The organism is Ensifer sp. R1-3 (genome assembly GCF_056739175.1).
In genome coordinates this window covers 1,536,226-1,593,896 of sequence record NZ_CP096516.1, presented here as the reverse complement: position 1 = coordinate 1,593,896, position 57,671 = coordinate 1,536,226, and the positions used below count along the sequence as shown (strand labels likewise).

Genomic DNA, 57,671 nt, shown 5'->3' with positions numbered 1-57,671 from the left:
AACCGCGATGCAGGCGGTCGTCGACAGGGCCGCTCTCTTCGACTTCCTGCTCGGCATGGGCGACAATACATTGATCCTCGGCCATCGTCTTTCGGAATGGTGCGGCCACGCCCCGGCTCTCGAAGAGGACATCGCGCTCGCCAACACGGCACTCGACCTCATCGGACAGACGCAGCTCTGGCTCGGCCTTGCAGGCGAGGTCGAAGGAAAGGGCCGCAGCGCGGACGATCTTGCCTATCTCCGCGACGCGCGCGACTTCCGCAATCTGCTGCTCACGGAGCGGCCGAACGGCGATTACGGCGGGACGCTGATGCGTCAGTTTCTGTTCGATGCATGGCACTATCTCGCACTGAAAGGCCTTCGCAGCTCCTGCGAGCCGCGCATCGCCGCGATCGCCGAGAAAGCGTCGAAGGAGGTGGCCTACCATCTCGAACGGAGCCGCGATCTCGTGATCCGCCTCGGTGACGGAACGGCGGAAAGTCACGCCCGTATGCAGGAGGCGCTGGTCGATATCTGGCCCTATACCGGCGAGATGTTCGTGAGCGCGGCGCACGACCTCGTCCTTGCGGCCGCCGGCGTCGCGCCGGAGCCGGAGAACTTGAAGGCCGAATGGCATGCGCTGGCCGCTGAGACGCTTCGCGCGGCGACGCTCGAAAAACCGGAGGACCGCTATATGCACAAGGGCGGCAAGCGCGGCCTCCATACGGAGCATCTCGGCTATGTGCTCGCCGAGATGCAGTTCCTGCAGCGCGCCTATCCCGGCGCCAGCTGGTAGGAGGCTCATATGGCAACGGCGATACGCCCCTCGATCGCGGATGTATGGCACTGGCTCTCGCAAGTGCCGGATCCGGAAATTCCGGTCATCTCCGTGACCGACCTCGGCATCGTCCGCAACGTCGACTGGGATGGCGAAACGCTGGTGGTGACGGTGACGCCGACCTATTCGGGCTGTCCCGCCACGGCGGTCATCAATCTCGATATCGAGCGGCGGCTCAAGGAGAACGGCATCGAGAGTGTCAGGCTCGAACGCCAGCTCTCGCCCGCCTGGACCACCGACTGGATCAGCGCCGAGGGCCGCGAAAAGCTTGAAAGCTATGGCATTGCGGCCCCCGTCGACGGCACCGGAGCGGAGGGCAGGCTGTTGAAACGGATCGAAGGCCTCGAGGGCGGCGCGGCGCTGACGGTCTCCTGTCCGCGCTGTGGCTCCGCCCGGACCGATAAGGTCAGCCAGTTCGGATCGACGCCCTGCAAAGCGAGCTATCGCTGCCGGGACTGTCTGGAGCCCTTCGATTATTTCAAATGCATCTGACGTAATGCGAGGCGGGAAGAACGCTCAAATGGCACGTTTTTATCCTCTTCAGGTCACCGAAGTCCGGCGCGATACGCGCGATGCCGTGGTCGTGACGCTCGAGCCGCGCGAGGAGGACCGCGCCGCCTTCGATTTCACGCAGGGGCAATATCTGACGTTCCGCCGCCTCTTCGGCGGCGAGGAACTGCGCCGTTCGTATTCGATCTGCGCCGGTCTTGACGAAGGCGCCCTGAAGGTCGGCATCAAGCGCGTCGATGACGGCTGCTTCTCCAGTTGGGCGAATGAGGAGCTCGAGCCCGGAGACACGCTGGAAGCCATGCCGCCGATGGGCGCCTTCTTCACGCCTATCGAGCCGGAGGCCGCCAAACACTATCTCGGCTTTGCGGGCGGCAGCGGCATCACGCCGGTGCTCTCGCTCGTAAAGACGGTGCTCGCGCGCGAGCCCCGGTCCGCGTTCACGCTTGTCTATGCCAACCGCCACTTCAGCTCGATCATGTTCCGCGAGGAACTGGACGACCTCAAGAATCTCTATCTGGGGCGGCTGTCCGTTCTGCACGTCCTCGAGAGCGAAGCCCAGGAAATCGACCTGTTCAGCGGGCGGCTCGATCGGGAAAAATGCACTGCCCTCTTCCGGAGCTGGATCGACGTAAGGTCGGCCGATACCGCCTTCATCTGCGGGCCGGAACCGATGATGCTTGGCGTTGCCGCAGCACTTCGCGCGCATGGCCTTGGCGACGACCGGATCAAATTCGAGCTGTTCGCCGCCTCCCAGCCCGGACGCGCCCGGCGCAAGGTCGAAAGCGCCGCCGGCGCCGATAGCCGGGCGCGTTGCGAGGCGACCGTGACACTCGACGGCGCCACGCGCAGCTTCACCTTTCCGAAAGAGGGGCTGAGCCTCCTCGAAGCGGCGCTCGAAAACAGGATGGACGCGCCATTCGCCTGCAAGGCGGGGGTCTGCTCCTCGTGCCGCGCCAAGGTGCTGGAAGGCGAGGTGGAGATGGAGAGCAACAACGCGCTCGAGGACTACGAGGTGGAGCAGGGCTATGTGCTGACCTGCCAATCCTATCCGCTCAGCGACCGGATCGTCGTCAGCTACGATCAGTGACCGCCGATGCCGAGCCGACGCTGAAGCTGAACTGACGGGAGGACCATCCGATGAACGTAGTGGCGGACCGGCCGCGCCGGCTCGAAAGCTATATCGCCGGCGCCTGGATGCGCGGATCGAAGGACGGCGTGACCCTTTGCGACGCTGCGACCGGCGCGCCGGTGGCGCTCGTCGATTCCAGCGGCATCGATTTCGCCGCCGCGCTTGCCTATGGACGCGAAAAGGGCGGGCCGGCGCTCCGCCGCATGTCGTTCCACGAGCGGGCGATGATGCTGAAGGCGCTTGCCCAGGCACTGATGGAGCGCAAGGAGGAGTTCTACGCGCTCTCCACCGCCACCGGCGCCACGCGTGCGGACAGCTGGATCGATATCGAAGGCGGCATCGGCACGCTCTTCTCCTATGCATCGAAGGGCAGGCGGGAGCTGCCGAACAGCCATGTGCTCCTCGACGGCGACGTCGAGGCGCTGTCGCGCGATGGCACCTTTTCCGCCCAGCATATCCTGACGCCGCTTCAAGGCACCGCGGTGCACATCAATGCCTTCAACTTTCCCTGCTGGGGCATGCTCGAAAAGCTCGCGCCGACGCTGCTGGCGGGGATGCCTGCGATCGTCAAGCCTGCGAGCCAAACCGCCTATCTCGCCGAGCTGGTGGTGCGGCGGATCGTCGACACCGGTTTGCTTCCGGAAGGGGCGCTCCAGCTCGTCTGCGGCTCCCCGGGCGATCTCCTGGATCGTGTCGGCGACCAGGACGTGGTGACCTTCACCGGCTCGGCCACGACCGGGCGCAAGCTCAAGACCCATCCCGCGATCGTCGGTAATTCGGTGCGCTTCACCATGGAGGCCGACAGCCTCAATGCGGCGGTTCTCGGGCTCGATGCGGCCCCTAGAGCGGAGGAGTTCGGTCTTTTCGTCCGCGAAGTCGCCCGCGAGATGACGTCGAAGGCCGGGCAGAAATGCACGGCCATTCGCAGGGTGATCGCCCCGCGGGCCCATTGCGACGCGCTGATCACCGCTCTCGGCGAGCGGCTTGCCAAGGTTCCGCTCGGCGATCCCGCCGACGAGAACGTGCGGATGGGGCCGCTCGCAAGCCGTGATCAGCGCGAAGAGGTGAGGGCGCGCATCCTCGATCTCACCACGGATGCAGAGATCGTTGCGGGCGATCCGGCAAGACCGCAGCTTGTCTCCGGCGATGCGGAGGCGGGGGCTTTCCTCAATCCCGTTCTTCTCTATTGCGATAGTCCCGACGCAGCGCGGTCGGTTCACGACGTCGAGGCCTTCGGCCCCGTGAGCACGGTCATGCCCTATGATACGGCGGAAGAGGCGGTTGACCTCGTCCGGCGCGGAAGGGGGAGCCTCGTCACCTCCGTCTTCACCAATGATCCCGATATTGCGCGGGAGCTGGTGATCGGCATGGCGCCGTTCCACGGCCGCGTGATGATCGGCAATCGCCTGAGCGCGAAATCTTCGACCGGGCACGGCTCGCCCTTGCCGGGTCTCGTCCATGGCGGCCCCGGCCGGGCCGGCGGCGGCGAGGAACTGGGCGGCATGCGGGGCGTCAGGCACTACATGCAGCGCACGGCCGTCCAGGGCGCGCCGGGCCTCGTCGCTGCCGTCACCGGCCGCTGGATGGAGGGTGCGCCGGCGCGGTCCGGGGGCGAGCACCCCTTCCGCAAGTCGCTCGCCGAGCTGCGGGTCGGCGACCAGATCGTCACGGAGACGCGCACCGTTACGCTCGAAGACATCGAGCATTTCGCCGAATTTACCGGCGATACGTTCTATGCGCATATGGACGAGGAGGCCGCCCGCGCCAATCCGTTCTTCGACGGCCGGGTCGCGCATGGCTATCTCGTCGTCTCCCTGGCCGCCGGTCTCTTCGTCGATCCCGCCCCGGGGCCGGTGCTCGCAAACTACGGCGTCGACGGGATGCGGTTCCTGACGCCCGTCTATCCCGGCGACACGCTTCAGGTCCGGCTCACCTGCAAGGAGATCAGTCCGCGAATAAACTCCGACTATGGGGAGGTGCGATGGGACTGCCGCGTCACCAACCAGACTGGCGCAACCGTCGCCCAATATGATGTATTGACGATGGTGGCGAAGACCGGAAGCGGGGAAGAATGATGACGGAGCAGGAGACGCGGCATCTGGTGATGACCGTCCTGATGACGCCGGACATGGCGAATTTCAGCGGCAAGGTGCATGGCGGAGCGCTTTTGAACCTGCTCGACCGGGTGGCCTTCTCCTGCGCATCCCGCTTTTCCAAGCAATATGCGGTGACGCTCTCCGTCGACCAGGTGATCTTCAAGGAGCCGATCCATGTCGGCGAACTCGTCACCTTCCGCGCGGCCATCAACTATGCCGGCCGCACCTCGATGGAGGTCGGAATAAGGGTGGAGGCGGAAAACATCCGGGCGGGCACGCGGCGGCACACCAATTCCTGCTATTTCACGATGGTCGCCGTCGACGATGCGGGCCGGCCCGTCACGGTTCCGGAGTACCACCCGGAGACGGCAACCGAAAAACGCCGCCACCAGGCGGCCGAGCTGCGCCGCACGCTTCGGCGGGAATTCGCCCATCGGCTGAAGACGGTCGCCGAAACGGGGCGGGATGTTGGGGAGTAGGACTGCTCGTCTGGCTTCGACACCGCCCGCTCGTCACCGACCCCTGAATTCCGGGTTGCGTTTGTCGAGGAAGGCTGTCACGCCCTCCGCATAGTCGGCGCTGCGGCCGGCTTCGCGCTGCAGGTCGCGTTCGAGGTCGAGCTGTTCGTCGAAGGAATGGGTGGCGGCGGCCTGGATCGCGCGCTTGGTCAGACCGAGCCCCCTGGTCGGCCCGGCAGCGAGCCGAACGGCGAGCGCGGAGGCCTCGTCCATCAGCGCCGCGTCGTCGACGGCGCGCCAGATCAGGCCCCAGCTCGCTGCCGTCTCCGCGTCCAGCGGTTCGGCCGTCATCGCCAGCGCCTTGGCGCGCGCTTCGCCGACGAGCCGCGGCAGGCTCCAGGTTCCGCCGGAATCGGGCACCAGTCCGATTTTCGCGAAGGCCTGGATGAAGCGGGCGGAACGGGCGGCAAGCGTGATGTCGCAGGCAAACGCGATGTTGGCGCCGGCCCCCGCGGCAACTCCGTTGACGGCGCAGACGACCGGTTTCTCCAGGCTTCGGATCAGCCTCAGGAGCGGGTTGTAAAAGGTTTCGATCGTGCGACCGAGGTCCGGTGCGCCGCCCTTGCGGGGATCGCGGTCGCCGAGGTCCTGGCCCGCGGAAAAGCCGCGCCCCGCTCCCGTCAGCATCACGGCACGCACATCGTCGTCCGAACGGGCGCGCTCGAAGCCGGCGCGCAGTGCGAGATGCATTTCCTCGTTGAAGGCGTTGAGCTTGTCGGGCCGGTTGAGCGTCAGGCGCAAGACGCCGGCCTCAAGAGCCGACAGTACGGTGTCGGAATCGGGCATGTTTCCTCCCTGCACCCTCTGGGCCTCGCCAATAAAAGCCTTGCATGGACCGATCGGCCGGTCAATCATGCCCCGCACGGAGGACGAGCATCGTGCCCCTCAGCATCGTGCATAGCGGCGGGATCGCCGTCGTCGCCACCGGCAATCCCCTGCGCTACGTTTTTCACGCCGAGCGCGCCGCACGGCACCCACCGGCGCTTGCCGGCATCGAGCCGCGCCCGATCCGTTCGGCGGCGGTGATCGGCGGCGGCACCATGGGAACCGGCATCGCCGCGGCGCTGCTTCACGCCGGTCTTCCGCTCGTCCTGGTCGAGCGTGACGAGGCGGCGGTGGAACGGGCGCTTGCCAGGCTGCGCACAATCTTCGACGGGGCGGTGAAACGCGGGCGCATCTCCGCCGGGCTTGCGGCCGAGCGCCTTGCAGGCGTCACGGGCTCGACGGATTATACAGCGATCGCGGAGGCGGATCTGATCATCGAGGCGGTCTTCGAGGATCTGGACGTGAAGCGCGATGTCTTTCGAAGGCTCGCCGCCGTCTGTCGCGCTGACGCCATTCTCGCGACGAACACATCCTATCTCGATCCCGAACGGATCGCCGCGGACATCGGGAGCCGGGAGCGGTTTCTCGGGCTGCATTTCTTCAGCCCGGCGCAGGTGATGAAGCTTCTCGAAATCGTGCCCACGCAAGCGACGGCGCCCGACGTGCTGGCGACCGGTTTCGCGCTGGCGCGGATGCTCAACAAAATCCCCGTACGCGCGGGTATCTCGGACGGTTTCATCGGCAACCGGATTCTCAAGGTGACGCGGGCCCAGGCCGAGCGGCTGCTGCTCAGCGGCGCGAGACCGGCCGCCGTCGATGCCGCCATGCGCGCCTTCGGGCTGCCGATGGGACCATTCGAGGCGCAAGACCTCGGCGGGCTGGATATCGCCGCCTTCCAGCGCCGTGCCGCCCGTGCCCGCGGCGAGACGACTTTTGCGCCGGTTGCCGATCGCCTCTCGGCGATCGAGCGCTTCGGGCAGAAGAGCGGCGGCGGCTGGTACGACTACGCGCCGGGCGACCGCACGCCACGGCCTTCCGCGACGGTCGCCCGCATCATCGCGGAGGAGGCTCGGGGCTGGCCCCGGCGCGATTGGGACGAGGCGTCCATCGTCGGCTGCATCCTCTGGCCGATGGTGAACGAGGCTGCGCGGATTCTCGAAGACGGAACGGCTCTGAGGGCTTCCGATATCGATCTCGTGGAGATCCACGGCTACGGCTTTCCGCGCTGGCGGGGCGGGCTGATGCATCATGCCGAGGCGCACGGCCTTCACAAGGTCGCGGGGGCGCTGAGTGGGCTTGCGGAGGCGGGGCTCGCCGATCCCCCTTGCGACCCGCTGCTCCGGGCTGCCTCGCGAGGCAGCTTCCTTTGACGGGCGCCCCCCGGGGCCACGGGGCGGGCATTTTGTCTCGGCAGGCCGAGCCGGGTTGCGCAAACGGTCACGTTTTCCTAGGAGGACCGTTTCGGATTTAAGAACAGACAGGTCCTGCCTTGATCGAGACCCCATACTACCTCATCGACAAAGCCAAGCTTACCCGCAACATGGAAAGGATCGCCCATGTGCGCGAGAAATCCGGCGCCAAGGCTTTGCTGGCGCTGAAGTGCTTCGCCACCTGGTCGGTTTTCGACCTCATGCGCGACTATATGGACGGCACCACGTCGTCCTCGCTCTTCGAGGTGAGGCTCGGCCGCGAGCGGTTCGGCAAGGAAACCCATGCCTATAGTGTCGCCTATGGTGACAACGAGATCGACGATGTGGTCTCTCACGCCGACAAGATCATCTTCAACTCGATCTCGCAGTTGGAGCGTTTTGCCGACAAGGCGGCGGGCATCGCGCGCGGACTGCGGCTCAACCCTCAGGTGAGTTCCTCGAGCTTCGATCTCGCCGATCCCGCGCGTCCCTTCAGCCGCCTCGGCGAGTGGGACGTGCCGAAGGTCGAGCGCGTCATGGACCGGATCAACGGCTTCATGATCCACAACAATTGCGAGAACAAGGATTTCGGCCTCTTCGACCGGATGCTCGGCGAGATCGAGGAAAGGTTCGGCGCGCTCATCGCCCGCGTCGATTGGGTCAGCCTCGGCGGCGGCATCCACTTCACCGGGGACGACTATCCGGTCGACGCCTTTTCGGCGCGCCTCCGGGCATTTTCCGACCGCTACGGCGTTCAGATCTATCTGGAGCCGGGCGAAGCTTCGATCACGAAGAGCACGACGCTGGAAGTGACGGTGCTCGACACGCTCTACAATGGCAAGAATCTCGCCATCGTCGACAGTTCGATCGAGGCGCACATGCTGGACTTGTTGATCTATCGCGAGACCGCCAAGGTTTTGCCGAACGAGGGGTCGCATAGCTACATGATCTGCGGCAAGTCCTGCCTCGCCGGCGACGTCTTCGGCGAGTTCCGCTTCGCCGAAGAGCTTAAGGTCGGCGACCGCATCTCGTTTCAGGACGCCGCCGGTTACACGATGGTCAAGAAGAACTGGTTCAACGGCGTGAAGATGCCGGCGATCGCCATCAGGGAACTTGACGGAAGCGTCAGGACCGTCCGCGAATTCACCTACGCGGACTACGAGCAGAGCCTCTCCTGAGGCTTCACGCAAGCAAGACGGGTAGAAGGAGATATCCCCCGAAATGAAAAAGAACGTTCTCATCATCGGCGCCGGTGGCGTGGCACAGGTCGTGGCGCACAAATGCGCCCAGAACAGCGATGTATTGGGAGATATTCATATTGCCTCACGCACGGTCGACAAGTGCCGCAAGATCGTCGAGTCCGTACGCGAAAAGAAGAGCCTGAAGACCGAGGTGAAGCTGGAGGCGCATGCGCTCGACGCGCTCGACGTCGAGGCGACGAAGGCGCTCATCGTCAGCACCGGCTCTCAGATCGTAATCAATGTCGGCTCCGCCTTCGTCAACATGTCGGTGCTGCGCGCCTGCATGGACACGGGTGTGGCCTATATGGACACGGCGATCCATGAGGAGCCGAACAAGATCTGCGAAACGCCGCCGTGGTACGGGAACTATGAATGGAAGCGCGCCGCCGAGTGCAAGGAGAAGGGCATCACCGCCATTCTCGGCGTCGGCTTCGACCCGGGCGTGGTCAATGCCTATGCCCGCCTCGCCAAGGACGAATATTTCGACAAGATCACGGATGTCGACATCGTCGATATCAATGCCGGCAACCACGGCAAGTATTTCGCCACCAACTTCGATCCGGAGATCAACTTTCGCGAATTTACCGGCGTCGTCTATTCTTGGCAGAAGGGTGCCTGGCAGACGAACCGGATGTTCGAGGTCGGCAAGGAGTTCGACCTGCCCGTCGTGGGCAAGCGCCAGGCCTATATGACCGGCCATGACGAGGTTCACTCGCTGTCGAAGAACATGGACGGGGCCGATGTGCGCTTCTGGATGGGCTTTGGCGACCATTACATCAACGTCTTCACGGTTCTGAAGAACCTGGGCCTCCTGTCCGAGCAGCCGGTCAAGACCGCCGAGGGCCTCGAAGTCGTGCCGCTGAAGGTGGTAAAGGCGGTCCTGCCCGACCCGGCGTCGCTCGCGCCTGGCTACGAGGGCAAGACCTGCATCGGCGATTTCGTCAAGGGCCTGAAGGACGGCAGGGAACGCGAGGTGTTCATCTACAACGTCGCCGACCACAGGCAAGCCTATGAAGAAGTGGGCTCGCAGGGCATCTCCTACACGGCCGGCGTTCCGCCGGTGGCGGCCGCCATGCTGATCGCCAGCGGCGAGTGGGACGCCAGGCAGATGGCGAATGTGGAAGAACTGCCCCCGCGGCCGTTCCTCGATATCCTCAACCGGATCGGCCTGCCGACCCGCATCAAGGATGAACAGGGCGATCGGCCGCTCAGTTTCTCCTGACGAGCGGGACGAGGAAAAGTATGTGTGGTTTTCCGCCCGCATCCCGCTCTAACTAAAATCATTGTGATCTGAAGCTTAAACGCCAGCACCCCCCCTAATCCGGCCTGCCGGCCACCTTCTCCCCGCAGGCGGGGCGAAGGGGACTCGCGGCAGCGTCGTACTCGTCCCCTCTCCCCGCGCGCGGGGAGAGCGTTAGGGTGAGGGGCAAGCTGCTGCCACCTTCGTCGCCCACACCACTCGCGAAAATCATACTTATTGGTGAGAAAACCTTTTCTCAGCTTGACTCTCGCATTGAGAAAAGGTTTTCTCATTGTGACTCTCGGGAGGAGGCGAAACTGAATTCACAGCGCAGCAAGGGGCATCGGGTCACCATTCACGATCTGGCGAGGGTCGCCGGCGTGAGCGTTTCGACCGTTTCGAAGGCTCTCAACGACAATGGTCGCATGGCTGCCGACACGCGCGAGCGGATCAAGAATCTCGCGGCGGAGATCGGCTTCCGGCCGAACGCGCTGGCGCGGGGGCTCTTGAGCAACCGCAGTTTCACCGTAGGCCTTCTGACGAACGACACCTATGGGCGCTTCACGCTGCCGGTCATGGCCGGGGTTTCGGAAGCACTGGTGGATCATGGAGTATCGGTCTTCCTGTGCGCCATAGAGGACGACCCGGCGCTTGGGAAAATTCATGTCGACGCCATGCTGGACAAGCAGGTGGACGGCATCATCGCGACAGGCAAGCGGGTCGACAGGTCTCTCCCGGTCGATCTCGCCGGCCTGCCGGTGCCGGTCGTCTATGCTTTCACCAAGGGCGAGCCCGGCAGCGTGACGCTGACTTCCGACGACGGTCACGGTGCGAGGCTGGCGGCGGAACGGCTGAAGAAGATGGGCCGCAAGCGGTTGTTGCACATCACGGGCCCGCTGGAATTCACCTCCGCGGTCGAGCGCGCCGAGGCATTTCGGGCCGTTGCGGGCGGTGGGGCGCCGGTCCTGCATGGAGTCTGGTCGGAGGCCTGGGGTCACGAGGCGATCGACCGCATCTGGAATACGGGCGGCGAAAGGCCCGACGGCATCTTCTGCGGCAACGACCAGATCGCCCGGGGCGTGGTCGATGCGCTGCGCGAACGCGGCGTGAGGGTGCCGGAGGATGTCTCCGTCATCGGTTTCGACAATTGGGAGATCATGGCGGCGCAGACGCGGCCGCCGCTGACGACCGTCGACATGAACCTGAAGGAGCTTGGGCGGGAGGCCGGGCTGATGGTGCTCGCGCTTGCGGAGGGCCGGACGATCGAGCCCGGCCTGCGCAAGCTGCCCTGCAGGCTTGTCGTACGGGACTCCTGCGGAGGCGTGGGACGACAGAACTGATTGAGGAGATGGGGTTCACCCGAGGTGGCCCCGCATTTGGGAGGAATGCGAAATGTTCAAGAAACTGATGGCAGCGACGGCCCTCATATCGGCCAGCATGATTTCGGCCGCTTCGGCCGAGACGATCAGCATGTGGGTCCGCTCGGGTATCGGCGACTCGTTCAAGGAAGTCGTCAAGGCCTACAATGCAGGTCACGAGAACAAGGTGGAGCTCACCGAAGTGCCTTTTGCCGAGCTCGTGCAGAAATATGCCACTGCGATCGCCGGCGGCCAGGCGCCAGACGCGCTTTCGCTCGACCTGATCTACACGCCGGCCTTCGCCGCCGCCGGTCAGTTGGAAGACCTCACCGACTGGTCGAAGGCGCTGCCCTACTTCAATTCGCTCTCGCCCTCGCATGTGAAGCTCGGCACCTATGAGGACAAGATCTACGGCCTGCCGCTCACGGTCGAGACCTCGATCTTCGCCTGGAACAAGGACCTCTACAAAAAGGCCGGCCTCGACCCCGAAAAGGCGCCGAAGACCTGGGAGGAGATCACCGCCAATGCCGAGAAAATCCGCGCGCTCGGCGGCGACACCTACGGCTTCTACTTCTCCGGCGGCGGCTGCGGCGGCTGCATGATCTTCACCTTCACGCCGCTGACCTGGGGCGCGGGCGCCGACATCCTTTCGGCCGACGGCAAGACCGCGACGCTCGATACGCCGCAGATGCGCAAGGCCGTCGACATTTACCGCAACATGGTCGAGAAGGACCTCGTTCCTGCGGGTGCCGCGAGCGACAACGGCGTGAATTTCCTCAGCTTCACCAATGGCAAGATCGGCCAGCAGAGCCTCGGCGCCTTCGCCATAGGCACGCTGGTGACGCAGCATCCCGAGATCGATTTCGGTGTGACGCTGATCCCCGGCGTCGACGGCAAGCCGTCCTCCTTTGCCGGCGGCGACAACTTCGTCGTCACCAAGGGAACGCCGAAGCTCGAAGAGGTCAAGGAATTCCTCGAATATACCTATTCGCCGGAAGGCCAGAAGATCATGGCGAAATTCGGCAGCCTGCCCACCCGCGGCGACATCGCCAATGAGGTGCTCGAAGGCCTCGACCCGCGCCTGAAGGTCGGCATGGAGGCGATCGCCGTCGCCCAGACGCCTTATACGCTGCAGTTCAACGACCTGATCAACAGCGCCAACGGGCCGTGGGCGACCTTTACCAATGCCGCGATCTATGGCGACGACGTCGACGGTGCGTTCTCGAACGCACAAGACGAGATGCAGTCGATCATCGACGCGGGGCAGTGAGGCTGGCACGAAAGGTGTGCTGCTTCGTGAATGGCGGATGGGGGACATCCCCCCTCTGCCCTGCCGGGCATCTCCCCCACAAAGGGGGAGATCGGCAAGAAGCAGGGCCTGCGCCAACCCGCGAACATGAATATGCCGAGAGGGTGTTTCCCCCCTGCCGCCGATGCCTCGAAACCCTTGAAAGCGCATCCATGACGACGTCAGCACTCACATCCGCCACCCGCCGGCGACGCCCGAAGCGGCAAGCCGGATGGCGCGGCCTCATCTATATCGCGCCCGCCATGGCGCTCGTCACGCTCTTCTTCGTGCTGCCGGTGCTGTTCACGCTGTGGATGAGCCTGCACAAATGGCCGCTGCTCGGCGAGCCGGCCTGGATCGGCCTGCGCAACTATACGCGGATGTTCACCGATGCGCGGTTCTTCAACGCGCTCGGTTTCACCGCCCACTATACCCTGATCGTCACGATAGCGATTTTCGCGGTCGCCTTCCCGCTGGCGATTTTCGTGGAGAAACAGAGGCCGTTGGTCTCGCTCTACCGGACCATCGTCTTTCTGCCTGTCGTGGTGGGGCTCGCGTCCGCCTCGCTGCTCTGGGTGTGGCTCGCCAATGTCGACAGCGGGCTCTTCGCGCCGCTCTTCGATATACTGGGCCTGACCTCCGGACGGATCAACCTGCTCGCCAAGTTCGATACCGCGTTTCTGACGATCATCGTCATGGTCGTCTGGAAGATCGCCGGCTTCACCATGATTATCCTGCTGACCGGGCTGCAGGCCATCCCGGCCGAACTGACAGAGGCCGCGCGCATCGACGGCGCCGGCCGCTGGCAACGCTTCCGCCACCTGACGCTGCCCCTGATGCGCCGGACCATGGCGCTGGCGCTCATCCTTTCGGTCACCGGCTCGATCCTCGCCTTCGACCAGTTCTACATCATGACCAGCGGCGGTCCGCAGAACAAGATGATCTCCGTCGTCTACTATATCTTCAACCAGTCCTTCGTGTCCTTCAATCTCGGCTACGGCGCGGTACTGTCGATCGCGCTCCTCCTGATCCTGGTGACGCTCAGCGTCGTCCAGCTCTGGCTGCTCAAGGTGGGGGATGAACGCCCATGAGGACGCGCCGCGAAATCCGCGCCCGCAAGGCGCTCCGGGACAGGATCGTCTATCACGGCATCGGCATCGGCACGGCCTTCTTCTTCCTGGCGCCCTTTGCCGTTTCCTTTCTTGCCTCCTTCCGGCCGAACAGCGAATCCGGCAGGCCGCCGCTGCCGCCATGGCCGATCTCGGGGCTGAGTTTCGACGCCTACCGGGCGCTCGACAGCTTCGGTGCCGGCATCTGGCAGCACATGTTCAATTCGCTCCTCGTGTCGATCGGAACGGTCGTCCTGACCGTCGCGGTCAGCGTGCTCGCCGGCTACGGCTTCTCCCGCTACCGCTTCCCGTTCAAGAACGCGCTCTTCGTACTGATCATCGCGACGCTGATGGTCCCGTTCCAATCGATCCTGACGCCGCTCTTCATCATTCTGGCGCGGCTCGGGCTCAACAATTCGCTCGTCGGGCTGATGCTCGTCTATGTGACGCTGCAGCTTCCCTTTTCCGTCTTCATGATGCGCAACGCCTTCGATGCCGTGCCGAAGGAGATCGAGGAAGCGGCGCGCATCGACGGCGCCCGCGACCTGAAACTTCTCGTCCGGGTGCTGTTGCCGCTGGTCATGCCCGGGATTGCGACCGTGTCGATCTTCGCCTTCCTCAATGCCTGGAACGAATTCTTCGCCGCGCTCGTCCTCCTGTCCAGCAACGACAATTACACGCTTCCCGTTCTGATGACCGCCGTGCGCGCCGGCCGTCTCGGCGCGATCAACTGGGGCGCGGTGCAGGCCGGCGTCGCGGTGATGGTCGTTCCCTGCCTCTTCGTGTTCCTTCTTCTGCAACGCTATTACATGCGCGGGCTGATGGCCGGCGCGGTGAAATGATCCGAGAGAAAGTGACCTCATGACAAAGACCGTGAAAGACCGCCAGTTTCGCCCCGTTGCCGTTCCCGATGTCGAACTCGGCGGATTCTGGGGCAAATGGCAGGATGCCGTCTGCCGATCCACCGCCGAAACCCTGCTCGACCGCTGCGTCGAGGCGGGCATGATCAAGGCGATCGACGTCAGTCAGCCGAGCCCCGGCATCGTCATCCCCATCCAACCCTGGGGCGGTACCACGCAGATGTTCTGGGACTCAGACCTCGGCAAGTCGATCGAGACGATCGCCTATTCGCTCTACCGCCGCCCCAATCCGGAACTCGAGGCGCGCGCCGACCGGATCATCGACATGTACGAGAAGCTGCAGGACCAGGACGGATATCTCAATGCCTGGTTCCAGCGCGTCCAGCCCGACAGGCGCTGGACCAATCTGCGCGACCACCACGAGCTCTATTGCGCCGGCCATCTGATCGAGGCTGCCGTCGCCTATTACCAGGCGACCGGCAAGCGCAAGCTTCTCGACATCATGTGCCGCTTTACGGACTATATGATCACGGTCTTCGGGCGCGGCGAAGGGCAGATCCCTGGTTATTGCGGCCATGAGGAGATCGAGCTCGCGCTCGTCAAGCTTGCGCGCGTGACGGGCGAGAAGAAGTATCTCGACCTTTCGAAGTTCTTCATCGACGAGCGCGGCACCGAGCCGCATTTCTTCACCGAGGAAGCCAGACGCGATGGCCGCGATCCGGAAAGCTTCATCCAGAGGACCTATGAGTACGGCCAGGCGCACCAGCCGGTGCGCGAACAGACGAAGGTCGTCGGCCACGCCGTGCGCGCGATGTACCTCTATTCCGGCATGGCCGATATCGCGACCGAATACAGGGACGACAGCCTGACGGCAGCCTTGGAAACGTTGTGGGACGACCTCACCACGAAGCAGATGTACATCACCGGCGGCATCGGCCCGGCTGCGTCGAACGAGGGTTTCACCAGTTATTACGACCTGCCCAACGACACGGCCTATGCCGAGACCTGCGCTTCCGTCGGCCTTGTCTTCTGGGCGAGCCGCATGCTGGGCCGCGGCCCGGACCGCCGCTATGCCGACATCATGGAACAGGCGCTCTATAACGGCGCCTTGCCGGGCCTTTCCATCGACGGCAGGACTTTCTTCTACGACAATCCGCTCGAAAGCACCGGCAGGCACCACCGATGGAAGTGGCATCATTGCCCCTGCTGCCCGCCCAATATCGCGCGGCTCGTGACCTCGATCGGTTCCTATATGTATGCGGTCGCCGAGGACGAGATCGCCGTCCATCTCTACGGCGAAAGCACGGCGCGGCTGAAACTCGCGAGCGGCGCCGAGGTCGAGCTCAGGCAAGAGACCAACTATCCCTGGGAGGGGGCGATCGCCTTCACGACGAAGCTCGACAGGCCGGCGAAATTCGCGCTGTCCTTGCGCATACCGGAATGGGCGGCGGGCGCGACGCTCAGCGTCAACGGTACGATGCTCGATCTCTCGGCGCATCTGACCGGCGGCTATGCCCGCATCGAACGCGAATGGTCGGACGGCGACCGCGTGGCGCTTTACCTGCCGCTGGCGCTTCGGCCGCAATATGCCAATCCGAAGGTGCGGCAGGACGTCGGCCGCGTGGCGCTGATGCGCGGTCCGCTCGTCTACTGCGTCGAGGCCACGGACAATGGCGAGGACCTGAACGCAATCGCGCTTCCCCGCGAACTGCCGCCTGCCGAGACCGTCGTGCTCGACGATCTGAACGGTGCGGTCGCCATCGACATTTCCGTCGAGCGCGAGGAAACGGAAGACTGGGGCAAGGCGCTTTACCGCCAGACGAGGCCTGAGCGCCGCCCGCACAAAGCACGCTTCGTGCCCTATCATCTCTGGGACAACCGGGCGCCGGGCGAGATGCTCGTCTGGGTCCAGGCGGACAAGTAGGCGATCTCCAGGATGGCGAACGGCATCAGCAACAAGAGTGTCGTGCTCAGCGACATACGCAAGAGTTATGGCGGCCTGGAGGTTATCCATGGCATCGACCTGACGATCGAGGAAGGCGATTTCGTCGTTTTCGTCGGCCCGTCAGGCTGCGGGAAATCGACCCTGCTGCGCATGATCGCGGGGCTCGAAGAGGTGACCGAGGGGGAGATCGCCATCAAGGGCAGGGACGTGACAGACCTCGACCCCTCCGAGCGCGGCATCGCCATGGTCTTCCAGTCCTACGCGCTCTACCCGCATATGAGCGTCAGCGAAAATCTCGGTTTCGGGCTCAAGATGGCCCGAACCGACCCGGCCGAAATCGCGCGCCGCGTCGCGCAGGTCTCGGCCATCCTCAAGATCGACCATCTGCTCGAGCGAAGGCCCGGCCAGCTTTCCGGAGGCCAGCGCCAGCGCGTGGCGATCGGCCGGGCGATCGTGCGCAAGCCCGACGTCTTCCTGTTCGACGAGCCGCTTTCCAACCTCGATGCGGAACTGCGCGTCTCGATGCGCATCGAGATTGCCCGCCTGCACCGCGAGCTCGGCAACACGATGGTCTATGTCACCCACGATCAGACGGAAGCGATGACGCTGGCCGATCAGATCGTCGTGCTTCGGGACGGCCGGATCGAGCAGGCCGGCAGCCCCCGCGACGTTTACGAGGACCCGGCCAACATGTTCGTGGCAGGCTTCATCGGTTCGCCGCGGATGAATTTCCTCGATGCGGAATGGCAGGGGGACGGGACGATCCGGGTCGGCGAGACCACACTCGAGGCAGCGATCGACGGCGGCAGTCTGAAGCACGGCGAGCGCCTGCTTCTCGGCATACGGCCCGAACATATCGCGGTGGCGGAGCCGGGGCCGGAACGGATCGCTGCCCAGGTCGAGTTCTCGGAATATCTCGGCGGAACGCGCTACCTCTATTGCCAGCTCGAAGACGGCCAGAGCCTCGTCGTCGAACAGCGCGAGGGCCCGAACTGGCAGGCGGGGGAAAAACTTTCTTTCGCCGTGCCCGATGACCGAAGGCGGTTCTTCGCCGAAGACGGGCGGCGTTTGCGGTAGAGGGATCAGGCCGCGTTCTCATGCCGTCGCCTCGCGAGCTTGCTTGCACGGGATAGTGCCCGCATTATCAGCGAATGCGATCTGAATGGGCTGCTGCGATGGCGATCAATATCAACGACCCCCAGGCGGATGCTTTGACGCGCACGTTCGCCCGTATGGCCGGTCTCAGCATAAGAGAGGCGATCGTCACCGCCATGAAGGAGGCTATCGACCGCCGTCGCAATCGGGAAAAGCCATTGGAGACGGCAAGACGGCTTCGAGAGAAGCACGGGATCGTCATTGGTGGGGCGGCAAGTAAGCCACTTCAGCGCGAAGCTTACGACGAGATGTGGGATGACTTGGTCCAATGGTGAGCGCTCCGTCCTCCGAAGAGGCATAGCCTTGAACCGATTCGGCATCATGTGTTAACATGTACACAACCGAATACAGGATAACATTATGCCCGTCAGCACCACTATGACCATTCGGGTCAGCCCCGAGCTAAAGAAGAAGCTCGATCGGATCGCTAGCGCCACTTCGCGTAGCCGCTCCTTCCTCGCGGGCGACGCCGTAGCTGCCTATGTGGACCGGGAGCTTGAAATCATCGACGGGATCAAGCGCGGTATGGCCGATGCCGAAGCTGGCCGCCTCGTTCCGCATGAAGAGGCCATGGCTGAAATTTTCGACGTGATCCGGAAGGCCGAGACCGGTAAGGGCGACAAAGTTTGAGGCGGCCTGTTCAGTGGTCGCGTGCAGCTCTGGACGACCTCAAGGATCAGGTTCTCTTCATTGCACGGGAAGATCCGGACTCAGCGGCAAGAGTGGCGGGACGGGTTCGCGACACGGCTGCAGCACTTGGCGAGATGGCGACCGGGAGGCCGGGGCGGGTGATCGGCACGTACGAGAAGTCCATCACCCGCTTGCCCTATGTAATCGCATATGCACTGATGAATCACGGCGGCCGCCAAAGCGTCATGATCCTGCGCGTCATCCACACCGTGCGGGAATGGACAGCCGAGGAGTGGCCGCCGTAAAGCACTTCCAGGATAGGTCTTCTTTGCCTCTCCCTCACCCCTCGCCGACGGCGAATGTCGGCGCCTCCGGCGGTTCGGAGCCGCGATAGTGGCTTGGCGGCAGGCCGATCACACGCTTGAAGGCGCGGCTGAACGAGGCCTCCGAGTCATAGCCGAGGCGGCGTGCAACCACGGAGATGCGCATGCGGTCGCGGGTCAGCCATTGCCGTGCCTGGTGCATGCGCACTTGCGTGAGATAGCGGGCCGGCGTCTCGCCGACCACGGCGGCGAACTGCTGCGCGAAGCCGGAGCGCGAGGCGCCCATGAGCTTGGCGAGGGAATCCACGGTCCAGGTCTTTTCCGGGTCGAGGTGCATGGCCGCGATCACGCGGCCGAGCCCGGGGTGGCGGACCGCCGCCACCCAGCCGTTCGTATTGCCGCATCCGTGCTCCACCCAGGAGCGGATGATGAGCGCCGCGAGCACGTCGGCGAGCCGCGCCAGCACGCCGCCGGAGCCGACGCGGCTGGCGCCGACTTCCCGCGCCATGGCGTCGAGCATATGCGGGATCGCCGGCTCGCTGGCCGTCAGGGCGTCGATGCGCATTACGTCGGGCATCATGCGCAGCAACGGATGCATGGCATCCATGTTGAACCGCAGACTGCCGCAGAAAAGGATGGTGGTTTTGCCGCGCCCGCCGCCGCAGACGTCGTAGACGCAATGGCATACCTCCTCGACCGAATAGGCTTCGAGCGGCGACAGCTTCTCGCCGGGCGCGCTCGCCAGCGCATGCGCGCCGCCACGCGGCAGAAGCACGGCATCGCCGCGCTTCAGTTCGATCCAGTCTCCGTCGGCCACCCGTAGCCAGCAGTCTCCGCAGATGAAGTGGAAGCGCGCCGCCTCCTGCGCCGGAAATGAAATTCCCCAGGGGGCGGTCAATTCGCAACGGACGTAGTCGACGCCGTCGAGGCGCAGTCCGCGCAGGAGTTCGCTGAGAAAATCCTCCGAAGCGGAAGACGATGTTTTGGACGAATGATCAAGCATTGCGGAATTTCTAGCATGGAATGTCCAGGGCGTCACGCCTTATCTAAGCCGGACCCTCTCAAGGAGACCGCTCTTATGACAGATACAGGGACCACTCTGGACGCCACGTTCATACCGGAAAGCGAGGAGCGAATCGATCCGGCATGGGCCGGGGTCGGCTCCCTCGCGCTCGGCGTGTTCGGCCTCGTCACCGCAGAATTCCTCCCCGTCAGCATTCTGACGCCGATGGCCGCCGATCTCGGTATCAGCACGGGCACGGCCGGCCAGGCGGTGACGGCGACCGCCGTCGTCGGCGCGGTTGCCGGGCTGACGATCGCCATCGCCACGCGCCGGTTCGACCGCCGGCTCGTGCTTTGGGGCTTCACCCTGGCGCTGATCGCCTCCAGCCTGCTTGCGGCTTTCGCCACCAATCTCGCCATGCTCCTTGCCGCACGCGTCGTCCTCGGCATCGGGCTCGGCGGCTTCTGGTCGATGATGGCGGCAATCGCCTTGCGTCTCGTGCCGATGTCGCTCGTGCCGCGTGCCATGTCGATCGTCTTCACCGGCGTCTCGGTGGCGACGGTCTGCGCGGCGCCCATAGGCGCCTATATCGGCGATCTCTGGGGCTGGCGCGCCGCATTCCTGATGGCTGCGGCGGTCGGTGCGGTAACGCTGATCGTGCAGATGGCGACCATACCGCGGCTGCCGCCGCAATCGGCGCCGAGCCTGAAGCTCCTCTTCGATCTGATGCGCATGCCGAGCATCCGCATCGGGATCATCACCGTCCTGCTTTTCGTCTCGGGCCACTTCGCCGGCTTCACCTATGTGCGCCCGTTCCTCGAAAACGTCCCGGAATTCGGCATCGAGGCGATCTCGCTGATCCTGCTGGCTTACGGCACCGGCGGCTTCTTCGGCAATCTCGCCGGCGGGCTCATCATCGAACACAGCATCACGGCGGCCGTGAGCATCGGAACGCTGCTCATCGCAGCGATGGCGTTCGCCCTCGTGACCTTCGGTTCGTTCGATGTCGTGTCGGCCGTGGCGGTGACCCTCTGGGGCTTCGCATTCGGGGCGCTGCCCGTCGCCGTCCAGACCTGGATGGTGCGAGCCGCCCCCGACCATGCGGAAAGCACCGGCGGCCTCATCGTCGCGACCTTCCAGGTCGGCATCGCCAGCGGCGCTGTCCTCGGCGGGCTCTTCGTGGACAGCTTCGGCCCGCTCGGCGCCATCACCTATTGCGCTGTCGCGACCCTCGCGAGCGGGCTCTATGTCATGGCCTCGCGGCGCAGCATAGCCTTTTAACGGGCCGCGCGTATCAGACGGAAGCCCTCATCCGCCTGCGGGCACTTCCCCGCAACCGGAGCGAAAAAACAAGCGGCGACCTCCCTCTCCTGGGTTAACCCCGAGGGGAGGGACAGCCACGGCGCTTTATCTCCACGCCTCCGTCTTCCGTATCCACTCCCTTGTCCTTCCTTCCGGATCGGCATTCAGCGTGATGTCGGTCACTACGGCGGCGCTGTCGGCGCCATGCGCGAAGACGCCTTCGATCCGCTCCGTATTGAGGCCGCCGATGGCGACGAGCGGGAGAGGGTGAACGCGCTCGCGCCACCATGAAAGCCGCTCCAGGCCCTGCGGCGCCCATTTCATCTTCTTGAGGATCGTCGGATAGATCGGCCCGAGCGCAACGTAGTCCGGTTCGGCTGCGAGCGCCTTCGCCAGTTCCGCCTCGTCATGGGTGCTGACGCCGAGCTTGAGCCCGGCGGCACGGATAGCCGCAACATCGGCATCCGCCAGATCCTCCTGACCGAGATGGATGAAATCGCAGGCTTCCTCTATCGTCAGCTGCCAGTAGTCGTTGACGATCAGCTGGCATTCATGGGCGGAGCAGACTGCCCTGGCGACCCGTATCTGGTGGCGGATGTCTTCCTTGCTCCGGTCCTTGATGCGGAGCTGCACGAGTTTGACGCCGAGCGGCACCAGCCGTTCGATCCATTGGGCGCTGTCGACGATGAGATAGAAGGGATCGAGCTTCACGAGAAAACTGCCTTTCCGATGACGGGGGTGGATGGGACGGCCATGTCGCGCGGCTCCAGCATGCCGGCGCCGTGGGCCGCGTGGCCGGCATCGATCGCCCTGGCGAAGGCTTCGGCCATGGCGGCAGGATCGGCGGCGCCGGCAACGGCCGTGTTGAGCAGTACCGCGTCGTAGCCGAGCTCCATGACGGTCGCCGCGTGGGAAGGGCGGCCTATGCCGGCGTCGACGATCAGCGGCACGTCGGGAAATTCCGCGCGCATGGCGCGCAAGCCCTGCACATTCTGCGGTCCCATGGCGCTGCCGATCGGCGCGCACCAGGGCATCAGCACTTGGCAGCCCGCCTCCAGCAGCCTTTCGGCGACGACGAGGTCGTCCGTCGTGTAGGGGAAGACCTGGAAACCTTCCCCGGTGAGGATGCGGGCCCCCTCGACCAGGCCGAAGACGTCCGGCTGCAATGTGTCCTGGTGGCCGATCACTTCCAGCTTGATCCAGTCGGTGCCGAACACCTCGCGCGCCATCCTGGCGGTCAGCACGGCCTCCGAGACGGAATGGCAGCCGGCCGTGTTGGGCAGCACGCGCACGCCAAGTTCGCGGATCAGCTCGACAAAGGCGCCGCCCTGGCGCCCGCCGGCCGTCTCGCGGCGGAGCGAGACCGTGACGATATCGGTGCCCGATCGCCGCACCGCTTCGGCGAGCACGGCCGGCGAGGGATAGCGGGCGGTTCCGAGCAGGAGCCGCGATCGGATCTCGGTTTCATAGAATAGCGGCATTGTCAGCCTCCCTGCATCGGCGACAGGATTTCGATACGGTCGCTGTCCTCAAGCCGGTGACCGGCGCGGTCGGCCTTCCGGACGAGTTCTCCGTTGACGGCGGTCGCCAGCCAGTCGCCCTCGAATTCGAGGCGCTGCAGGAGTTCGGCGAGCGTCCCGGCCTGAAGCTCATGTTCCTCGCCGTTGATGGTCAGCTTCATCGGATATCTCCTCTAAGATTCTCTTCGCCAAGGGCCAGTGCTGCCACCTCCCCGGCCATGGCCGGGGAGAGGAGGAAGCCGTGCCGATAAAGGCCGTTGACGGTAATCCTGTTTTCACGGCGCCAGGCCCGCGGCAGGTTGTCGGTAAAAGCCGGGCGCACGCCCGTGCCGGTTTCGACCAGGCGCGCTTCGGCGAAAGCCGGATGGAGCGAATAGGCGGCGTTCAGCAGTTCCATCAGCGAGCGGGTGGTGATCGGACCGGCGTCGTCGCTCTCGATCATCGTCGCGCCGCACATGAAGAGCCCGCCGCCGCGCGGCACGATATAGAGCGGGATGCGGGGATGCAGCATGCGCACGGGGCGCGAGAGCGTCACTTCGTCCGTCTGCAGATAGGCCATCTCGCCGCGTACGCCGCGAAGTCCGTCGATCCCGCCGATCCTCGACGCGCCGGTGCAATCGACGGTGAGCGCGAAACCGCGATCGGCCATGTCCTCGCCGGCGAAGGCGGCGCCGCGTGCCGCCAGCCCTTGCCGGAGCGCCGAGAGTGCCCGGCGGGGGTCGAGATGCGCCTCCTGCGGAAAGAACAGCGCCTGCCGGAAACGGCCCGCGAGAGCCGGCTCCAGCGCTGCGATCTCCTCCGCATCGAGCCAACGGAAGCCGGAGGTGCGCGAGGCGAAGCGCTTGAGTTCGGCTCCGTCACGGGGTTGCGCCACGACGAGCGTGCCGTTGCGATGGACGGAACCGGCTGGGAGGGCGGCTTCCCACCAGTCGGCAGCACCAATCCCCAGCGTCAGGACGGTTTCCTCGGCGCTTTCGCGCTCGCACCAGGGAGCGAGCATGCCGCCCGCATACCAGGAAGCGGCCCCGGTGAAGCCGGCGGCATTTTCGATGACCGTTACTTCGACGCCGCGCGCGAGAAGTTCATGGGCGGCGGTGAGGCCGGCGACGCCGGCCCCTCTGATCAGCACGCGCATCTCATTCTCCAGCGGGCGCGGCATTGCTTTGATCGAGCGGCATGTAGAGGTCGCCGCCGTCGCGATATTTAGCCGCCATCGCCTCGAGCCCCTCCTTCTGCGCCCCCTCTTGCCGGGCAGCGTCGCGGATATCGTGGGAAATCCGCATCGAACAGAATTTCGGCCCGCACATGGAGCAGAAATGCGCGACCTTGTGCGCCTCCTTGGGCAGCGTCTCGTCGTGGAAATTGCGCGCGGTCTCGGGGTCGAGCGAGAGGTTGAACTGGTCCTCCCAGCGGAACTCGAAGCGGGCGCGCGACAGCGCGTCGTCGCGGGTTCGGGCGGCCGGGTGCCCCTTGGCGAGATCGGCGGCGTGGGCGGCGATCTTGTAGGTGATGACGCCGGTCTTGACGTCGTTGCGGTCGGGCAGGCCCAGATGTTCCTTCGGCGTCACGTAGCAGAGCATGGCGGTGCCGAACCAGCCGATCATCGCTGCGCCGATGCCTGACGTGATGTGGTCGTAGCCGGGCGCGATATCGGTGGTGAGCGGCCCGAGCGTATAGAAGGGCGCTTCTCCGCAGACGGCGAGCTGCTTGTCCATGTTCTCCTTGATCTTGTGCATCGGCACGTGGCCCGGCCCTTCGATCATCACCTGGCAATCCTTGGCCCAGGCGATCTTCGTCAGTTCCCCGAGCGTTTCGAGCTCGGCGAACTGGGCCCGGTCGTTGGCGTCGGCGATCGAGCCGGGACGCAGGCCGTCGCCGAGCGAGAAGGAGACGTCATAGGCGCGGCAGATGTCGCAGATCTCCTCGAAATGCTCGTAGAGGAAGCTTTCGCGATGGTGATGCAGGCACCATTTTGCCATGATCGACCCGCCGCGCGAGACGATGCCGGTGACGCGATCCACGGTGAGCGGAATATAGTGAAGCCTGACGCCGGCATGGATGGTGAAATAGTCGACGCCCTGTTCCGCCTGCTCGATCAGCGTGTCGCGGAAGACCTCCCAGGAAAGGTCTTCGGCGATGCCGTTTACCTTTTCCAGCGCCTGGTAGAGCGGTACCGTGCCGATCGGTACCGGCGAATTGCGGATGATCCATTCGCGGATGTTGTGAATGTTGCGGCCGGTGGAAAGGTCCATGACCGTATCGGCGCCCCAGCGCGTCGCCCAGACCATCTTCTCCACCTCTTCGGCCATCGAGGAGGTGACGGCGGAATTGCCGATATTCGCGTTGATCTTCACCAGAAAGTTGCGCCCGATGATCATCGGCTCGGCTTCCGGATGGTTGATGTTGGCCGGAATGATCGCCCGGCCGGCGGCCACCTCCTGGCGGACGAATTCAGGTGTGACGAAATCGGGTACCGAGGCGCCGAAGCTTTCGCCGTCTCGGGCGAGCGCCTCCTTCGCGGCCTTCCGGCCGAGATTTTCGCGAATGGCGATGAACTCCATCTCCGGCGTGACGATGCCGGCGCGGGCATAGGCGAGCTGGGTCACCGCTTTTCCGGGCTTGGCCCTGAGCGGCCGATTGCGAACCGGGAATTCCGGCGTCAGCCGTTCGCCGGTCGCAAAGCCGTTATCCTCGGCCTTCACCGCACGGCCGTCGTAGCTTTCGACATCGCCGCGCTTGAGAACCCAGTCGCTGCGAAGCCGCGGCAGGCCCGCGTCGATGCGGATATCGGCGTTTTCGATCGTGTAGGGACCGGAGGAGTCGTAAACGGTGACCGGCGGCTCGCCGGAGGTCGGATGGAGCGCGATCTCGCGCATCGGCACGCGGATGTCGGGATGGATATCGCCCGGCTTGTAGACCTTGCGGGATGCGGGAAGCGGTCCCTGGGTGACCGAGGGCGCCGCGGCGAGAGGTTTGACTAGATTCATCTTGAGGCTCCAAAGTTTTCGCGTTGGAGACCCAGTTCTGAAGCCGGAAGGATGAAAAGACGTTTGGCCGACGGATCGCGGGTACACGGAATCCTGGCTGTCGCACGTCTGCACCGTCCCTACGCCAGTATGAACTGGATCAGGTTCAACGGGTCACTGCGCGCTCTAGCAGTATCTCAGCCCCTTGCCGGGACCCCCCTGGTGAATGGCGCAATTAGGAACGGTTATCGGCACGGCGTCAAGATGGTTTTTGAATGGCCGCCTCCGGCGTGGTCCGGTCCCGGGCGAGGATGTCGGGCGCGTCAGTTATCTGCTCTGGATTGTCCTCCCGCCATGCTTGCAAATGCAGCTCCTTGCATCTAATCACCCGTCACGAATGGGGCGCGGTGAAGCAGGTAGCGGAAGGACGATTGTCGTGGGGCAAGCTGAGGCAGCAACGGGAAAAAAGAGACGCAAGGCGCTTTGGGCCGCAGTTGCGGTGATAGCAATCACCGCCGCCGGCATGGCCTGCTACAAGACCATCGTAGAAAAACGCGTGAGCAGGATGATCGCCGAGCGCGGCGGCAAGGCGGGCAGCGTCGAAGCGGATTTCCTTGGGCGAATTCATCTGCGCGACGTGGCCCTGCCGCTGAAGGACGGGTCGGACGTTCGTATCGCCGCGGTTGACGGCCGGCCCAGTATCTTTTTCCTCCAGGGCATGCTCGAAGTAAGCGGCCTTGAACTCAAGACTGCTTTCGGCACGGTCTCTGTCCCGCGCGCGGTCGTCGAAGAAGCAGATTTTGATCGCGGCACCTTGGAGCAGATGTTCGGCGGGAAGAGCGAACTCTCGATCTCCAAGCGAGTAGAACTTTTCACGGCAAGGCGTATCTCCGCCCCGGAGATCGTCTTCGCACAGATCGTTGCCGGGACCGAGCAGAAGCTGATCTACAGGAACGTGGTCTCGGAAGGCATCGCCGATGGGCGTATCGCCCGCTATTCGGCGAGCGGCGGCAGCTTCGAAGTCGGCGTGGACCGTTCGGGGGGAGAGGGCGGCAGGAAGAATAGGGTGGCGGGTTCCATCGGAGCCGTGACGGCGCAGGATATCGATGCCGCCTATCTGGCGCGGCTCTATACCGAAAAAGCCGGCTCGGACGACAACGAGGCAAAGCCTGTCTATGGGCCGATTTCGGTAAAGGACATCGCCTTCTCGGATGGCGAGGCGAGCTTCGGCTATGACGAGGTTCGCAGCAGCGGCTTCAGCATGCGAATGCCGGCCGAGCCGCTGGTCGAGACGCTCAAAAAGCTGAAATCGGTCTCGGCGCCGGATCAATTGCCGCCGGCGGAACGCCAAGCCTATTTCAATCGGGTCTTCTCGATTATCGACATGACGAAGAAGGCCGACATAGAAATGCTCGGCCTTACGATCGACGCGCCGATGAAGGACGGTGACGAAGGCGAGAGGATCAAGGTTTCGATAGATCGCCTCGCCCTCGAGGTCGATGGACGGAAGCTTGACGGCACGCTGAATGGCCTCTCGATGGGAGAGGGCGCGGACTACGTCAAGGTCTCCGAAGCGAGCATTTCGGGATTTTCCTGGAATTCGACCTTGGAGGGTCTGCAGAGGATGGTCGCGCTCGACGAGCAGCAGCGCGAGAGATTTGCCTTCACGACACTGTTGCCGGAATTCGGTACGGTCCGGCTGGCGGGTCTGGATGCCGATCTGCCCGATACAGAAACCGAAGACGCCGAGAGCGACACACAGGATTCGGTGCCGAGGCGCGTTCGCTTCTCGCTCAAGGATTACGAGTTGGCGCTCACGAAGCCACGCAACGGCATTCCGACCGACATCCGCATCAGATATCAGGATCTGACCCTGCCGATCCCGGAGCATATGCACGACGAGCCGTTCGCGCAGCTTCGCAACCTCGGTTTCAATGAGGTGGTCCTGTCGTCCAACATCGAAGCCGCCTGGGACGAGCCGAACCAGACTCTGGTCATCAAGGATATCTCCGCACGTGGAAAAGATATTGGCGGCTTTTCCCTCTCCGGCCTGCTGGGGGGCGTGAGCGGCGACTTCTTTTCCGGCGACGAGGCGAAGATGCGGGCAGCGCTGTTCGGCCTCACCGCCCGTGAAGCAAAGCTGAAGATCGAGGACAAAGGTCTCGCCGCCAAGGCCATAAAGGCCTATGCCGAGCAAAACGACATGACGGAGGATCAGGCGCGCGGCATGCTCACGATGACGGCTTCGGTGGCGTTGCAGCAGTTTGCCGCGCAGGAGCCTCGGTTGCAGGACGTGCTGGACGCAGCTTCGCAGTTCATTGCCAAACCGGGGATGTTCACGTTGACGGTCAAATCCAAATCCGCAAACGGAATCGGTGCGCTCGAATTCGCGGTTGCTTCGCAAAATCCGCTCTTGCTTCTCGACAGGGTCGACTTCGAGGCGACGGCGGAATAGGCGGCCTTCTCACCTCATGCCGGGCGCAGACGACTTGCAGCGCCGGGCAAGTGATCGCCCCTCCCCACAGGTGGGAGGGGCTTAAACCTGCCGCACCGTCACCGACTTTGTCGCTGCCGCAGGCTCAAGTTTTCGATATGGCATTGGGACGCCCCGGGCCCGCCCGTTCGACATAATCTGCCCGGTTGATCCCATGGCGCTGCAGCTTGTCGTAAAAAGTCTTGCGGGGGATGCCGAGGGCTTGCAGGGTCTCTTTGACGTCGCCGCAATGCGCCGTGAGCGCCTGCTTGAGGATATCGGCCTCGTAGCGTTCCAATCTTTCCGGCAGGGTCGCTCCGCTTGAGGCGGGCGCTGCGGCCGGAACTCCCAGGTTTCCCTCCACCCCCAGCGCCACCCGTTCGGCGAAGTGCGAAAGCTCGCGCACATTGCCGGGCCAGGAATGCGTCGCCAGGTACGCGCGCATGGCAGCCGAGATCGCGGGCACTTCGCGGCCGAAGCGTTCCGAGGCGCGGGCCAGGAAATGGGAGAAGAGGAGGGGGATGTCGTCGCGCCGTTCGCGCAGGGGCGGGATCGAGAGCGTCACGACGTTCAGCCGGTAATAGAGATCCTCGCGGAAATCGCCGCGTGCGGCCGGGTCGCCGAGATCGACCTTGGCGGCGGCGACGACGCGGATGTCGACCGGGCGGGTCAGGTTGGTGCCGAGCGGCGTGATCTCGCGGGCTTCGAGCACGCGCAGCATCTTCACCTGCGTTGCCGGCGGCATGGCCTCGATCTCGTCGAGGAAGAGCGTGCCGCCGCTCGCATGCTCGATCCGGCCGATCCGCTTCTTGACGGCGCCGGTGAAGGCGCCGGGCTCGTGGCCGAAGAGCTCGCTTTCGATCACCGTTTCCGGCAGAGCGCCGCAATTCAGCGCCACGAAGTTGCCGGTCCTGCGGCGGCTCCATTGGTGCAGCAGCGTGGCGACGACCTCCTTGCCGCTGCCCGTCTCGCCGGCGACCAGCACGTCGACATCGGTGTCGGCGATGTGTTTCAAGGTCTGGCGAAGCCGCTCCATGGCCGGCGTCTGGCCGATCAGCGGCAGGCCTTCGGATGCGGCCTCGGCCGCGCGGCGCAGCGACCGGTTCTCCATGACGAGCCGCCGCTTCTCCTCTGCGCGCCGGGCGCTCTGGACAAGACGATCGGCGGCAAACGGCTTGGCGATGAAGTCATAGGCGCCGTCCTGGATCGCCTGCACCGCCATCGGTATGTCGCCGTGCCCCGTGACGAGGATCATTGGCAGGTCAGGGTCGAGCGCCAGAACTTTGCCGAAAAGGGCAAGGCCGTCCATGCCCGGCATGCGGATATCGCTGATGACGATGCCCGCGAAGTCGGCGGAAAGTTCGGCGAGCGCCTCCGTCGCGCTGGCGAAGGACGAGACGGTGAAGCCCGCAAGCTCGAGCGTCTGCTGCATTGCCTTGCGCAGATCGCGGTCGTCATCGATCAGGAACACGGATGGGGCGGCGCTCATCGCTCAGGCCTTCTTGAGGTTCACGGTAAATGTCGTTCCGGAGGGGCCGCTCTCGACCTCGATCGTCCCGCCATAGTCGGAGACGATCTCCTTGGAGATCGCGAGACCGAGGCCCAGCCCGTCTTCCTTCGAGGTGTTGAACGGCGTGAACAGCTCTTCGCGGACATCGGCCGCAATCCCCGGGCCGTTGTCGGCGACGGTCAGCGCGATGCCGCCGGGCGCCGCCTTGCAGCGCACCTGGATCGCGCCGTTCTCGCTGTCGCCGATCGCTTCCAGCGCATTCTGCAGGAGGTTGATCAAGACCTGCTCCAGCCGGATGCGGTTGCCGAGCGCCTGGAGACCATCGGGCGGCAGATCGATGCGGATTGCGTCCATCCGCCCGGCAAACCGGCTGCGGAGCAGCATGAGCGCACCCTCGACGACCTCCTTCATCGCGGTCGGCCCGGCTGCGAAATGGCCCTTGCGGGCGAAGCGGCGCAGTTCGTCGGTGATGGCGCCGACGCGCTCGGTAAGCTCGGCTATGCTTTCCATGTTCTCGGCGGCGGTGACGGTCTGGCCGCGGTGGAGAAACGTGCGGGCATTATCCGCATAGGCGCGGATGGTGGCGACCGGCTGGTTGATCTCATGGGCAACCCCGGCGGCGACCTGGCCGAGGATCGCCAGCCGATTCGCCTGGACGAGGTCCTGCTGCACGGCCTGGAGCTTCTCGGTGGTCTGCCGGTGGTCGGCGATCTCGGTTTCGAGACGGTCGCGCGCCATGCGCAGGTCGCGCGTCCGCTCCTCGACGCTCGCCTCAAGCGCATTGCGGGCCAGCCGCTCCTCGGCGCTGCGCATGGCGACTACCTGGCGACGGCGCAGGAGCAATGCGGCAAGCGCGAGAAGCGGTACGAGCGCGGCAAGGGTGAGGAGCTGCGCCTCCCGCGCACCCGCTGCAAGCGGCGCCTTCAGCGGCGACAGCTGCTCGAGCCGCCAGTTCGTCGACGGCACCATGGTTTCCACGCGCAGGAAGGCTGCGGTGGAGTCGCCCGGCAGCAGGGCGTCGAGCGTGGAGGAGCCATCGGGCCGCGCTTCGATCTTCCGGAAGGGCAGCGGCAGCAGCGGCGCATCGCCGAACTGCAGGCTTTCGCGAATGGGCGCCAGCCGGTCTTCGGCGATCGGCTTCGTCGTCATGAAGCGCCAGGAGGGCAGGCTGGTGATGAGGACGATGCCGCGCCGGTCGGTGACATAGGCCGGCTTGCCGGAGGCCTGCCAATCCGCCTCGACCCCGTCGAATTCGAGCTTGGCGACGATCACCCCCAGCGGTCCGCCGGGCCCGTCGACTCGCCGGGAAATATAAAGCCCGGGCCGATTGCTGACCGTGCCCATGGCGAAATGTTCGGCCATGCCGTCGCGGACGGCGAGCCGGAAATAATCGCGGAAGGCATAGTCGTTGCCGACGAAGCTCGTCGGCTCCTGCCAGTTGCTGGCCGCGACGGCGACGCCGCTCCGGTCGATCAGATAGATGACCGCGGCTTCGGCGCTTGTCGCCAGGGCCTCGAGCTTGCGGTTGATACGGTCGAGCGACTGCCTGTCCGGCGAAAGCAATGCGCCACGAATGGCTGCGTCGTCGGCGAGGACAAGCGGCAGGGCGCGCTGCCGTTCCACGACTGCTCGAAGAAGCGAGGCTTTCAGGCTGGCGTCGATCCGGCTCTGACCGGCAAGGCCGGCGAGCGCCTGCGACCGGCCGTAGTCTCGCGCAAGAAGAAGGCCGGCTGCCAGAAGGACCAGCGCGACTGCCGCGAAAACGAGCCAGGACCGTCGGGCCCGGCTGCGAAGCGCATGCGGATCGCTCGCTTCTGCAGGAAGTTTGACCATGCGGACATTGTGCATGTTTTCGCCCAGCACGCCAGCGCTTCTGTGCGGAAATCCGCACATATCCACGAACGGCAAGCGAGCACCGCCCCCAAAAATCCCATGGATTCAATCGCATCGGCCTTCCGCGGCAAACTGGCACGCATATTGCTGACCAGCTCCACAAGGCAGCCACTGCTGTCGATCTTCGGAAAGCGGCCCGGGAGGCCCGGCATGTTGCCGGACTGGGCCTGCCACGTGGAGGATATCATGATCATCGAACATTCCGCGGAGGTCCGCGGCAAGACACCCCTTTACCGCCATCTCTATGTTCAGGTGCTGGCGGCGATCGCCGCGGGCATCCTGCTCGGGCATTTCTATCCTGATATCGGCACGGAGCTCAAACCGCTCGGCGACGCCTTCATCAGGCTCGTGAAGATGATCATCGCGCCGGTGATCTTCCTGACGGTCGCGACCGGGATTGCCGGCATGACCGATCTCGCCAAGGTCGGCCGCGTCGCCGGCAAGGCGATGATCTACTTTCTCGCCTTCTCCACCCTCGCGCTTGTCGTCGGCCTCGTCGTCGCAAACGTGGTGCAGCCGGGCGCGGGCATGCATATCGATCCGGCCTCGCTGGACGCCAAGGCAGTCGCGACCTATGCCGAGAAGGCGCATGAGCAGTCGATCACCGGCTTCCTGATGAACATCATCCCGACGACGCTCGTCGGCGCCTTCGCCGAAGGCGACATCCTGCAGGTCCTGTTCATCTCGGTGCTCTTCGGTATCTCGCTGGCGATCGTCGGCAAGAAAGCCGAGCCCGTGGTCGATTTCCTGCAGGCGCTGACGCTGCCGATCTTCCGGCTCGTTGCGATCCTGATGAAGGCCGCCCCGATCGGCGCCTTCGGCGCCATGGCCTTCACCATCGGCAAGTACGGTATCGCCTCGATCGCCAATCTCGCCATGCTGATCGGCACCTTCTATCTGACGTCGTTTCTCTTCGTCTTCATCGTGCTCGGCGCGGTCGCACGCTATAACGGCTTCTCGATCCTCTCGCTCATCCGCTACATCAAGGAGGAGCTGCTGCTGGTGCTCGGGACGTCTTCTTCGGAGGCGGCTCTTCCGGGTCTCATGAACAAGATGGAGAAGGCCGGCTGCAAGCGCTCGGTCGTCGGTCTCGTCATTCCGACCGGTTATTCCTTCAACCTGGACGGCACCAATATCTACATGACGCTTGCGGCCCTGTTCATCGCCCAGGCGACCGATACGCCGCTCTCATACGGCGACCAGATCCTGCTGCTCCTCGTCGCAATGCTGAGCTCGAAGGGTGCGGCCGGCATTACCGGCGCCGGCTTCATCACGCTTGCCGCAACGCTCTCGGTCGTTCCCTCCGTGCCGGTCGCCGGCATGGCGCTGATCCTCGGCATCGACCGCTTCATGTCGGAATGCCGCGCCCTGACCAATTTCGTCGGCAACGCGGTTGCGACGATCGTGGTGGCGAAGTGGGAAGGCGAGCTCGATCAGGCGCAGCTTTCCGCAGCTCTCGGCGGCGAGGCGTCCGTCGAGGCCATCCCGGCGGTCGTCCAGCCCGCCGAATAAGCTTGCCTCCCAGGGCGAGACGGCACGCTGGTGCGGTTGGCGCGGTCCGGTTCTCCGGGCCGCGCTTTTTTATCGCCGGCCAGGCCAGAGGGGGGTGGGCACTCGGCACAAGATCAGATCCCGTGCAGCACCTGCGTCGCCTTCACTGCCGCCGAGGCCCGGTTTTCGACGCCGAGCTTCACATAGATCTGTTCGAGATGCTTGGTGACGGTGCGCGCGCTCAAACCCAGGATCTCGCCGATGTCGCGGTTGGATTTTCCCTTGGCGATCCACAGCAGCACCTCGGACTCCCGTTGGGTGAGCCGGAAGTGCTGGCGCAGCGTTTCGTCGTCGCTCATGCCGTTCTCGGCGGTCAGCCGGAATAGGTATTCATTGGCGCCGATCGCGCCGAGATAGGAGATCTGCAGGCCCGTCTGGCTGGCGCGCTGCAGGGTGAAAGTCCCTTGCCTTTCGCCGGGGCTGCGCTCCCGCATCCACTCGGCAATGCGCCCGGCGACGAAGGCAAGACCGTCGTCGCTGCCGGTGGCCGCGTTGACGAGGCGGGTCGCCTGCGGGGTCGACCAGCGGACCGTTCCATCGCCTCGCACCGCCAGCAGATGCCGCCCCGCCGCGTCCAGTGCGACGCGGGCGCTCTGGGCGGAGCGCGCATTGGAAAGATGGACGCGGATGCGGGCGCGCAACTCGTCGATATTGATCGGCTTGGTCAGGTAATCGACGCCGCCGGCTTCGAGAGCCCGCACCACATGCTCCGTCTCGGTGAGGCCGGTCATGAAGACCACGGGCACCTGGGCGACCGAAGCATTCGCCTTCAGCCGCGTGCAGGTGTCGAAGCCGTCCATACCGGGCATGACCGCATCGAGCAGGATGATGTCCGGCGTGATGCGATCGGCGATGTTGAGCGCCGCGTTGCCGGAGGTCGCGATCAATACGGAAAAGCCGGACTGTTCCAGCGCTTCGGTCAGGAAGCCGAGCGCCTCCGGCGAATCGTCGACGAGGAGTACGATGTCGCGGGCGTTCGCTGCCTCAGGCACGGGCATTCGCCTCCCCGGCGAGCAGGCGTTTGAGAAAGGCGTCATAGCCCGCGAGGTCGAATGCCCCGACATAGGCGCGCGCCGCCTCGGCGAAGGCTCGGTTGTCGGGGTTCAGGGCGATCTCCGTCAATTTTGCTTCGATGCCCCTCACGTAGCCGATTTCGCCGAGCTCGATCAATTCTTTCAAATGATGATGACCGGGGCTCGCTACCGCAGTGGTCTTGTCGGTGCCGGACGTTTCCTTCGGGCCGTCGTCGTAGATCCATTCGAGTTTCAGATGGATCGCGAGCTTGTCGGTGAGCTGGCGCAGGCCGAAGGGCTTGGCAAGCGCATCGTCGTGGCCGATGGCGCCGGCGGCCGAGCCGTCGCCGATATTGGCCGAAAGCATGATCGCCGGCGCGCTCTGGCCGGCTTCCCTCAGCCGCGTCACCAGATCCCAGCCGCTCATGCCGGGCATGGAGATGTCGATCAGGAACAGGTCCGGTTCCGTATGTTCGGCGAGCGCCAGGCAGGCCGCCCCGCTCGCCGCCGCAAGAACGGTGAAATCGAGCGGCGCCAGCAGCTCGCGCATCAGGTCGCGGTGATCCGCATTGTCGTCGACCACGATGATCGTCCGGCGTGGCCCGTGATAGGACTTGATATTGCGCACCGGGTCCTTCAGCGCGGCGGGCCGGTCGACCGCAGAGAGCATCAGCCGGACCTTGAAGGCCGTGCCCTTGTCCTTCTCGCTGGTGACGGAGATTTCGCCGCCGAGCGTCTGGGTGAGCAGGCGCGTGATGGTCAGGCCGAGACCGAGGCCCGGCATGCGATATTCCGCCTCGCCGCGCTGGAAGGGCTCGAAGATTCTGGGCAGGTCCTTCTCGCTGATGCCGCGGCCGCTGTCCTCGATGGTGAAACTTGCAACCTGGCTGCGATAGGCGACGTCGAAGCGGATATGTCCCCGTTCCGTGAACTTCAGGGCATTGGAGAGCAGGTTGACGAGGATCTGCCGCAGGCGCTTGTCGTCGGTCCGCACATATTGCGGCAGCGAGGCTGCGCGGTTGTGCTCGAAGGCGATGCCCTTTGCCTGCGCCTGCGGGCGGAACATGTCGACGATCTGATCCAAGAAGTCCTGAATGTTGATCTCGTTGGAATAGACCTGCAGCTTGCCGGCTTCGATCTTGGAGATGTCGAGGAGGCCGTCGATCAGTCCGGAGAGATGGTCGGCGCTGCGCCTGATCGCCTTGATCGCGCCCTGCCGCGGCGGCGGTATCGTCTCGTCGCGCTCGAGGATCTGGGCGTAGCCGAGCACCGCATTGAGCGGCGTGCGCAGTTCGTGGCTGAGCCCCACGACATAGCGGCTCTTCGCGCGGTTGGCCGACTCCGCCCTTTCTTTCGCGTCCTGCAGCGCCGCGTCGGTCTTCTTGTGGGCGGCGATCTCCTTCAGGAGAGCCGTGTTCTGCCGGGAGGATTCCTCTTCCGCAACGACCCGGCTGTCATGGGCAAGCACGTAGAACCAGGACACGACGCCGGCAAGGATGGCAAAGACGAAGAAGACGATGGCGATGGTCCGCTCGACGACCTCGGCGGTCTCGGGAGAGGCGGCCGTCGTCTGGTGGGCGATCATCGCCAGGATGACGCCGATGCCGGTGATCGAGATCACCGCCGAAATCGCGTAACGGCCGAGCCTTGTCGCGAGCTTTGCGACGACCGTTTCGGGCAGCACCGCCTTGGCCACGGTCGCGACCTGCGTGTTCAGCCGCGCCTTCGGCTTGCACATGTCGTGGCAGCGGCTGTCGAGCGAACAGCAGAGCGAGCAGATCGGCGCCGCATAGGCCGGGCACCAGGCCATGTCCTCCGGTTCGAACGGATGCTCGCAGATCGAGCAGGTGATCTCGCTTTCGGCGAGCCAGCTCTTGCGCGGCTTGCGGGCGAGATAGAATTTCCCTTCCGTCCACCAGGCGATCAGCGGCGAGACGACGAAAGCCGTGACGAGCGCGATATAGGGGGCGAGCGAGGCGGCGATTTCGCCCGCTGCGCCGAAATGCGCGACGAGGGCGAAGAGCGTCGACACGCCCATGGTGCCGAGGCCGACGGGGTTGATGTCGTAGAGATGGGCGCGCTTGAACTCGATTCCGGGCGGGGCGAGCCCGAGCGGCTTGTTGACGAAGAGATCGGCGGAGATCGTCGAGAGCCAGGCCATGGCGACGATCGAAAAGATGCCGAGCGTCTCCTCCAGCAGACGATAGATGCCGAGCTCCATCAGCAGGAGCGCGATCGCCACGTTGAACACCAGCCAGATGACGCGGCCCGGATGGCTGTGGGTGAGCCGCGAGAAGAAGTTCGACCAGGCGAGCGAGCCCGCATAGGCGTTCATCACGTTGATCTTGAGCTGCGAGACGACGACGAAGGCGGCCATCAGCAGGAGCGCGGCCGTGTCCGACGGGAAGATGTAGCCGAAGGCGGTGTAATACATCTGCGCCGGGTCGGCGGCCCTGGTCGAGGGAACGCCGGTGCTGAGCGCCAGCACGACGAGAAAGGAGCCGGCAAGCAGCTTCGGCGCGCCGACGATCACCCAACCGGAGCCGGCAAGAAAGACGGCGATGCGGTGCCGGAGCTTGCGCTCGCCGTCAGGCGGCAGGAAGCGCAGGAAGTCCACCTGTTCGCCGATCTGCGCCATCAGCGCGAAGATGACCGCCGAGGCAGCGCCGAATTCGACGAGATGGAACGGCGCGAGCGTGCCGGGGGGACCCGATGTGTGATGGATGCCCGCATAAGCGAGCCACAGGCCGACCTTCTCCCAGTCGGCAAACGCGATGAAGGCGAAGGGAAGAACGTTCAAGACGATCCAGAAGGGCTGCGTGACGAGCTGGAACCGGCTGATCAGCTTCACGCCATGGGTGACCAGCGGGATCACCATGACGGCGCTGACGATGTAGCCGATCCAGAGCGGTATGCCGAGCGCGAGCTCCAGCGCCCCGGACATGATCGAGGCTTCGATCGCGAAGAGGATGAAGGTGAAGCTCGCATAGATCAGCGAGGTGATCGTCGAGCCGATATAGCCGAAGCTCGCGCCGCGCGTGAGAAGGTCGATGTCGACGCCGTGACGGATGGCATAGCGGCTGATCGGCAGGCCGACGATAAGGATCATCAGGCTCGCGACGAGGATCGCGACGATGGCGTTGGTCGTGCCGTAGGACATGGTAATGGCGCCGCCGATGGCTTCCAGCGCCAGGAAGGAGATGGCGCCGATCGCCGTCTGCGAAATGCGCGCGGAGGAAAAGCGCCGCGCGCTCTTGGCGGTAAAGCGCAGCGCATAGTCCTCGAGCGTCTGGTTGGCGACCCAGCGGTTATATTCTCGTCGAACGGGAATGATGCGCTGGCGTGCCGCCATGGTCCCTCGTCATCTCGCAATGCTGGCCGAATGCGCCAGCTGCTCATGTCGTAACACGGACGAGCGGCCCGGGAAATTGCTGCATTGCGGAAAACGTCGCAGACCGAGGACGCAGTCTAGACAGGCCCACGCGACTCGCTTTGGGTCGTCCTCTTCCTGTCTTCGAACCCAGCGAGGGACCGCCTTGCCTTGGCCTCCCAGGTCCTGGCACCCTGCCTGCGCGCTAGCGCCATTGCCCGGTGGAGCAGCGTGCAGCCTGGCTCCAGCCTGCTTTCGCCTCGCACGAGCAGTTCGGCTTGTAAACGCAACAGCTCGGCCGTGAAATAGTTCTCGCCCGTTTTCCTTGCCAATTCCAGGGCTTGGCCGATAGCTTGTGACGCCTCCGTGTCGAATTCGAGCTGAAGATAGCCGTTGGCGAGCATTCCCAGATAGCAGGTCTTGTCGATTTCCTGCTCGCCCATGTTGTCGCAGACATGGCGCATCTGCTTTAGGCCCGACACATCCCTGCGGCTCATGGCGAGCAGCCATCCAGAGAAGAAAGCCCCCATGTTCAGCCAAAGCTGGAAGCCGTTCCTCCTTGCCAACGGGAGGAGCTCGTCTATCAGCCGCTCCATCGTTGCAGTGTCGTTGCGGAGCGCCATCAGGATGCAGCCGTTGCCGAGGCATGCAGCGAGGCGATAGTCGGTCTGCTTTCTCGCATCGGCTTCCGCCTGCCGGAAGAGTGAGAGCGCGTCCTGCTCTTCGCCCAGAAGCTCCAGCGTCCAGGAGAGATAGATCATCGCCATGCTTGGAAAATCGCTGCCGATCCGATCCGCTTCCTCTCGATGCCGAAGGGCGTCTGCGAGCAGTGCCTTCGCCTGGCGGAACCGGCCGCGAGCAAAGGCGCACATGCCCCGGAACTGCTTGCCGAGCACGAGTGCCTTGAGGTGATCTTGCTTTTGCCCGATCTCCAGGAGTTGATCGCTCGCCCATTCGGCGTCCTTGAGGCAAGCGGAATTGAAGGCCGTCCCGAAAAGCCCGTCGAGAGCCCTGATGGCCGCCTCCGGATCGCCTGTCGCCTCGCCGAGGCGCATCACATTGCGGTATGCGTTGCTTCCCTCTCGAGTCATGAAACCGAACGTGGCGTAGAGGACATCGCCGCGTTCGAGCTCGAGACGAAGCTCCACACGATCGCGACCCGGAGAAGGGGGCAGTTTGCGGATGCATTCGAGTCCTCTGGCGAACATATTGGCGGCTTCCTGCTTCGCCCAGGTCGCGGCGAGTTTCAAACCGGCCGTGAGCCAATGCTCGGCGGCACGCTCGTACAATCCAGCCTCGTCCAGATGCTGGGCCAGAACTTCCGGGTGGTCGGCGGCGGCCGAGGGTTCCGTTCGCTCTATCGCATCCACGACCAGCGCATGGAGCTGTCTGCGTCTGTCCCGCAGCAGCGCGCCGCTCGCCGCCTCCTGAAGAAGCGCGTGGGTGAAACTGTATCTCGGCCAATCCGAGAACGGCTGGGGGGCGACCAGACCGAACGCCGTCAGGCGCTCCAACTCGGGCTTCAATGCTTCGATCGGCATATTGGCAACGTCGGCAAGCATCCGGACGTCGAATTCGCGGCCGATGATCGCCGCGACCTGCGCTATGTTCTTGCCCGGACCGAGCTTGTCGAGACGCGACAGGAGCGAGGACTGGAGGGAGTTAGGGACGGCGAGATCGGCATCGTGTGTGCCCGATCGGGAGGAGTCAGAGGAAGCCGCAAGCTCGGCGGTCGATCGCGAAAGTTCCTCAAGGAAAAGCGGCACACCCTCTGCCCTGCGTAGCACGGAGCGCGTAAGCTCCGCCCCCAGAAGCACGCCCGACGCGGCTTTCCGGACGAGTTCGTTCGCTTCGTCGCGCGAAAGACGTGTGAGCCTGATCTCTTCGATGGTATTTCCCCGCCTTTCGGATTTCAGCTCGCCGTCGCGGGAGGTCACGATGATGAGCAGGGACAGGTTCGTGGTCTCTTCGATCAGTCGGTCGAGCAGGTTCGCCGACGACGGATCGATCCATTGTTCGTCTTCGACCGCAAGCAGCATCGGGCCTGCTCCGGCCTGGTGCTGCAACCAGTCGATATACGTTTGCCGAACCGTCAGCTGTTGCTGGGGTGGCGGAAGTGTGGACGGCGGGTACTCGGCCTGGTCGATGTTCAGCAATCGGGCGAAGATCGGAAGGGAATCGTCGGTCGGCACGCTGCTCACGGAGAGAGCAGCCTCCAACTTGCCGGCGGCGATCGCAGGCGGGTCGGCGTTGGATATACCCACTTCCTGGCGAAACAGCTGAAGGAAGGGGAAGAGGGCGCTGTTGGCGTAGGCTGCCGAGCACTGGACAGTCAGCGTCTTTACGCCGGGAAGCTCCTCCTTCACTTCGAAAAGCAACCGCGACTTGCCTATGCCCGGCTCGCCGCTGATGAGGACCGCTCTTCCACGCCTTTCCTTAGTTACCGCCCGCCAGACGCTCACGACCTGCGCGATCTCGGTTCGACGGCCGACAAGCGCGGTCAGATGGCTTTTGCGGGCGAACCTGCTGCCGACGGAAATGGGCTGATCGGCGCGCCACATTCGAACGGGGCGGCTGAAGCCTTTCAGGGTCCTCTCGCCAAGATCGCTGAACAGGAAGGAACCATGCGCCATTTGGTATGTGGTCTGATCGGTCAGGATCGTCTGCGGAGCTGCCATCGCTTCAAGCCGCTGGGCGAGATTCGGGACAGGGCCAAAGGCGACGGTGGAAACGCCGGCCGGCGCCCCCTCCACGTCACCGACCACGACGAGGCCGCTTGCAATGCCGATCCTCACATTGAGGGGCAAATGGTCAGGCGTCTCGATCTGAGGCACGACCCGCAATATGTCGAGGGCCAGCTCGATCGCTCTTTCCGCGTCATCCTCCTCGGCGACCGGGTAGCCGAACAGGACCTGAAACGCATCGCCCACATAGTTTGCGACGAAGCCGCCATGTGACCTCGCGAGCCCGTTGCAACTGTTGAGATAGGTGCGCGTGAGAAGGCTGAAATCTTCGGGATCGAGCTTTGCCGCGTAATCGGTAGATCCGACCATGTCGCAAAAGAGAATGGTCAGTTGACGGCGCTCGGGAAGCCGCCTTTGAGCGGGGTCGGGCACAGGCGGTTTCTCTATGGCCGCGATCGCGGCCATGAGCTTGCGGCGCTGGCCGACCGGAATTCGCAATTCGCGAAGGTCGGCTTCCGTCAGAAGACGCAGGCTTTCGAAATCGACGCGCGCGCGCGCGAAAGTCAGCTCGAGGTCGCCGAGCCCGATGTCCTGCAGCCATTTTCTGACATCGCTCATCATACCCCTTAATGTGGGTGGCGAAGGATCAGCAACTCAACTTGCGCTTTTGTTTCGTTAGAGCTACATTAGTATCGGGAAATATCCTTTTATGAAAGTCGAAGTTGCTATTATCGGTGCGCCGCATCGGGCGGAAGTCACGTTTCTTTTGCGTAATTCTGAGCTCTTGGCGCCGAAATTGCTTTGCAGTCTTTCGCTTTATCTGGGCCGAGATGCCCATAGCCATCTAGGTGTTCCCATGCAAAAGCTTACCAAATGTTTGTTTCCAGCGGCAGTGCTGGCATTAGGCATGCCTGTCGCCGCGGCTGCGCAAGACTGCCCCACCGCTGACGATTGGAAGGACGCCCCCACGATCAGCGGTGTCGACAACGACGAACGAAACGCCGTCAGCGATTTGCTGGCGAGGTATGCGTGGGCCATGAACAACAGGCAAATAGACGCTCTGAAAGCTCTCTTTGCCGATGGCGGATCCTATGTGTTCTGTCAAATGGGGAAGAGAACCCCCGACGAAAGCTACAGTTCGAAAGACGGCATAGGGCGGCACTTCGAAGCCGTTTTCAGACCCCTGACGGACAATGGACTTAACGCAAAGCGGGTTCTAACCGGGCATACTATAGATAACCGTGGGCAAGACATAAACGTAACTATGGTAGCTATCGTATTTATTCAGAATTTCGACTCACCGTTGCCGCAGCTGGACTATTTTGCCGATATATTCGTTACAATAGACAGAGCAACTAAGCTGATAAAGAGGCTCGTAGTTACTCCGGGCGATGGGCGAGTCAGCATAAGGGCGAGATAGGCGACCGAGACGCAGCCGAGGAAGGTCGCGATGCTGAGAAACCTGCTCTTGCTAGTGGCGATCAGCGTGCACACGGCCGCCTTTGCTGCCGAAATCGGTGACATCAACCTTGCTGTCGAAGCCATGCGTCGCCAGCCTGATTGCGCCGCGGGCTCACACTGCGATGCCGTTACCGGATGCCTCATTCCTGCCCCGGAACTGGCCGAGCCCGAGCAGACCGCGGCTTCCGGACACTTGCCTCCTCGCCGATCGAGCCACGAGACGTTCCACACCTGTCGCGAGATGGTGCTGCGATTCGAGTCGACGACGGCCACCGTTCGCGACTTGATCTCAGGCCTGTGGCCCTTCGATCGCGCGAATGGTTTCGCCAAGACCCTGGAGACCTGGAACCGGAAAAACCTGTGGGCGCCGGCTTCCGCCACGGAAAAACCAATCACGAAGTTTGGCGACGAGCTGCGTACCGTATTCGGACCTGTGCCGAAGGGCGATTGCCTCGCCAAAGAGTCGAGACGGCTCAGTCTGGAGGTGGACGGCAATCTCGTAGAGCTGAGGCCAAACCCGTCGAAGTCGAATGCGCTCGCGTTCGAGCATCTCGATGCGTTAGGAAGGCATGTCAAATGGACTGCCCGGATCGACAAATGCGACAAGCCTTCGCTCGCCGGCATGGTGACCTATTGCGGAATGAATTCCCGTCTCCACCGCGTCGTGCGTGGTCCCGTCGAATGGTTGTTCCTGTGCCGGAAGTCGTCCAGAAACCTCGAGCTCAGCAGCGATTCCTACTGGCGGGAACAGGACCCGCGGTTCGCCCTTTATGGCGCAATCGGCTTTAACGGGCTCACGGGAGAGATAGCCTTCATCGACGGGCGGAAGGACCGGGAAGTCTTTGACTGGAGGCAGGCGTTTCCGCCGCCCGGCGGCGACTCCTACGCCGACGTTGAGGGCAGAGCCCGCACCGAAGAACTTTACGACAGATCCTTCAGGGTCGATTGTTTCGCCTGCCATGATAACAAGGAACCCTATATTATCGATCCGCACGTTAAGCAGGCAAGGGTCGGTTACCGTCACGGCTGGGCCGACGAGAACTCCATCGCGTTCGGCCTCGGAGCGTTTCTACCGAAGAGGAAAGCGCGGGCAGACGCTCCGTTCCGGGTCGTTGGATCCAGCTACACAGCGGCTCGAAGGGAGCGCATGACGGAAGCGAAGGTAGTGTCCATGCCTGGACATCCATGCACGTCATGCCATGTCCTGACCACACAAGAGACGGGCCAACGCTTTGCGGCGGACGCGGCTGGAAAGATGCCGACGGCAATACTGTCTCCCGAGCGGGCACTGCCGCTTCTCGGCCAGCGAAAATTTCTGGCGGCCGTGGACGGGCACCGTACGGCATGGGCCACGAGAAGCGGCGGCGGCAAGATCCACCCGTGGATGCTGCCCCATTATGGCGGCGACCTTTCTCAGCAATCGCCCCCGGTTACCGACGCCGAATGGCAGGCGCTCAGTCAGTGCGTATGGAGCGCCGGCGGAGAAGAATGCGGCTACAGGCCGCTTTACACGGCCTGTCCCAGTCCGGGGCGCGATAGCGACGGCTACAGCCCCCGGGAATTTTCCGCCGAGATCGTGTCGTCGACGCCGCCGCGCGACGGTTTCGATCGGGTGATACGGCTCAGGTGGAAGTATCTGAACGGCTACGGGCAGGTGCCCGAACGAGACGACGTCCGTTTCCACGTCGCCATCAAGAGGGAAACCCTATCCCGGGCTGTGCGCATCAAGGACTTTCCGAGCATGGCAGAGGTGAGGGGAGATCGATTCGAAGCCATCGCAGGGGAGGTTGGCACGTCCGGTTCTGCGACCCTCCTGAAGCACGCCTCCTTCATCGATCATCGCAAGTGGATGGATCCTCCGCCCGCCAGTACCCCGCGCGACTATGCCATCGAGGTTCCGGCGAGCTGCGGCGAGCGTTATCTCTTCCGTATCCTGCCGAAGCGCTTCTGCTTCGACTACAACGGCATTGCCTACGGCACCGAGGACCACCTCATCCATGCGGACGTGGCTTGCGCTCCTCGTTCGGCAGGCATGCGCTGATCGGTTTCACCGCATGCGGGCGACCGCAGCGCCGCTAAATTCCCGCACCAGAGCGCCCAGTTTTTCACAGAAATGCCGAAGCGCTCTAAACCTTCGAATCTGCCCACTTCCGCGCCGTTACAACGCTTTTCCTGGAGGTGCTCTGGCGAGAACACCCGCCGGCGCATTTCAGCTCTTGACAGAACGCGCCGCTGCTGCAATAAACCATCAAGTTAATTAACCGATAGGTTAAGCAGCAATGGATCAACTCAGCAGCGCCCTGTCGGCACTGGCCGACCCGACCCGCCGTGCCATCGTTGCGCGCCTTGCCGCCGGCGAGGCGACGGTGAACGAACTTGCAGCTCCATTCGAGATGAGCCTGCCGGCGGTCTCCAAGCATCTGAAGGTATTGGAACGCGCGGGGCTGATATCCAGGGGCCGTAACGCCCAATGGCGGCCCTGCCGGCTGGAGGCGGCGCCGTTGAAGGAAATCGCCGACTGGGTCGAACGCTACCGCCATTTCTGGGAGGGCAGTTTCGACCGGCTCGACAGCTATCTTCATAAACTGCAGCGCAACGAGAAATCGGATCAAGACTGAACCGGGTTCGCCCGACCGCAAGGGAGAAGATCATGAATGCCCCGTCTCTGAAGGAAGAGAACGCGCTTACCATCACGCGCGTCTTCGACGCGCCCGCCAACCTCGTCTTCAAGGTCTGGACGACACCCGAACACCTGGCACGCTGGTGGGGCCCGAAGGGCTTCACCGTGCCCGCGATCACCACCGATTTCCGTGAAGGCGGCGCCTGGCGCGGCTGCATCCGCTCGCCGGAGGGCCAGGACTACTGGGCGCACGGCATCTATCGCGAGATCGTGGCCCCGAGCCGTATCGTCCTCAGCTTCGCCTGGGAGGAGGAGGGCGCCATCGACACGCTGATCACGGTCACCCTCGATGATGTGGCGGGCGGCACGCGTCTCACCTTCCACCAGGCGCCGTTCACGAGCGCCGAGAGCCGCGATTCGCATGCGGAAGGATGGAGCGAGTGCATGGACCGGCTGGTTTCCTATGTCGCTGCCCGGAAGGAGGAAATGCAATGAAGAAGACCTATCACGGGAGCTGCCATTGCGGCGCGGTGCGTTTTTCCGCAAATCTCGATCTTGCGCCGGAGGGAAAGCGATCCGAAGCGCCGCGGCCGGGCGTGTGGTGGACGACGACCTTCCGCTGCAACTGTTCCTCCTGCCTGAAGACGCGATTCTGGAAGGTGTTCGTCGCGCCCGAGGATTTCTCCCTGCTTTCCGGCGAGGAAGCCTTGGCGGAGTACCGCTTCGGCGAGCGCATGATCCGCCACATGTTCTGCCGGCACTGCGGCGTCCACCCCCTTGGCAGCGCCGATTTCGAGATCATGGGCGGGCCGTTTCATGCGGTGAATATCGCCTGTCTCGACGACGCGACCGACGAGGAGCTGGCGAATGCCCCGATCGTCTATGAGGACGGGCGCCATGATGCATGGGATCGGTCACCCGCGGTGACGTCCTATTTGTGAGGAGCCGTACCGCTCCTTCGCGTCTGCCGCGGTAGCGACTTGGATCCGCGGCAGAAAACTCCGGGCAGAAGCCCAAGCTTCCTTCTTCCCCCCGCCGCCTACGTAGAATGACGTATGTGCAGTGCAGCGCGGCTGCCCGATTATCCCCCGAGCAACGGCCATGGAGAACGGCCACTTGCGTTGCGGCGATCAGAACAAGGGGGTTCAATCAGATGACTATCAGGGCACGCGTCACCGGCGCATTTCTCGCTGCCGTCCTTTCTACGACGGCGTTCAACGGCGCCTTTGCGGCCGACGAAACGATCAAGGTCGGCATCCTGCATTCGCTTTCCGGCACCATGGCGATCTCCGAAACGACGCTCAAGGACGCCATGCTCATGCTGATCGAGGAGCAGAACAAGAAGGGCGGCCTGCTCGGCAAGAAGCTAGAAGCCGTCGTCGTCGACCCGGCCTCGGACTGGCCGCTCTTTGCCGAAAAGGCGCGCGAGCTCGTCTCCGTCGACAAGGTTTCCGCCGTCTTCGGCTGCTGGACGTCGGTATCGCGCAAATCCGTGCTGCCGGTCTTCGAGGAGCTGAATTCGATCCTCTTCTATCCGGTCCAGTACGAGGGCGAGGAAAGCCAGCGCAACGTCTTCTATACGGGGGCCGCTCCCAATCAGCAGGCCATCCCGGCCGTCGACTATCTGATGGAGAACGAGGAGGTCGAGCGCTGGGTGCTCGCCGGCACCGATTACGTCTATCCGCGCACGACCAACAAGATCCTCGAGGCCTACCTGATCTCCAAGGGTGTCGCGCCCGAGGACATCATGATCAATTACACGCCTTTCGGCCATTCCGACTGGCAGACGATCGTCTCGGACATCCAGAAGTTCGGCTCGGCCGGCAAGAAGACCGCGGTCGTCTCGACCATCAACGGCGACGCCAACGTGCCGTTCTACAAGGAACTTGCCAACCAGGGCATCAAGGCCGAGGACATCCCGGTCGTCGCCTTCTCGGTGGGCGAGGAGGAACTAGCCGGCCTCGATACCGGGCCGCTCGTCGGGCATCTCGCTGCCTGGAACTACTTCCAGTCGGTCGACAACCCGGCCAATGCGGAGTTCATCGAGACCTGGCAGGCCTATACCAAGAACGACAAGCGGGTCACCAACGACCCGATGGAAGCCCATTACATCGGCTTCAACATGTGGCTGAAGGCAGTCGAGAAGGCCGGCACCACCGATACCGATGCCGTGCTCGACGCCATGATCGGGGTCTCGGTACCGAACCTTTCGGGCGGCTATTCGACGATGATGCCGAACCACCACATCACCAAGCCCGTGCTGATCGGCGAGATCCAGTCCGACGGCCAGTTCGAAACGGTATGGGAAACGCCCGGCCTCGTCGTCGGCGACGAATGGTCGGACTACCTGCCGGACTCGAAGGACCTGATCTCCGATTGGCGCGCGCCCATGTCCTGCGGCAACTTCAATGTGGCCACGGGCAAGTGCGGCGGCAAGGGTTCCTGATTTCATGACGAAAGACTTGCTCAGGGAGCGGCCCGGGTCGGGCCACTCCCCCAAACGCCGCTTTTCATGACGAACCGCTAGCTCGAAATCCCCTCCGTCCGAATGCTTCCCGTCGGACGGAGGCCTGCAAGGCGAGAGACGAATGTACCGCATCATCCCAACCGTGCTGGCTGCCCTGTTCCTTTTCGTTGCGATGGCTCCGGGGCTTCGCGCGGAAGAGGGACTGCGCGATCTGGTGAACGCGCTCGGCGAGGCGAAGCTGTCCGAGATGGACGAGCATATCGCGGCACTGGCGAAGACCGGAAAGCCCGAAGTCGTCGCCATCCTCGAGGCGCTCGGCGAAGGCGAGCTCTATGCGCGCAAGGCGGACGGCCAGGTCTTCCTGACGAAGGAGAACGGTTCGAACCTGGCCCTTACGGATCCGATCTCCGGCGACAGCGCCGGCGAAGCGCCGAAGGCGGCACTTTCGAAGATCAGGGTGAACAACAGCGTGCGGCGCGCCGTGCGCACCGCCCTCGGCAGCCTGACGCTCCTCAGCCCCGATCGCAATCAGCGCCTCAGGGCCGCGCAGTCGGTGCTGCAATCGCCCGATGCCGACGCGCTCGGCGCTATCGAGAATGCGCTGGCTGCCGAGAAGGATGGAGCCGTTCGTGCGGTTCTCGAACAGGCGCGCGCCACGATGCTGCTTCTCTCCGACCGGCCGGTCGAGGAGAAGAAGGAGGCGGTGCGGCTGCTGGAGGAAAACGGCGGCCGCGAGGCGCTGCCGATCCTTTCTGCCGCGCTCGGCTCTGCCGACGAAAGCCTGAAGCCGGACATCGAGGCGGCGCTCGCCAGCATCGAACAGGCGCAAGCCTTCTGGAATGCGGGCCAGAACATATGGTACGGCCTGTCGCTCGGCTCGGTGCTGCTCTTGGCGGCGATCGGTCTCGCCATCACCTTCGGCGTCATGGGCATCATCAACATGGCGCATGGCGAGATGGTGATGCTCGGGGCCTATACGACCTTCCTCGTTCAAGATGTCGTGCGCACCTCCTTTCCTCATCTTTTCGAGTGGTCCTTGGCGATCGCGCTGCCGCTCGCCTTTCTTGTTACAGGCGCCGTGGGCCTCGCACTGGAACGCGGCGTCATCCGCTTTCTCTACGGGCGCCCGCTCGAAACGCTGCTTGCCACCTGGGGCATATCGCTCATCCTCCAGCAGACGGTGCGGACGATCTTCGGCCCCACCAACCGTGAGGTCGGCAATCCGTCCTGGATGTCCGGCGCCTTCGAGCTCGGCGGACTGGCGATCACCTGGAACCGTCTCTGGATCATCGTCTTTGCGCTTGCCGTGTTTGCGGCACTTCTCTTTCTGCTCAAGAAGACGCCGATGGGCCTGCAGATGCGCGCGGTAACGCAGAACCGGCGCATGGCCTCTTCCATGGGCATCCGCACGCCCTGGGTCGATGCGCTGACCTTCGCGCTCGGCTCCGGCATCGCCGGCATTGCGGGTGTGGCCCTTTCGCAGATCGACAACGTCTCGCCGAATCTCGGGCAGGGCTACATAATCGACAGCTTCATGGTCGTGGTCTTCGGCGGCGTCGGCAATCTCTGGGGCACGCTTGTCGGCGCCTTCTCGCTCGGCATCCTCAACAAGTTCCTGGAGCCCTATGCCGGCGCCGTGCTCGGCAAGATCCTCGTGCTCGTGCTGATCATCCTCTTCATCCAGAAGCGGCCGCGCGGGCTCTTCGCACTCAAGGGCCGGGCGGTGGAAGCATGATCACCTCGTTTCTCGTCAAATCGCTGGATCGGACGATCGTCGTCGCTGTCGCGATCCTGCTGGCGCTGGCCGTTATCGTTCCCGCGCTCAACCTCCTGACCGCGCCGGAACACCCGCTGCATGTGCCGACCTATCTGGTCTCGCTCTTCGGCAAGTACCTGACCTATGCGCTCTTGGCTCTGGCGCTCGATCTTGTCTGGGGTTTCTGCGGCATCCTCTCGCTGGGGCATGCGGCCTTCTTCGCGCTCGGCGGCTACGCCATGGGCATGTATCTGATGCGCCAGATCGGCGCACGCGGCTCCTACGGCAATCCGCTGCTGCCGGACTTCATGGTCTTTCTCAACTGGAAGGAGCTGCCCTGGTTCTGGTACGGCTTCGACATGTTCTGGTTCGCAGCGCTGATGGTGGTGCTGGTGCCGGGCCTGCTTGCCTTCGTCTTCGGCTGGCTCGCCTTCCGCTCGCGCGTCAACGGGGTCTATCTCTCGATCATCACCCAGGCGATGACCTATGCGCTGCTGCTCGCCTTTTTCCGCAACGACATGGGCTTCGGCGGCAATAACGGGCTCACCGATTTCAAGGACATCCTCGGCTTCAACATCCAGGCCGACGGAACGCGTGCGGCACTCTTTGCAGCCTCCGCGCTGGCGCTTGCCGTTTCGCTCGTCGTCACCTCGGGCATCGTCCGCTCGAAATTCGGCAAGGTGCTGGTGGCGCTGCGCGACGCGGAAAGCCGCACACGCTTTCTCGGCTATCGCGTCGAGCACATGAAGCTCTTCGCCTTCACGGTCTCGGCAACGATGGCGGGCGTCGCCGGCGCGCTCTACGTGCCGCAGGTCGGCATCATCAATCCGGGCGAGTTCGCCCCCGCCAATTCGATCGAGGTGGTCATATGGACGGCCGTCGGCGGGCGCGGCACGCTGATCGGTCCGATCGTCGGCGCGATCCTCGTCAACGGCGGAAAAAGCATCTTCACCGCCGCCTTCCCCGAATTCTGGCTCTTTGCGCTCGGCGGGCTCTTCGTCCTCGTCACGCTTTTCCTGCCGAAGGGCGTGGTCGGCACGGCGCAGAACTATCTCGCAAGCCGGCGCGCATCACACGCGGCGGCCCGGAAGGAAAGCGAGAGCGAAAAAGCGGCGAGCCTTGCGGACGCCGAAACGGTGGCCGCGGAGTGATCGCCATGACCGGGAAGAAACCCAGGAACCTGCTCTATCTCGATGGGGTCTCCGTCTCCTTCGATGGCTTCAAGGCGCTGAACTCGCTCTCCTTCGTCGTAGAGCCGGGGGAACTGCGCGCGATCATCGGCCCCAATGGCGCCGGCAAGACGACGATGATGGACATCATCACCGGCAAGACGCGGCCGGACGAGGGCGAGGTCTTCTTCAAGGGCGACATCGACCTCACCAAGAAAGACGAAGCGGCAATCGCCGAGCTCGGCATCGGCCGCAAGTTCCAGAAGCCGACCGTCTTCGAAAACCATACGGTCTGGGACAATCTGGAGCTGGCGCTGAACCGCAGCCGCGGCGTCTTCGCGACCCTGTTCTATCGGCTGACGAGAGAGGACAAGAACCGCATCGAGGAGATCCTTTCGACGGTGCGGCTCACGGCGCGCCGCGACGATCTCGCCGCCAATCTCTCGCATGGCCAGAAGCAATGGCTGGAGATCGGCATGCTGCTCGCGCAGGAGCCGGAACTCCTGCTCGTGGACGAGCCGGTGGCCGGCATGACCGATGCGGAGACGGCGGAAACGGCGATCCTCCTGAAGGAAATCGCCAGGACGCGCTCGGTGGTCGTCGTCGAGCACGACATGGGCTTCATCCGCGATCTCGGCGTCAAGGTCACCTGCCTTGCGGAAGGCTCGGTGCTGGCGGAAGGATCGATCGATTTCGTCAGCAACGATCCGAAGGTGATCGAGAACTATCTCGGCCGATGAGCGGGAGGAATTGAAGCGATGCTGAACGTCGAAAACGTCAGCCTGCATTACGGCGCCGCCCAGGCGCTCCGCGACGTCTCGTTCAAGGCGGAAATGGGCAAGATCACCTGCGTTCTCGGCCGCAACGGCGTCGGCAAGTCGAGCCTGCTCAGGGCCGTCACCGGCCAGCATCCGGTGACGAGCGGCACGATCTCTTTCAACGGCGTGCCGCTCGACGGCTTGGCGCCCTTCCGGCGCGCCAAGCAGGGCGTCGGCTACGTGCCCCAGGGCCGCGAGATCTTTCCCCTGCTGACGGTGAAGGAAAATCTCGAAACCGGCTTCGCTCCGCTGAGGCGGGCTCAACGCTCGATCCCCGACGATATCTTCAGTCTGTTTCCGGTACTTCAGACGATGCTCGGCCGGAGGGGCGGCGACCTTTCGGGCGGCCAGCAGCAGCAGCTCGCGATCGCTCGCGCTCTCGTGACGCGCCCGAAAATACTGGTGCTGGACGAGCCGACCGAGGGCATCCAGCCGTCGATCATCAAGGACATCGGCCGCGCGATCAAATATTTGCGGGATTCGACCGGTATGGCGATCCTGCTCGTGGAGCAATATCTCGATTTCTGCCGCGAGCTTGCCGACCATGTCTATATCATGGACCGTGGAGCTTTCGTGCACGAGGGCCCGCCGGAGACGCTCGACACCCCGCAAGCGCGCCGGCATCTAACCGTTTGAAGCCCCATGGCGAGCCTGCGCGCGGTTTTCCACAGACCCGGAAACAGCGGGTAAAGTCAATGACTTGGGCCGGAAGCCCGATCTCAGGGGCGCCTCCGGGCGACAGAAAAATCCACTTCTTTTGTGGATTGCATTTGCCCGCTCAAGCGCTTTGACCCATACTGCACATGCATGTTCGATGATTGCTCCTGCATGATTCTTCGACCGGAACCGGTCGAAGGGTTAGCCCATGCAGCAGTCCAAAGTGTCACGGCGCGTTCCATGTCTCTGGACGAAGCATGGTGCCGTGGCGAGTTTCGCAATCACATCTCACTGACAGAATTGGCCATTTCGCGTTTCCGGCCTATCCAATCGGAGGAGACCCTAATGACGAATTTCCTGCCCGCCCTTCATGAAGGGCACGCCCCCATTACGCTCCAGACACTCTTCAAGGATGCCCTCGAAGCCTATGACGACTGGGAGGAGGGCATGCCCGAACCCATCGTTTCCTTCGAGGACAAGGTGCTTCCGGTCAGTGCCGTTTTCGAATGGATGAGACCCTGCACGGACCTCATGCCGGCCAATATGATCGGCATAGTCACCGACCGGTTGACGAAGCCCTGGAGCGGCGCCGGACCGCTGGACGCGATGACCTTCTCGACCGCCGCCCGGGTCATGTCCATTCTGGTGCGGCGGCGCTTGAGACGCTTCGGGCGCGGCTCCATCGAGGCCTTTGCCGAGCGCTTCAGCCATCCGATGCATTCCGTTCCCTCGCCGTCGCCGGATTCGGCGGGATCTCGACCAGCCGGCCTATGAAGACATCGCTCACGACCGTGGCGATGCCCATATGGGCATCGCTGCGGCCGAGCTGTGTCGCTCTAAGGCTTCTGATTCTCCACGAAGGCTGCATGCCACTTGGCGAGCATCGACACGGCTTCCTGGACGACGGCCGGATGGGTGCCCGGGAGGAACTCGATCCTCGGCGCCTTCCCATCACGCTTCAGCCGAGCGAAGACCCGCCCTGCCGCGTCCTTCAGTTCCTCCGGCCTTTCCGGTTCCGGCTTGTCGCTTTGCGACAGGCGATTGAAGACGAGCTGAAAGCGTTGGTCTGAATCGACGGCGCGGAAGCGTGGCGAAGCGATCTCGTCTTGGGCTCGGGCGCGCGCCTCTTGCCTTTCAAGCAGCGTCCCGATCGCCATCCAGCGCTCGCGTCCGGCCTTCGGCGCCGGGCCGATGGCGCGGGCGACTTCGTGCGGCACACCGTCCGCCACCTGCAGGAGGCGCGAAAGTTCGCTCTTCTGCACCGCAAGCGCATCGCCGATCACCTTGCGGTCGAAGCCGCGCGCTACGAGCGCAGCGGCGAAAAGCGCACGTTCGATGAAGGAAAGGTTGCGCCGCTCGGCATTTTCCTTGCCTTGCGCAAGCACGAGCTCGGCATCTGTCAGCGTCCGGACGATCGCCTTTACCTGGAGCTCGAGCCGGCGCACCGCCTTCAGGCGCCGGTGGCCGTAGGCGGTCTGGTAATGGCCCTGCTTTTCCGGGTGCGGGCGAACGAGGATCGGCGATTGCTGGCCGTTCTCGCGAATGCTCTCGACGAGCGCGAGGAAATCCGCATCGTCTATCTCGCCGTCGGTCAGCCGATCCTCGACGAAGGAGCTTTCGACCAGCGCCGGATCGAGCGAAACGACGCGTTCGCCCTGGGTCAACGCTTCCCTGAGCACCCGTGCTTCCTCGGCCTCGCGCGTGATGCTGCCGAGAGAGAGCCCCATGGCCTTCACTGCGCCGGAAGCCGCACGGGGCGCATCGAGCGGAGCGGCCGGCCTGGCGTTGACAGGTGTCAACTCGCCCGACGCCGTTTCGGCGGGGGTTTGCGGATCGGCGGCAGGCGCACCCGCGGAAAACAGTGCCCGCAATTCGTTTTTCCGGTTATTGCCAGCCATGACTCAGCGCCCCCATGCCGCGTGAATGAGAGCCTCGATCTCGCCGTTGACGGCGTTCAGCGACTCGATCGCCCGGTCATAGGTCGCGCGGGTGAAATTCTCCCGGCCCACCTCGTAGAGCGTCTGCTTGGTGAGACCCGCATCCGAGATCGCGGTCGACTTTACCATGGCGGAGGTCAGCACCCGGTCGCCGAAGAGCGAGCGCATGAAGCCGACGATCTGCGCCTGCGGTCCGTCATTCGGCTCGAAGCGGGTGACGAGATAGCGCAGGAAATCGAAATTGAGCTCGCCGCCGGCGTCGCGCACGACGCTGAGCAGGTCCGAGGTCATGTAGAGGAACTGGTTCATCGATGCGACGTCGAGCATTTGCGGATGCACGGTGACGATGACCGACGTCGAAGCGCAGAGCGCCGAAAGCGTCAGGTAGCCGAGCTGCGGCGGGCAGTCGATGACGACGACGTCGTAGTCGTCGGCGACGCTTGCGAGCGCCGCCTGCACCCGGGCGAAGAAGAGCGGCCCGGCATCGGCGCCGCTCTGCCGCGCACTGAGCGCCTGCGGCGTCGTGTGTTCGAACTCCTGCAGTTCGAGGTTGCCCGGCACCAGGTCGAGCCCGTCGAAATAGGTCTTGCGGATGATGTCCTTCAGCGGGCGCGCCTCGGCGTCGTAACGGATTGCGCCATAGAGCGTGTCGTTGCCGGTCAGGTCCAGTTCCGGCTGGTAGCCGAACAGCGCCGAAAGCGAGGCCTGCGGGTCGAGGTCGACCGCAAGCACCCGGTGCCCGGTCAGAGCGAGATATTGTGCGAGATGGACCGATGAGGTCGTCTTGCCGGAGCCGCCCTTGAAGTTGGTGACCGAGATCACCTGCAGATGCTCGCTTCTCGCGGCATCGCGCCATTTGAGATAACCGCGCGCCTTGGCGCCATTGCCTTTGGCGATCGCCTGTTCGGCCAGATGCCGGCGCAGCGCGTTGATATCGGAAAGCGAATAGGAGCGTCGTCCGCCGGCGCCGGTGTCGGGCTGCGGCCCCTCGCCAGCGAGCGAAAGCTGTCGCAAGTATCCGTCGGAAACGCCGATGAGCTTGGCGGCCTCGCCGGAGGTGAAGCTCCGGAGCGTCTTCATCGCTGTCGGTGCAAAGAGCCGGTCTCGCATCGCTTTCAGCTGTTCGGAAAGCGCCCGCGCGTCGGCGGCGATCGCCTCGTCTGCCGGTCTGCGCGATGCCCCGCCGGTCGCGCCTGCCGTCGTCGCCGCCGCTGCCGTCATCATATCCATGGTCAAATCTCCTCGTGCCCGCATGGCGCCCCGCCGCCGTGCGGATGCGCCTGACGCATTTCCTGACAGAACAATCGTTTAGCTACGCCGAAATGCGGAATATGCGGTCTATTCCGTTAGAGGAATGATTCATCCTCTGATTCGCGTCAACTCATTTCTCGGTTGGCGCGGACGGTCCAACCGTCAAGGCTGAAGGCACCCGCGCCGAAGGCTGCGATCTGAAGGAAGCCGCCGGTGATCGCCAGATTCTTCATGAAGTGGATCATCTGGTTCTGGTCGGCGAAGTCTGTGTGAAAGCCGATCGCCGAGGCCAGGGTGAAGGCTGCAAGGATCAGCGCCACCCACCGTGCCCGGTAGCCGAGGACGAGGAGGATGCCTGCGCCGATCTCCACGGCAAGAGCAACCGCATAGGCGACCGGAGGCAGGGGCAGCCCCGCCGACGCGATGTAGCCGATCGTGCCAGATGGATCGCCCAGTTTTCCGAAACCGGAAAGAATAAACATGGCGGCGAGAAGCAGGCGGCCGATGAGGGCCAAGGAGCTTTGAAGTGCGGGATTGTCGCTCATGTGACGTGCCTTTCTTCACTGTGGCCTGATCGCGAACGCGTACCCGCTCCGAGCCTTCGGAACGGCGGCAAGCGCTCGCTGCTCCATGATTGTAAATGCACAGCCCGCGGATCGGAAATTTTCCACAACTGAAACAGAAATTGAACGGAAGGGAATTGCATCGCCAAAGCGCGGGAAAGCCTTGCGCCGCGAGCATGGGACGGTACTTGGGAGGGTTTTCGAAGCGGCCCGGCGCCCTTCCGGCGAGCTCCCGGAAGTAAGTTGTTAACCTTCATTTCCTATTCCCTAGGGCAGCCCCTTCGATGATGAATTTCGAGTTTTCAGGCCATGCGCATTCCCCGGACAAATTTCTCGCCTGCAGCTTTGTACGACGCAAATCACGCGGATGATTACGAGGACCCGCATCCGGCTGCGCAAGGTGCCGCGCATGTTCCGGCGGCGCCTGAGGCGGCCGCTCACGACCATCTGTTCGAGGCACCGGAAGCGCCGCGGCGCGCGCCCGGCCATCGTGACGAGGAGACAGGATATGCAGGCCGCGCCGCGCGCCTCTACGGTCACGGCTCCGCCTATGCTCCTGCCGAGGTTACCGTCTCTACGCGCGATCCGCTTCCCACGCTTGCCGAGATCACCGGCCTATCCGGCGAGCCGGGCTGGGAGAGCCACTTCTTCCTGTCGCCGAATGTGCGCTTCACGCGTACGCCCGAGCGCGAACTCATGAAGCGTCACCCGCCGGCGCCCGAAGAAAGCCGGATTGAGGCCGACGAAGCCGCGGCGGAAGCGTCCGATGCCGAAACGGTGATGGACGTGGTGCCGGCCGAGCCCGCTCCGTCCGTGGTCGAAACGGAACTGCCGTCCTACAGTCCGTCCGAGCTCCTCCGTGTGCTGACGCAGCAACTGCCCTCCTGGAGCGCTGCACGCTCGCAGGCGCCGGAAGCGAGCGTCACCAAGCCGGCAATCACCGAAAGCGTGGCCGTGGCGGAGGAAGGGCCCGCCACTTCTGAAACGACAGCCCTGCCGGTAACGGACGAAGTGCCTGTGGTTCCGCATGCACTGCCCGTCGCGAATCTTGCGCCCGAGAGTGCCGCAGTGGAGGAGGACGTGCCCCATCAGGCAGACGCGCGCCTGGCCTATCTTTCCGATTTTGCGTTTTTCGAGTTCATGCCGCTCGAAGTCGCGGCTGTTCCGCCGACTGTCACGGAACCTGTGAAGGAAGCCGCGCGCATTCCCGCGCCGATCGCAGCCGCGCCGAAGGTCTCGCCACCGAAGATCGTTGCTGCAATGCCTGTCGAGATCCGGCCGCAGCCGCCCACGGCGATAAGCTCGCTGTTCCGGGTGGTGGAATGCCGGCGGCCCGAGCCCGCCACTGCCGAACCGGTTACGGCCGCGCCGCAGGATATCGCCGCTGAGCCGGCCGCCGCGGAGGCTGCCGCCCTTCCGGCCCACCAGTTCGTCGAAACACCGGCCCCGGCGCTCGCCGAGCCTGCCATCGTGCCCGCAAGCGAACCGGCTCCCGAAGCGCCGGTGACCAGGGCGGCGATCACCATGCCGGCCGTGATACAGCGTTCGTCGCCGTCTCTGCCGCCGATCGGCGCCATCGAGCCGCTGCAGGGTGGCGACGCCTACGAATTTCCGTCGAAGGAGCTCCTGCAGGAACCGCCGCAAGGCCAGGGTTTCTTCATGACGCAGGAGCAGCTCGAGCAGAATGCCGGATTGCTCGAAAGCGTGCTCGAGGATTTCGGTGTCAAGGGCGAGATCATCCATGTCCGCCCCGGCCCTGTCGTCACGCTTTACGAATTCGAGCCCGCGCCGGGCGTCAAATCCTCCCGCGTCATCGGCTTGGCCGACGATATCGCCCGCTCGATGTCGGCGCTCTCTGCCCGCGTCGCTGTCGTGCCCGGCCGCAACGTCATCGGCATCGAGCTGCCGAACGCGACGCGCGAAACCGTCTATTTCCGCGAGCTGATCGAATCCGGCGATTTCCAGAAGACCGGCTGCAAGCTGGCGCTCTGCCTCGGCAAGACGATCGGCGGCGAGCCGGTGATCGCCGAACTCGCAAAGATGCCGCATCTGCTCGTCGCCGGCACAACCGGCTCAGGCAAGTCGGTGGCGATCAACACCATGATCCTGTCGTTGCTCTACCGGCTGAAGCCGGAAGAATGCCGGCTCATCATGGTCGATCCGAAGATGCTCGAACTCTCCGTCTATGACGGCATCCCGCATCTGCTGACGCCCGTCGTCACCGATCCGAAGAAAGCGGTGATGGCCCTCAAATGGGCGGTGCGCGAGATGGAGGACCGCTATCGCAAGATGTCGCGGCTCGGTGTGCGCAACATCGACGGCTACAACCAGCGTGCGGCGGCCGCGCGCGAGAAGGGCGCGCCGATCCTCGCGACGGTGCAGACCGGCTTCGAGAAGGGCACCGGCGAGCCGCTCTTCGAGCAGCAGGAAATGGACCTTTCGCCGATGCCCTATATCGTCGTCATCGTCGACGAGATGGCCGACCTGATGATGGTCGCCGGCAAGGAGATCGAAGGGGCGATCCAGCGGCTTGCGCAGATGGCGCGTGCGGCAGGCATCCACCTGATCATGGCGACCCAGCGTCCCTCGGTCGACGTCATCACCGGCACGATCAAGGCGAACTTCCCGACCCGCATCTCCTTCCAGGTGACCTCCAAGATCGACAGCCGCACCATCCTCGGCGAGCAGGGGGCCGAACAGCTCCTCGGCCAGGGCGACATGCTGCACATGGCCGGCGGCGGCCGCATCGCCCGCGTCCACGGTCCGTTTGTTTCCGATCAGGAAGTCGAACATGTGGTCGCACATCTGAAGACGCAGGGGCGTCCGGAATATCTCGAGACGGTGACCGCGGACGAAGAGGAGGAAGAGGTCGAGGAGGATCAGGGCGCAGTGTTCGACAAGAGCGCGATCGCCGCCGAAGACGGCAACGAGCTCTACGATCAGGCGGTGAAAGTGGTGCTGCGGGACAAGAAGTGCTCGACCTCCTACATCCAGCGCCGCCTCGGCATCGGCTACAACCGCGCCGCCTCGCTGGTCGAACGGATGGAGAAGGACGGTCTCGTCGGTCCGGCGAACCATGTCGGCAAGCGCGAGATCATCTACGGCAACCGCGACAATCCGCCGAAGCCGGAAAGCGACGATCTGGACTGAGTTATCATCGCTTCTGCTCCCTCCGGCCTGCGGGCGAGAGGGAGCTGCGGATCACGGCCGCACGGTGATGTGGCCCTTCATGTT

At 64.0% G+C, this 57,671-nt stretch carries 48 protein-coding genes and 1 riboswitch (2 of these 49 only partly in view); of the genes, 32 read left to right on the top strand and 16 right to left on the bottom strand.

All coding sequences use genetic code 11. The annotated features are described in order from the left end of the window. The 5 genes in view from paaC to M1D43_RS24630 are tightly spaced (at most 50 nt apart) and all read left to right on the top strand, a layout consistent with a single transcriptional unit that may run on beyond the window. Positions 1 to 775, top strand: partial view of a 1,2-phenylacetyl-CoA epoxidase subunit PaaC gene (gene paaC, locus M1D43_RS24650; RefSeq protein ID WP_010976334.1) — the 3' portion only. The gene continues 11 nt to the left of window position 1, outside the view; 775 of the gene's 786 nt are visible here — the last part of the coding sequence; the start codon falls outside the window, past its left edge; the stop codon is at positions 773 to 775. Positions 776 to 784: 9 nt separating this feature from the next. After that, positions 785 to 1,309: a 1,2-phenylacetyl-CoA epoxidase subunit PaaD gene (paaD, locus tag M1D43_RS24645; RefSeq protein ID WP_010976333.1), complete on the top strand. Its 525-nt coding sequence runs from the start codon at positions 785 to 787 to the stop codon at positions 1,307 to 1,309. 28 nt (positions 1,310 to 1,337) lie between these two features. Next, positions 1,338 to 2,414 carry a 1,2-phenylacetyl-CoA epoxidase subunit PaaE gene (paaE, locus tag M1D43_RS24640; RefSeq protein WP_010976332.1) on the top strand — a complete coding sequence of 359 codons (1,077 nt, stop codon included), beginning with the start codon at positions 1,338 to 1,340 and terminating at the stop codon, positions 2,412 to 2,414. A gap of 50 nt (positions 2,415 to 2,464) precedes the next feature. Then, positions 2,465 to 4,531, top strand: a complete 2,067-nt coding sequence (paaZ, locus tag M1D43_RS24635; protein WP_127603241.1) for a phenylacetic acid degradation bifunctional protein PaaZ — start codon at positions 2,465 to 2,467, stop codon at positions 4,529 to 4,531. Further along, positions 4,531 to 5,031 carry an acyl-CoA thioesterase gene (locus tag M1D43_RS24630; RefSeq protein WP_003528002.1) on the top strand — a complete coding sequence of 167 codons (501 nt, stop codon included), beginning with the start codon at positions 4,531 to 4,533 and terminating at the stop codon, positions 5,029 to 5,031. The genes paaZ and M1D43_RS24630 overlap by 1 nt, the downstream gene beginning before the upstream one ends. A 33-nt stretch (positions 5,032 to 5,064) precedes the next feature. Here M1D43_RS24630 and paaG read toward each other — a convergent pair whose 3' ends face one another. Then, a complete protein-coding gene (gene paaG, locus M1D43_RS24625; RefSeq protein ID WP_003528003.1) occupies positions 5,065 to 5,856 on the bottom strand; it encodes a 2-(1,2-epoxy-1,2-dihydrophenyl)acetyl-CoA isomerase PaaG in 792 nt (263 codons plus the stop codon). 92 nt (positions 5,857 to 5,948) lie between these two features. On the opposite strand from paaG, the gene M1D43_RS24620 reads away from it, so the two are divergent. From M1D43_RS24620 to M1D43_RS24565, 12 genes are all read left to right on the top strand, one after another. Continuing rightward, on the top strand, positions 5,949 to 7,265 hold the full coding sequence (locus tag M1D43_RS24620) for a 3-hydroxyacyl-CoA dehydrogenase family protein (RefSeq protein ID WP_014527700.1): 1,317 nt from the start codon (positions 5,949 to 5,951) through the stop codon (positions 7,263 to 7,265). A 119-nt stretch (positions 7,266 to 7,384) separates the two neighbouring features. After that, positions 7,385 to 8,482: a carboxynorspermidine decarboxylase gene (gene nspC / locus M1D43_RS24615; protein ID WP_014527701.1), complete on the top strand. Its 1,098-nt coding sequence runs from the start codon at positions 7,385 to 7,387 to the stop codon at positions 8,480 to 8,482. A 43-nt stretch (positions 8,483 to 8,525) separates the two neighbouring features. After that, a complete protein-coding gene (locus M1D43_RS24610; protein ID WP_003528009.1) occupies positions 8,526 to 9,767 on the top strand; it encodes a saccharopine dehydrogenase family protein in 1,242 nt (413 codons plus the stop codon). Between the two features lie 398 nt (positions 9,768 to 10,165). Then, positions 10,166 to 11,125: a LacI family DNA-binding transcriptional regulator gene (locus M1D43_RS24605; protein WP_014527702.1), complete on the top strand. Its 960-nt coding sequence runs from the start codon at positions 10,166 to 10,168 to the stop codon at positions 11,123 to 11,125. Positions 11,126 to 11,177: 52 nt separating this feature from the next. Continuing rightward, a complete protein-coding gene (locus M1D43_RS24600) occupies positions 11,178 to 12,413 on the top strand; it encodes an ABC transporter substrate-binding protein (RefSeq protein ID WP_014527703.1) in 1,236 nt (411 codons plus the stop codon). Between the two features lie 191 nt (positions 12,414 to 12,604). Continuing rightward, complete coding sequence (locus tag M1D43_RS24595; RefSeq protein WP_127603243.1) at positions 12,605 to 13,522, top strand: carbohydrate ABC transporter permease; 918 nt, start codon at positions 12,605 to 12,607, stop codon at positions 13,520 to 13,522. Next, positions 13,519 to 14,382 (top strand): carbohydrate ABC transporter permease, encoded by an 864-nt coding sequence (locus M1D43_RS24590; protein ID WP_014527705.1) that lies wholly within the window; start codon positions 13,519 to 13,521, stop codon positions 14,380 to 14,382. The genes M1D43_RS24595 and M1D43_RS24590 overlap by 4 nt, the downstream gene beginning before the upstream one ends. A 19-nt stretch (positions 14,383 to 14,401) precedes the next feature. After that, positions 14,402 to 16,324, top strand: a complete 1,923-nt coding sequence (locus M1D43_RS24585) for a glycoside hydrolase family 127 protein (protein ID WP_014527706.1) — start codon at positions 14,402 to 14,404, stop codon at positions 16,322 to 16,324. Positions 16,325 to 16,336: 12 nt separating this feature from the next. Beyond that, positions 16,337 to 17,422, top strand: coding sequence for an ABC transporter ATP-binding protein (locus M1D43_RS24580; RefSeq protein ID WP_014527707.1), 1,086 nt, complete (start codon positions 16,337 to 16,339; stop codon positions 17,420 to 17,422). A 98-nt stretch (positions 17,423 to 17,520) separates the two neighbouring features. Continuing rightward, a complete protein-coding gene (locus tag M1D43_RS24575; protein ID WP_014527708.1) occupies positions 17,521 to 17,775 on the top strand; it encodes a type II toxin-antitoxin system VapB family antitoxin in 255 nt (84 codons plus the stop codon). An 85-nt stretch (positions 17,776 to 17,860) separates the two neighbouring features. Continuing rightward, complete coding sequence (locus M1D43_RS24570; RefSeq protein ID WP_014527709.1) at positions 17,861 to 18,130, top strand: CopG family ribbon-helix-helix protein; 270 nt, start codon at positions 17,861 to 17,863, stop codon at positions 18,128 to 18,130. Beyond that, complete coding sequence (locus M1D43_RS24565) at positions 18,127 to 18,435, top strand: type II toxin-antitoxin system RelE/ParE family toxin (RefSeq protein ID WP_010976319.1); 309 nt, start codon at positions 18,127 to 18,129, stop codon at positions 18,433 to 18,435. Before M1D43_RS24570 ends, M1D43_RS24565 begins: the two co-directional genes overlap by 4 nt. Before the next feature lie 34 nt (positions 18,436 to 18,469). Here M1D43_RS24565 and M1D43_RS24560 read toward each other — a convergent pair whose 3' ends face one another. Then, positions 18,470 to 19,456: an AraC family transcriptional regulator gene (locus tag M1D43_RS24560; protein ID WP_003529403.1), complete on the bottom strand. Its 987-nt coding sequence runs from the start codon at positions 19,454 to 19,456 to the stop codon at positions 18,470 to 18,472. A 75-nt stretch (positions 19,457 to 19,531) separates the two neighbouring features. Here M1D43_RS24560 and M1D43_RS24555 point away from each other — a divergent pair, with 75 nt between their 5' ends. Next, a complete protein-coding gene (locus tag M1D43_RS24555) occupies positions 19,532 to 20,737 on the top strand; it encodes an MFS transporter (RefSeq protein ID WP_014527711.1) in 1,206 nt (401 codons plus the stop codon). Between the two features lie 126 nt (positions 20,738 to 20,863). Here the strand turns inward: M1D43_RS24555 and M1D43_RS24550 are convergent, their stop codons facing one another. From M1D43_RS24550 to thiC, 5 genes are read right to left on the bottom strand one after another with little or no spacing between them, the layout of a single operon-like run. After that, positions 20,864 to 21,469 (bottom strand): thiamine phosphate synthase, encoded by a 606-nt coding sequence (locus M1D43_RS24550; RefSeq protein WP_014527712.1) that lies wholly within the window; start codon positions 21,467 to 21,469, stop codon positions 20,864 to 20,866. Next, positions 21,466 to 22,239 carry a thiazole synthase gene (locus M1D43_RS24545; protein WP_014527713.1) on the bottom strand — a complete coding sequence of 258 codons (774 nt, stop codon included), beginning with the start codon at positions 22,237 to 22,239 and terminating at the stop codon, positions 21,466 to 21,468. Before M1D43_RS24545 ends, M1D43_RS24550 begins: the two co-directional genes overlap by 4 nt. Before the next feature lie 2 nt (positions 22,240 to 22,241). Beyond that, positions 22,242 to 22,439 (bottom strand): sulfur carrier protein ThiS, encoded by a 198-nt coding sequence (gene thiS, locus M1D43_RS24540; protein ID WP_014527714.1) that lies wholly within the window; start codon positions 22,437 to 22,439, stop codon positions 22,242 to 22,244. Further along, the gene (thiO, locus tag M1D43_RS24535; protein ID WP_014527715.1) at positions 22,436 to 23,413 is read right to left on the bottom strand and encodes a glycine oxidase ThiO; all 978 of its coding nucleotides are present in this window, start codon (positions 23,411 to 23,413) and stop codon (positions 22,436 to 22,438) included. The genes thiS and thiO overlap by 4 nt, the downstream gene beginning before the upstream one ends. 1 nt (position 23,414) lies before the next feature. Further along, positions 23,415 to 25,265, bottom strand: a complete 1,851-nt coding sequence (gene thiC, locus M1D43_RS24530) for a phosphomethylpyrimidine synthase ThiC (protein WP_014527716.1) — start codon at positions 25,263 to 25,265, stop codon at positions 23,415 to 23,417. Between the two features lie 98 nt (positions 25,266 to 25,363). Then, positions 25,364 to 25,475: riboswitch (TPP riboswitch) on the bottom strand. 205 nt (positions 25,476 to 25,680) lie between these two features. Here thiC and M1D43_RS24525 point away from each other — a divergent pair. Beyond that, entirely contained in the window at positions 25,681 to 27,699 is a 2,019-nt protein-coding gene (locus M1D43_RS24525) for an aq_1923 C-terminal domain (protein ID WP_014527717.1), read from the top strand. Positions 27,700 to 27,823: 124 nt separating this feature from the next. Here the strand turns inward: M1D43_RS24525 and dctD are convergent, their stop codons facing one another. Further along, the gene (gene dctD, locus M1D43_RS24520) at positions 27,824 to 29,206 is read right to left on the bottom strand and encodes a C4-dicarboxylate transport transcriptional regulatory protein DctD (RefSeq protein ID WP_014527718.1); all 1,383 of its coding nucleotides are present in this window, start codon (positions 29,204 to 29,206) and stop codon (positions 27,824 to 27,826) included. A gap of 3 nt (positions 29,207 to 29,209) precedes the next feature. Beyond that, positions 29,210 to 31,075: a sensor histidine kinase gene (locus M1D43_RS24515; RefSeq protein ID WP_014527719.1), complete on the bottom strand. Its 1,866-nt coding sequence runs from the start codon at positions 31,073 to 31,075 to the stop codon at positions 29,210 to 29,212. A gap of 231 nt (positions 31,076 to 31,306) precedes the next feature. On the opposite strand from M1D43_RS24515, the gene M1D43_RS24510 reads away from it, so the two are divergent. Next, on the top strand, positions 31,307 to 32,632 hold the full coding sequence (locus M1D43_RS24510) for a dicarboxylate/amino acid:cation symporter (RefSeq protein WP_010976308.1): 1,326 nt from the start codon (positions 31,307 to 31,309) through the stop codon (positions 32,630 to 32,632). Positions 32,633 to 32,745: 113 nt separating this feature from the next. Here M1D43_RS24510 and M1D43_RS24505 read toward each other — a convergent pair whose 3' ends face one another. From M1D43_RS24505 to M1D43_RS24495, 3 genes are all read right to left on the bottom strand, one after another. Further along, positions 32,746 to 33,669: a response regulator transcription factor gene (locus tag M1D43_RS24505; RefSeq protein WP_014530084.1), complete on the bottom strand. Its 924-nt coding sequence runs from the start codon at positions 33,667 to 33,669 to the stop codon at positions 32,746 to 32,748. Next, positions 33,656 to 37,036, bottom strand: coding sequence for a hybrid sensor histidine kinase/response regulator (locus tag M1D43_RS24500; RefSeq protein ID WP_014527721.1), 3,381 nt, complete (start codon positions 37,034 to 37,036; stop codon positions 33,656 to 33,658). Before M1D43_RS24500 ends, M1D43_RS24505 begins: the two co-directional genes overlap by 14 nt. A 116-nt stretch (positions 37,037 to 37,152) precedes the next feature. Further along, positions 37,153 to 40,359 carry an ATP-binding protein gene (locus tag M1D43_RS24495; protein WP_017267788.1) on the bottom strand — a complete coding sequence of 1,069 codons (3,207 nt, stop codon included), beginning with the start codon at positions 40,357 to 40,359 and terminating at the stop codon, positions 37,153 to 37,155. Positions 40,360 to 40,594: 235 nt separating this feature from the next. On the opposite strand from M1D43_RS24495, the gene M1D43_RS24490 reads away from it, so the two are divergent. The 11 genes from M1D43_RS24490 to M1D43_RS24440 all read left to right on the top strand — a co-directional run bounded on the left by M1D43_RS24490 (position 40,595) and on the right by M1D43_RS24440 (position 51,460). Next, the gene (locus tag M1D43_RS24490; protein WP_014527723.1) at positions 40,595 to 41,158 is read left to right on the top strand and encodes a nuclear transport factor 2 family protein; all 564 of its coding nucleotides are present in this window, start codon (positions 40,595 to 40,597) and stop codon (positions 41,156 to 41,158) included. A gap of 30 nt (positions 41,159 to 41,188) precedes the next feature. Continuing rightward, positions 41,189 to 43,240 carry a hypothetical protein gene (locus M1D43_RS24485; RefSeq protein WP_014527724.1) on the top strand — a complete coding sequence of 684 codons (2,052 nt, stop codon included), beginning with the start codon at positions 41,189 to 41,191 and terminating at the stop codon, positions 43,238 to 43,240. Between the two features lie 238 nt (positions 43,241 to 43,478). After that, the gene (locus tag M1D43_RS24480; protein WP_014527725.1) at positions 43,479 to 43,817 is read left to right on the top strand and encodes an ArsR/SmtB family transcription factor; all 339 of its coding nucleotides are present in this window, start codon (positions 43,479 to 43,481) and stop codon (positions 43,815 to 43,817) included. 32 nt (positions 43,818 to 43,849) lie between these two features. Further along, entirely contained in the window at positions 43,850 to 44,314 is a 465-nt protein-coding gene (locus tag M1D43_RS24475; RefSeq protein WP_014527726.1) for an SRPBCC family protein, read from the top strand. Then, a complete protein-coding gene (locus M1D43_RS24470; RefSeq protein WP_014527727.1) occupies positions 44,311 to 44,760 on the top strand; it encodes a GFA family protein in 450 nt (149 codons plus the stop codon). Before M1D43_RS24475 ends, M1D43_RS24470 begins: the two co-directional genes overlap by 4 nt. A 212-nt stretch (positions 44,761 to 44,972) precedes the next feature. After that, positions 44,973 to 46,265 carry an urea ABC transporter substrate-binding protein gene (gene urtA / locus M1D43_RS24465; protein ID WP_003529436.1) on the top strand — a complete coding sequence of 431 codons (1,293 nt, stop codon included), beginning with the start codon at positions 44,973 to 44,975 and terminating at the stop codon, positions 46,263 to 46,265. Positions 46,266 to 46,407: 142 nt separating this feature from the next. Continuing rightward, positions 46,408 to 48,021 (top strand): urea ABC transporter permease subunit UrtB, encoded by a 1,614-nt coding sequence (gene urtB, locus M1D43_RS24460; RefSeq protein WP_003529437.1) that lies wholly within the window; start codon positions 46,408 to 46,410, stop codon positions 48,019 to 48,021. Continuing rightward, a complete protein-coding gene (gene urtC / locus M1D43_RS24455) occupies positions 48,018 to 49,193 on the top strand; it encodes an urea ABC transporter permease subunit UrtC (RefSeq protein ID WP_127603247.1) in 1,176 nt (391 codons plus the stop codon). Before urtB ends, urtC begins: the two co-directional genes overlap by 4 nt. A gap of 5 nt (positions 49,194 to 49,198) precedes the next feature. After that, positions 49,199 to 49,951 (top strand): urea ABC transporter ATP-binding protein UrtD, encoded by a 753-nt coding sequence (urtD, locus tag M1D43_RS24450; RefSeq protein ID WP_014527729.1) that lies wholly within the window; start codon positions 49,199 to 49,201, stop codon positions 49,949 to 49,951. Positions 49,952 to 49,969: 18 nt separating this feature from the next. Then, positions 49,970 to 50,665 carry an urea ABC transporter ATP-binding subunit UrtE gene (gene urtE, locus M1D43_RS24445; protein ID WP_014527730.1) on the top strand — a complete coding sequence of 232 codons (696 nt, stop codon included), beginning with the start codon at positions 49,970 to 49,972 and terminating at the stop codon, positions 50,663 to 50,665. A gap of 366 nt (positions 50,666 to 51,031) precedes the next feature. Next, positions 51,032 to 51,460, top strand: coding sequence for a BRA0787 family protein (locus tag M1D43_RS24440; RefSeq protein WP_003529443.1), 429 nt, complete (start codon positions 51,032 to 51,034; stop codon positions 51,458 to 51,460). A gap of 62 nt (positions 51,461 to 51,522) precedes the next feature. On the opposite strand, the gene repB is transcribed toward M1D43_RS24440, so the two are convergent. The 3 genes from repB to M1D43_RS24425 all read right to left on the bottom strand — a co-directional run bounded on the left by repB (position 51,523) and on the right by M1D43_RS24425 (position 54,419). Beyond that, complete coding sequence (gene repB / locus M1D43_RS24435; protein WP_014527731.1) at positions 51,523 to 52,584, bottom strand: plasmid partitioning protein RepB; 1,062 nt, start codon at positions 52,582 to 52,584, stop codon at positions 51,523 to 51,525. Between the two features lie 3 nt (positions 52,585 to 52,587). Next, on the bottom strand, positions 52,588 to 53,853 hold the full coding sequence (gene repA / locus M1D43_RS24430; RefSeq protein ID WP_013850289.1) for a plasmid partitioning protein RepA: 1,266 nt from the start codon (positions 53,851 to 53,853) through the stop codon (positions 52,588 to 52,590). Between the two features lie 146 nt (positions 53,854 to 53,999). Next, positions 54,000 to 54,419, bottom strand: a complete 420-nt coding sequence (locus M1D43_RS24425) for a DoxX family protein (RefSeq protein ID WP_010976297.1) — start codon at positions 54,417 to 54,419, stop codon at positions 54,000 to 54,002. Between the two features lie 327 nt (positions 54,420 to 54,746). Here M1D43_RS24425 and M1D43_RS24420 point away from each other — a divergent pair, with 327 nt between their 5' ends. Continuing rightward, positions 54,747 to 57,587, top strand: a complete 2,841-nt coding sequence (locus tag M1D43_RS24420; RefSeq protein ID WP_014527732.1) for a DNA translocase FtsK — start codon at positions 54,747 to 54,749, stop codon at positions 57,585 to 57,587. A 51-nt stretch (positions 57,588 to 57,638) separates the two neighbouring features. Here M1D43_RS24420 and M1D43_RS24415 read toward each other — a convergent pair whose 3' ends face one another. Further along, positions 57,639 to 57,671, bottom strand: the 3' portion of a protein-coding gene (locus M1D43_RS24415) for a cupredoxin domain-containing protein (RefSeq protein WP_003529449.1). Its footprint extends 285 nt past the window's final position; only the last 33 of its 318 coding nucleotides appear in the window; its start codon lies beyond the right edge, outside the window — the gene reads right to left on this strand; it ends in the stop codon at positions 57,639 to 57,641.

Bases quoted from the DNA above. Each gene is read 5' to 3' on its own strand.
- M1D43_RS24630 (WP_003528002.1), top strand. From the start codon at position 4,531: ATGACGGAGCAGGAGACGCGGCATCTGGTGATGACCGTCCTGATGACG.
- dctD (WP_014527718.1), bottom strand. From the start codon at position 29,206: ATGAGCGCCGCCCCATCCGTGTTCCTGATCGATGACGACCGCGATCTG.
- M1D43_RS24555 (WP_014527711.1), top strand. From the start codon at position 19,532: ATGACAGATACAGGGACCACTCTGGACGCCACGTTCATACCGGAAAGC.
- paaD (WP_010976333.1), top strand. From the start codon at position 785: ATGGCAACGGCGATACGCCCCTCGATCGCGGATGTATGGCACTGGCTC.
- paaG (WP_003528003.1), bottom strand. From the start codon at position 5,856: ATGCCCGATTCCGACACCGTACTGTCGGCTCTTGAGGCCGGCGTCTTG.
- M1D43_RS24495 (WP_017267788.1), bottom strand. From the start codon at position 40,359: ATGATGAGCGATGTCAGAAAATGGCTGCAGGACATCGGGCTCGGCGAC.
- thiC (WP_014527716.1), bottom strand. From the start codon at position 25,265: ATGAATCTAGTCAAACCTCTCGCCGCGGCGCCCTCGGTCACCCAGGGA.
- repB (WP_014527731.1), bottom strand. From the start codon at position 52,584: ATGGCTGGCAATAACCGGAAAAACGAATTGCGGGCACTGTTTTCCGCG.
- M1D43_RS24480 (WP_014527725.1), top strand. From the start codon at position 43,479: ATGGATCAACTCAGCAGCGCCCTGTCGGCACTGGCCGACCCGACCCGC.
- paaZ (WP_127603241.1), top strand. From the start codon at position 2,465: ATGAACGTAGTGGCGGACCGGCCGCGCCGGCTCGAAAGCTATATCGCC.
- M1D43_RS24560 (WP_003529403.1), bottom strand. From the start codon at position 19,456: ATGCTTGATCATTCGTCCAAAACATCGTCTTCCGCTTCGGAGGATTTT.
- M1D43_RS24425 (WP_010976297.1), bottom strand. From the start codon at position 54,419: ATGAGCGACAATCCCGCACTTCAAAGCTCCTTGGCCCTCATCGGCCGC.
- urtE (WP_014527730.1), top strand. From the start codon at position 49,970: ATGCTGAACGTCGAAAACGTCAGCCTGCATTACGGCGCCGCCCAGGCG.
- thiS (WP_014527714.1), bottom strand. From the start codon at position 22,439: ATGAAGCTGACCATCAACGGCGAGGAACATGAGCTTCAGGCCGGGACG.
- urtD (WP_014527729.1), top strand. From the start codon at position 49,199: ATGACCGGGAAGAAACCCAGGAACCTGCTCTATCTCGATGGGGTCTCC.
- M1D43_RS24580 (WP_014527707.1), top strand. From the start codon at position 16,337: ATGGCGAACGGCATCAGCAACAAGAGTGTCGTGCTCAGCGACATACGC.
- M1D43_RS24575 (WP_014527708.1), top strand. From the start codon at position 17,521: ATGGCGATCAATATCAACGACCCCCAGGCGGATGCTTTGACGCGCACG.
- repA (WP_013850289.1), bottom strand. From the start codon at position 53,853: ATGGATATGATGACGGCAGCGGCGGCGACGACGGCAGGCGCGACCGGC.
- M1D43_RS24505 (WP_014530084.1), bottom strand. From the start codon at position 33,669: ATGCCCGTGCCTGAGGCAGCGAACGCCCGCGACATCGTACTCCTCGTC.
- paaE (WP_010976332.1), top strand. From the start codon at position 1,338: ATGGCACGTTTTTATCCTCTTCAGGTCACCGAAGTCCGGCGCGATACG.
- M1D43_RS24470 (WP_014527727.1), top strand. From the start codon at position 44,311: ATGAAGAAGACCTATCACGGGAGCTGCCATTGCGGCGCGGTGCGTTTT.
- M1D43_RS24475 (WP_014527726.1), top strand. From the start codon at position 43,850: ATGAATGCCCCGTCTCTGAAGGAAGAGAACGCGCTTACCATCACGCGC.
- M1D43_RS24545 (WP_014527713.1), bottom strand. From the start codon at position 22,239: ATGCCGCTATTCTATGAAACCGAGATCCGATCGCGGCTCCTGCTCGGA.
- M1D43_RS24515 (WP_014527719.1), bottom strand. From the start codon at position 31,075: ATGCACAATGTCCGCATGGTCAAACTTCCTGCAGAAGCGAGCGATCCG.
- M1D43_RS24570 (WP_014527709.1), top strand. From the start codon at position 17,861: ATGCCCGTCAGCACCACTATGACCATTCGGGTCAGCCCCGAGCTAAAG.
- M1D43_RS24585 (WP_014527706.1), top strand. From the start codon at position 14,402: ATGACAAAGACCGTGAAAGACCGCCAGTTTCGCCCCGTTGCCGTTCCC.
- M1D43_RS24610 (WP_003528009.1), top strand. From the start codon at position 8,526: ATGAAAAAGAACGTTCTCATCATCGGCGCCGGTGGCGTGGCACAGGTC.
- M1D43_RS24500 (WP_014527721.1), bottom strand. From the start codon at position 37,036: ATGGCGGCACGCCAGCGCATCATTCCCGTTCGACGAGAATATAACCGC.
- M1D43_RS24485 (WP_014527724.1), top strand. From the start codon at position 41,189: ATGCTGAGAAACCTGCTCTTGCTAGTGGCGATCAGCGTGCACACGGCC.
- thiO (WP_014527715.1), bottom strand. From the start codon at position 23,413: ATGCGCGTGCTGATCAGAGGGGCCGGCGTCGCCGGCCTCACCGCCGCC.
- urtC (WP_127603247.1), top strand. From the start codon at position 48,018: ATGATCACCTCGTTTCTCGTCAAATCGCTGGATCGGACGATCGTCGTC.
- M1D43_RS24420 (WP_014527732.1), top strand. From the start codon at position 54,747: ATGCGCATTCCCCGGACAAATTTCTCGCCTGCAGCTTTGTACGACGCA.
- M1D43_RS24600 (WP_014527703.1), top strand. From the start codon at position 11,178: ATGTTCAAGAAACTGATGGCAGCGACGGCCCTCATATCGGCCAGCATG.
- urtB (WP_003529437.1), top strand. From the start codon at position 46,408: ATGTACCGCATCATCCCAACCGTGCTGGCTGCCCTGTTCCTTTTCGTT.
- M1D43_RS24595 (WP_127603243.1), top strand. From the start codon at position 12,605: ATGACGACGTCAGCACTCACATCCGCCACCCGCCGGCGACGCCCGAAG.
- M1D43_RS24590 (WP_014527705.1), top strand. From the start codon at position 13,519: ATGAGGACGCGCCGCGAAATCCGCGCCCGCAAGGCGCTCCGGGACAGG.
- M1D43_RS24440 (WP_003529443.1), top strand. From the start codon at position 51,032: ATGACGAATTTCCTGCCCGCCCTTCATGAAGGGCACGCCCCCATTACG.
- M1D43_RS24510 (WP_010976308.1), top strand. From the start codon at position 31,307: ATGATCATCGAACATTCCGCGGAGGTCCGCGGCAAGACACCCCTTTAC.
- urtA (WP_003529436.1), top strand. From the start codon at position 44,973: ATGACTATCAGGGCACGCGTCACCGGCGCATTTCTCGCTGCCGTCCTT.
- M1D43_RS24490 (WP_014527723.1), top strand. From the start codon at position 40,595: ATGCAAAAGCTTACCAAATGTTTGTTTCCAGCGGCAGTGCTGGCATTA.